Here is a 56,844-nt window from a genome sequence, read left to right as displayed (position 1 = left end):
GGGCCGAGTCTTCTTGAGAATGTCGTTGGCAGGAACGTTTTAGAAATTTTTATTTTTTCTCGACAGAAGCTCCAAAGGATAATGGTATTAAAAGATGATGGAGTGATTGCATTCAGACAGATGCATAAATTTCATAACCGTTCTGATAACTTTGGAGTATGGCGTGTTAGAATTGAAAACGAGAGCTTCCAAGAGGCTGAAGGAATCTTGTGGAAGGAAGCTTTCTCACAGCCATTAGCTGTCCTTGGAGAAAATTCTTCATTTTCTTATCTTTATATGATAAAGAAGGAAGTCTATTTTGAGAGAGGAAAGAGCAACATCTCTATTGTGGTTACGAATGACTTTTTTAAAGACAGATATTTTAATTTTTCAATCATTACAAAAGAAAAAACTGCAAGTATTGTGGGGGATGCAAAAAACGGAAATTTCAAAATAGTTGGGATGGATGGAGAAGTTGTTAACGAAAAGAGGGAGAGGATAAAGTCCGGCTCTATTTTATTTGAATCGTTCTTGGGAAATGAAGGATATTTTCCGAGTGCAGGATTATTTCGAATGGATGAAGGCATGCTAATTGCAGGAGATTATGGCTTAGTGGTTGTAGGAGTGATATTTTTGTATTTTGGGTTTTGGATTGGAAAAAATATATAGGAATACGTATGTAACAGCGCATTTTTATAGTTTTTAAAATGACAGACAAATTCTTTTTTAAAAATTAAAAAAAAACCATAAAAGATTTTTGAAAGACAAAATGCTTTAAAAATTATTTTTTATAAAAAACTTCTATGCGACCACTGATAGTTAGTCCTTTTAAGCCACACTTATTAATAAGTATGCTTATCTTTTTGCTTTTGTGCCTCATGGTTTTCGAGGAGAAATTGAAAGGAAGACTTTTCATTTTAACTGTTGTAAGTATACTTTTCGTTGTCTTTGTTTCTGCATATGCCTACGAAGCTAGGGAGATATCGGCAATGGCTGTTGAAATGTATACAAAAAAGAATGAAAAAGCTAATGAGAAGAAGTAAGATTTGACAAAAAATTTTTTAGTACAGCAATTGCGGTATCATAATCTTTCCAACTGAGAAATTCCTTGTTTGTATGATCAAGACGAGCATCTCCTGGACCGTAGGCAACTGTAGGAATACCCTCTGCCATGGTTATATTCATATCTGCACTCCCAAGTTTTTTGATATATTTTGGTGTTAGATTAGTGGAGCGAATTGCGAGGACCAGTTTGCGAACTAGTGGGTGTGATTGGTTAATCTCACACCCAAAAAGCTTTTCTTTTATATTTATTTTGATTCCTTTAGGTGCAAGCGACCTAAACAGGGCGATTATTTCTTCTGGATTCTTTGTTGGGGGAACTCTTACATCCATGTAGAAGTCTAAATAGCCAGGTATGACGTTTAGTTTATCTACTCGTCCATAGTCTATATGAGTAACGTTAAACACGACAGAGTCAAAGGTATTTTTCTTTGGGAAATGGGGTCGTAGATTTTGATAGTAGGATACCATTTTTTCTATCGGATTCTCTGTACTAATGCCGGCATGAGCCTCTTCACCATCCGCCCTACAATTTATAACTATCCTGCCCTTGTATGCAATGATTACGCCACTACATCCAGAAGGCTCACCGTTTAGAGCCATTTTTGGTTGTAGATAACTAAGAAGATGGCGTATTCCCTTTGAAGTTGGCGCTTCCTCTTCCACTACGCCTGCAACGACGACCTTAACGTCAGAGGGGGAATGTATCCCTGCTTCTAGTATGGACGCAAGGCATCCTTTTGCGTCAACGACTCCTCTCCCTGAAATTCCTTCTCTGGATTTTCTAGCTTCCCAGAAACCGCTGACAGTATCAAGATGGGAGAAGAGGAGAATATCCGGATAAGGGTATTTATTGTAATCGTAGTTTGCACCAATTACATTTCCAGCACTATCTATCTTTACGTAGCTGTATCCAAGCTCGATCATTCTTTCTTTGCAAAGATTTGCTGCTGCTTGTTCATGCCCGGAAAAACTTTGTGTGTTGACTAATGAATAGAGAAATTCTCTTGCTGATTCGTCCGTGTGATTCATTGAAGCGCCTTTTCAAGAGCTATTATAACTTCATCAACGTGTTCCTTCGTAAATGAAAGGGGTGGGAGGAACCTAACGACCATATCGCCTGCCGGAAGTGCAAGAACGCCATGGTCCATTAACTTTAATATGTAATCTCTGCTTGGTTTTTTTAGTTCAATTGCAATCATAAGTCCCATCCCCCTAACCTCTCTTATAATAGGAACTTTTGACTTAACCTCGTTGAGGCGGGAAATAAAATATGACCCCACAGAAAAGGCATTTTCGCAGAGGTGCTCTTCTTTTATTGTTTTTATTGTGGCTAATCCTGCTGCGCAAGCAAGAGGGTTTCCCCCAAAAGTACTCCCATGCTGAAGGGGAGCAAAGTCAAGACCATCTCGTGCAATTATTGCACCGCATGGAAAGCCGCCAGCTATTGTCTTTGCAAGACAGAGAATATCTGGGGAAACGCCCCAATGCTCGCAAGCAAACATCTTGCCTGTCCTTCCAAAACCGGTTTGGACTTCATCAAAAATTAGAAGCACGCCTTTTCTGTTGCATATCTCACGTAGGGCTTGAAGATAGCCGTTGGGTGCAACTCTGACTCCACCCTCTCCCTGTATAGGCTCAACTATAACACCGGCTGTCTCCTGGTCAATTGCTGATTCAACTGCTTGCGCATCTCCAAATCTTACTCTTTTTATTGTGCTAAGAAGTGGCTCAAACGGCTCACGGTATTTTGGATTGAACGTAAGTGAGAGTGCGCCTATGCTTCTTCCATGAAAAGCATTCATGGTGCAAATAAACCCTTTTCTTTTTGTGTTGAGCCTTGCAAGCTTTATTGCTCCTTCCACAGATTCTGTTCCGGAGTTGCATAGAAAGACTTTTCCTTTTTTGAGGCGTTCTCCTGGTGCAATAGAAAGTAGGAGTTCTTCAAACTCAACTCTGAGTTGAAGGGGAAAAACCTCCGGACAAGAGATTAGCTTTTTTACCTGTTCCTCTATTGCCCGTACTAACTTGGGGTGGCAGTGACCCAACCCAGCAACTCCGTGACCCATCACACAATCTAGATACCTCTTACCCTCTGAGTCGTATAGATAATGACCTTCTCCTCTCTCTGCTACAAATGGGCGTTTTATATAGCAAGAAAATTCGGCGTTTTTTTCTCGCTTAATAATTTCTTCTTTTGTCGTCATAGTATATCACGAGTAGTTTAAACTGGATTATATTCTACAATGTGTCCCGGCACCGGCCAGGAGATTAGATATCGGATTTTGGAGTCTTCCGTTACCGATGATGAATTCTTTGACTCCGCCTTGCAATGCTTCTGCGCAGGCGTACAGTTTCTTTTTCATTCCTCCACTTTCCCTTCCCCCGCCTGCTTTTTTTATTGCTTTGAAAACCTCCTCTAAGCTTAGTGAGGGAACTATCGTTCCTTCCTCATAGTATCCATCTACGTCAGTTAGTGAAATGATAGTGCTTCCTTTTGTGGCTATTCCAATTGCAGCTGCCAATCTATCTCCATCGACGTTAAGGGGCTGGTTATTCTCTCCGATTGCAAGGGCCCCGATTACTGGAACGTAGTTATTTTTAAGAAGCAAAGTTAGAAGCTGTATGTTTATCTTTTCTATTTTTCCAGTGAAGTCATCTCTTATTAGCTTTTCCTTTCCTTGTTCGTCTATGTGATACACTATTTTTTGCTTTGCAATAATTGATGCGCCATCAAGACCGTTTAGTCTCACTGCATTTACCCCTTCTCTTCTAAGAGCAAGAATTACGTTCGTACTGGCAACACAAACCGCGAGATTATACACAACTAAAGTTTCTGCATCCGTATATCGTGATTTGAATCCTGATGGTGAAGTTATAAATTTTGGAGTTAAACCCATCTTTCTGCAAAGCTCGTTCATTTGAGCGCTGCATCCGTGTACTATTATTATTGTGTAGATAGAGGTTAAAGTTGCGATGTCTTTTGCTACGTTTTGTAGTGAATCCGCAACGCTTCCTCCGATTTTAACAATGAGTGTTGGCCGTTCATCCATAAAAAAACCTTTTGAGGGTCTATCTGATAAGTTCATCATAGGCTAGTAGGGATGGAAGCCGGGGTACCACAAACCTGTTTTTTCATCAAGGTTGAACATTATGTTCATGCATTGTACTGCCTGGCCACCACTGCCTTTTACAAGATTGTCTATTGCCTCCATTAGGACTATTCTGTTTGCATGCTCATCAATCTCCCATCCTATGTCTGCAAAATTTGTGCCTGCAACTGCCTTTGGTTCTGGATAACGATGAAGAGTCTCCTTATCTTTTACTAATCTTATAAACGGACAAGAAGAATAGAAGGTTCTATATAATCTCCATAGGTCCGTATCAGTTAATTTCTGGTTAAGAAATGCGTGTACTGTTGTAAAGATTCCGCGAACCATTTCGACTGCATGAGGAGAAAAGGAAACATTGATCTTCTTTCCAGCGGCTTGTGAAAGCTCCTGTTCTATTTCAGCTATATGGCGATGACCCGATGGTTTATACGCCCTCACGACTCCCTGCCGTTCAGGATGGTGAGTGGATATATCAAAGCTTGCACCTGCGGCTGATGAGCCTATCTTGCTGTCTATAACTATGTGATCTAGATCGATAACACCTGCCTTAACTAGAGGGTAAATACAAAGAATTGCACTTGTCGGTAGACAGCCGGCACAGCCAATAAGTCTTGACCTTTTTATTTCTTCTCTATGTATTTCGGGAAGCCCGTATGCGGCATATTTGAGGAGTTCGGGATATTTGTGCGTTGAATAGTAACGTTCGTATTCTGATTTGTCGCGAAGGCGAAAGTCAGCGGAAAGGTCAATTATCTTTAGGTGTGGGGAAGTAATATACTCTGCAACGTAATCTTGAGATTTTTCGTGTGGGACACAGAGGAATATTACATCGTTCTCCTCAGGGTTGACTTCTCTTGCGGAGACAAAGGTCGCTTTTGTAAAGGAACGCAGATTTGGATTTAATTTTGTTATAGGTACGCCTTTGAATCTTTCAGAGGTGAGGCTTTTTATTTCAATGAATGGATGCATGATTAGTAATCTTGTCAGCTCTCCACCAGTATAGCCTGATGCTCCGATTATGGATGCACGTATCTTTTCCATTTATCTTCACTGTTTTGATTTTTGTTTAATCCAGGAAATCATTTTTTCAGCTATGTTTACACCTGTCGGTGCAATGGAGTTTCTAAACTCAGTGGTGTGATTTATTTCATGTACTACATATCCAGCGTCTGTTTCCATGATATCAATGCCGTATATACCTTCGTCCAAAATTCCTACTGCTTTGAGACATATTTCTTCCAGCTCATCAGTAAGGGGGCAATTTTCAGCTTTTCCACCACGCCCTGTGTTAGTTACCCATCCTGATTTTTCTGTTGATATTCTATAAATAGCGCAGATGACTTCATCGCCAACAACAAATGCACGTATGTCTCGTCCGGGTTTGTTGATGTGTTCTTGCACATAGTAAATCTGCTGCCACGCAGATCCCATCACCTCTCGGCATTCGAGAACTGCTTCTGCTGCATCCCGGTCGTTTATCCGATGTACAAGTCTTGCCCACGAACCAATGGTAGGCTTTATTACGCAGGGGTAGCCAAGATTATCTATCGCTTTCATTGCGCTTTCTTGGCTAAATGCCAGAAAAGTGCGAGGAGTGGGGACTCCGGCCTTTGCAAGAAGGGTGGAGCAATATGCTTTATCACCACATACCTGTTGTGAAAAGAAAGTGTTCACTACCCAAGAGCCATGAGTCTCAAAGTAATGAGTTAGGTAAAGGGTCCTTGTAAATGAACTTGAACGTTGAAGTATTGTTTCAGGCACTGTGGTTGGCTGTTGAGTAAGTTGAAGTATAGCTTGGTTGTCATTTATACGCTCGAACTCCAGACCCTGTTTTTTTCCCTCTTCAATCAAGAGTTTATTTTCTGGAGTAAGGATGGTATAAATAAGAGCGCATACCAAGTCATTCGCCCCAGTCCTCTTGGATTTCAGGAGCTCTTTCAAGCTGTATCGGATTTATGCTTCTTACTTCAAGCCTTGAACCACAATCTGGACATTGAAGTATTTCGCCTAGTTCTGTGCCTTCTTTGATTTCTATTGTTCCTGCGCATTCTGGACAATCGGCCATAATATCAACCCGGTAGATTTTTGTGTGTTTATTTATTGTGCATGTCTAAATAATACTATTGTTAAAAATTTAACAAAAAATACAAAAATTGTTATTCTATGTTTCTTTCTACAGCATAGATAAATTCGCTTGTTTTTGAATTTCCACCTACATCCTTGGTCTTTATGTTTTTGAGGTATGTTTTTGATATTGCCTCCTCGAGTTTTTTTGCCTCTTTTTTAAAACCAAGATATTTTAGCATCATAGATGCTGAAAGAAGCATTCCTGTAGGATTTACGTAGTCTTTACCTGCATATTTTGGAGCAGAACCGTGGATAGGTTCAAAAAGCGCAATTTTTTCTCCGTAGTTTCCAGAGGGAGCAACACCCAGTCCTCCCACAAGTGCTGAAGCCTCGTCTGATAATATATCTCCAAACAAATTTGTAGTAACAATAACTTGAAAATCGTAAGGGGACAGGATAAGCCTCATTGCTGCGGAGTCTATAAGGGCATCTTCAAAGTCAAGTCTGTCTTTGTATTCTTCTGCAATTTTATTTCCACAAGATAGAAATAGTCCATCTGTTTTTCTGAATATTGATGCTTTGTGAAGCAATGTAACTTTTGAAAACCCTTCTTTTTTTGCGTATTCGAATGCAAATCTAATTATCCGTTCGCTACCTTTTTTTGTTATTATGCGTAGTGATGTTGCCTTTTCATCGTCTCCTTCCTCAATGCCACTGTAGAAACCTTCAGTATTTTCCCTTACTATTGCAAAGCGTAAGTCAGGGCGTATACATGGAACATTGGGCAGTGAAAAAAAAGGACGTAGGTTTGCGTATAAGTCCAGCTCTTTTCTTAATGTGACGATAGCACTTTTATAGTTGGGTATGTGTGGGGGGGTAGTCACGGCACAAAAAAGAATTGCATCGCATTCCTGGGCGGCTTGTACGGTGTGGGGGGGTAAAGGGTCTCCATATTTTTTAAAAGTAGAATATCCAGCTTCACCTTCAACCCAATCAACACTAACGAGCATATCAACTATTCTGCGGGCATAGGTAACTAATTCTGGGCCTATACCGTCTCCATTTATGTAGAGTATTCTTTTTCCAACCATAATTAGTCTCGCTCCAAATCATCAATTTTGTTCTTCTTTAAGAACTCAATTATACCTCCATATTTTCGTATTTTTTCCATTAGAGGTGGGATAGTAATTTCTAATTCGGTGTGTCTTGTCAAGTTTCTTAGTTTTTTGCCGTCTAAGATAAGTTCGTCGCCGTCTTTCGTTGAGTCTATGAAAGTTGAAGTTCCAATAATTAAAAGAAGTCCATTGTTTATTGCGTTGCGGTAAAATATTCGTGCATAGGATTTAGCAATCACGGCTTGAATTCCGGATTCGATGATGGCATAGACTGCGCTTTCGCGAGATGAGCCGCAGCCAAAGTTTCGTCCCGCAACTATGAAATCCCCTTTTTTTACTTGTGCTGAAAATTCGGGCCTGTATTCAATAAATGCTATTTTTCCAAGCTCCGAGCGAGTTGATACGAGATTGTATCTACCTGGAGTAATCAAATCTGTGTTTATGTTGTCGTCGAATTTCCAGGCTCTTGAAATATTTATCACCTATGACAGATATTTTCTTGGGTCAGCTATCTTTCCTTCAATTGCGCTTGCTGCTGCGGTTGCCGGTGAGGAAAGGTATATTTTTGCCTTTGGAGATCCCATTCTGCCTGTGAAGTTTCTATTGCTGGTGCTCAAACATACGTCGTTGTCGGATAGTACGCCCATATGCCTTCCAAGACATGAACCGCAACCTGGAGGAGTTATTGTTGCACCTATCCTCAAAAACTCGTTGAGATATCCTCTTCTGGAAGCTTCCTCAAGAACATAACGGCTTGATGGGGTTATTATGAGTTTTAGCTCTTTGTGTATCTTTTGTCCTTTTAGTATCTTATAAGCTACTTCAAGGTCTTCAATTCTGCAATTTGTACATGAGCCGATGAAGACCTGTGTTATTGGTGTGCCTTCTACCTCACCTACCGGAACACCAAAGTTTATATCTGGAGGGCACGCAACTGTTGGCTCTACTTTTGAGATATCAAAAGTCAGTGTGTCTGAAAAATCCGCATCTTTGTCTGATCTCATGTGTAAAAAAGGCTTAAAGCGCTTCTGGGAACGCAAATAGGCTTCTGTTTGTTTGTCTGCAGGGACGATGGCGCTTTTTGCACCTATCTCAGCGCACATATTGCATAGCGTAAGGCGCGATGGAACATCAAAATTGCTTATTGAACTACCGCCAAATTCAACGACTTTGTAGTTTGCTCCTTCGCTTGATAGCTCCTTTGCTATTGTGAGGATAACGTCTTTGGGATATGAACCAGCTAAAAGCTCTCCTTCAAGATTAATAAGAAGAGTTTGTGGTACGCGAACCCATATTTTTCCTGTTGCCATTGCCACTGCGGCATCTGTTGAACCGAAACCAACAGCAAGGCAGCCGAGGCCACCCCCTGTTGGAGTGTGGCTGTCGGCACCTACGAGAAATGTGTTTGGGTATGTAAAAAATTCAGCCATAACTTGATGACAAACGCCCTGCGCAAAGACAGGGATAGAGTGCTTTTTTGCAAACGCCATGATTTTTGAGTGCATGGCAGCAACCTGAGTATTTGGGGCAGGATATGCATGGTCAAAGAATATAAAAATCTTTGACGGGTCAAACACTTTGTCAGAAAATGACTCAAAAGCGTCTATTGCCCATGTAGAAGTAGTGTCATGAGTAAGCAGATAATCGAAAGTTACTACTGCCAACTCTCCTTCCGAAAGTTTTCTTCCGGCTTTTTTTGAAAGGATTTTTTGAGTAAGCGTTTCTCCACTCATTTGAAACTACCTGGAATGCGAATCAAGAATGAGGAATGTAGTCTCGCTTTTTATTCCTGGGCATGCGCGAATAGATTCTACCACTGAATTTAGATCAGAGATGGAGGTAGAAGTCGCAAAGACAAGCAAATCAAAAGAGCCGGTCAGTTCCCATATTTTCTGGACGCCGGGAATCTCGAGGAGCTTCTTTACAACTTCGATTGTTTTTACCTTTTCTTCTGACACTACGCCTATAAATACACTAATTTTGTTTTCCATATTAAAACCCTAAAACTCAAACTCGAATAGGTCTCCCTCTTTCTCTTTCAAGCGAGATATTGTTTTTTCTATTTGTTGCTCTGTAAGTCCAAGGCCAAGTTCACTGGAAAGATAACGCAACAAAGTTCTGCCTGAGAATTCGCCAACCACTATCTTGCGTTTTCTGTTTAGCGAAGTGGGAGAAAAGGGTTCATATGCAACTCCGTTTGAGTTCAAAACTCCAAGTATATGCGTGCCGCCTTTGTGGCGAAATACGTTTTCTCCTACTATTGGAGTAAAGGGGTCACATTGAATGTGTGTAAAGTCGGAGAGAAGAGAAGAGAGCACAGGAAGTCGCTCTATCTTCAAGTCTTCTCTCTCTTTATTGATAACGTTTAGAACCATAGCAATTTCAGCAAGTTTTGTGATACCGGCCCTTTCACCTATTCCATTTATGGTCGCATGGACACAAGATGCTCCGGCTTCTAATCCTGCAATGGAATTTGCAAGTGCAAGTCCAAAATCGTTGTGGCAATGGACATCAAATTCTATTTTAGGGGCCGCACAAGATAAATCTCTTATTAGGTTATAGAAAGAACGCGGAGTTGCTATTCCCACTGTATCTGGTATAGCTACTCTTTCTGTTCCAAGGTTCTCGGCTTGGTTCACCATCTCTATAAGGTAGCTTTTATCTGCCCTTGTTGCATCTTCACAGGTAAACCTAACATGGAGTCCATGGGATTTTGCATATTCTATAGCCTCAACTGCTCTTTGCTTAGCAGTTTCCCTGTTGATCTTGAGCTTTTTTTCAAGATGGATATCAGAAACAGACATGTAAGTAGCTATCCATTCAGGGTCTAATGAAAGAAGAGCGTCTATATCCTGCTTAGTGGCCCTTGCGTGTAGGATGATTTTTGCTCTGGGTTTTGAATCTATGATTCTTTTGGACATTTCTCTCGTGTTTTGTGAGACAAGAGGTGCTAATTCTATAAAATCCACACCTAACGTGTCAAGTTCAGACGCAAGCCTAAGTGCCTGCTCCGGAGTAAAAGAAATTCCCGGTGCTTGTATTCCCTCGCGGAGAGTTGAGTCTAAGATTAAAGCTTTCATGTATGAATTTCTATGTTTTAGTAATTAAACGTAATGTTTAAAAAATAACAAAAATAATAGGTTTTGTTAGGTGAAGTTGATGTCCAGAGTGCCAATCGTTGTAAAGAAAATTATTGAGGAAGAACCATTTATAGATGATGCGCTGGATAAGGGATTGATTAACTACACCAAGCTTGCTTACTATCTTCAAAAGAGAGTGGAGAGAGAGGTCGGTGGAGAGGCATCGATTCCTGCAATTATGATGGCTCTGAGAAGGGTCAAAAGGAGGCGCGAAGGGAAAAAAGCTAATATTATAGATTTTTCTGGGTGTGAAATAACTGTCAAAGGAAGCTTATGTGAGTTCAATTACAGAAAAGACCCTAGAGCAGTAAAAAAGGCAAATTCTCTTTTTGAGATAGTTGACACTGAAAGTGGTGACGTTCTTAATATAAGCTATGGAAATTATGAAATATCAATTGTTTCTGCTGAGAAATACGCTCACTTAATTGAAGAGAGAATGAGAGGCGAAAGACTTCTTTCAAAGGCAAGCGGACTTTCCTTTCTCTCTATAAGGTTTCCGAAATCGCTCGTGGATTCTGTTGGGTTTTTTTCACTTATTACGCGTGCCCTTGCTTGGCACGGGATAAGCATAAAGGAAACCATTTCAACTTACACTGAATTTATTCTTGTTCTAAAAACAAAGGACTCGGCACGAGCTTATGAAATATTGACGGAGCTTTTCTCAAGAAAAAGAACATTTGGGATTATGGAATAGACTTTTTAGGGAGTGTCTGTTTCATTCTTAGTGCCATTTTTCACATGCCCCTATAGTTCAACGGAGAGAATGCCGGCCTCCGGAGCCGGTGATTGGAGTTCGAATCTCCATAGGGGCGCATATTTTTATATAACAAAGAAGATAATTCCTTCGCAGTGGCAGGCGGGCAACTAACGCTGCCGAGTCCTAACGGACAAGGAAGTGAGGAAGTTCTGCCCACTCCAATTTATAGTGCACCCCTACTTAAGGTAGGAGCGGGAACAGAAACGAATAACCGTTTTGCAAGGATGAGGATGAGGGAAAGCGAGACTTGCAAGACGAGATGAAACGGCTCGTGTGGTGCATGGAGTGCAAAGCCAATTTTCGGCTGCGCAAGTCAGATGTTGCCTTAGAAATCCTAAAGATAGGGTTTCGAAACTGAAGGCAGGCTATGTCCTGCCACTGCCAATTTCTTTTGGATAAGCTAAGACAGAAAGCCTGTTAGTGAGCTCTGATTTCCTTTAAACTTTAAATCGTCATCAGTATATCCAAGCTCTGCAAGTATTTTCATAACTGCCGGAAGAATCTGGCGCGTTATGTAATAATTGGCGTCGTAATCTCTTGCAAATTCTGCAAGCTTTGCCTTATCTGAAATTGAGGAGCCGTGTTTTGTTATTACATATCCGATTACGCTGCCCTTTTCAAGCTTTATTCCTTGCTCGATTGCCTTTCGTGCGGCGGCAAGTTCAGGAGAGATTACCTCGTAGCTGGCGGGGTCTTTTTGTAGCTGAGTAAATATTATTAGTTCCTCTATCGGCACTTTTCCCTGGTAAAGGCGATCTATGGTGTCCCTAACTATCTTGACAGCTTTTTCTTTGCTTCCATCCATCAAAATTGCTGAGAGCACGGCCTTTTGAGTATCCTTTGCTATTTTTGACCAGTCACGCCTTACTAGTTCAAAGCCGCGTATTTTGATTCTGCCCTGTTCGTCTATGAGGGCGTATTTCTTCTTTGCGCCCCTGGCGTCTTTTGAAACTTTTTTTGTTACGAACAAACCGCGTGGAAAAAAACCTTCAAGTTCAAGCTCCATATTGCCGGGTAGTGATTTATTTATTTTGTCCATGAACTCGAGGGCGTCCTTTTTGGATTTTTTTCCAAGAAGCAGGAATATGGAATCTGTGTCGCCATAAAGGACATCAAAGCCGGCATCTTGTGCCTTTTTTATGGTTTCTTGGATGTACTGTCTGCCCCACGCTGTTACTGACTCTGCACACTCTCGTGAATACCAACGACTTTTGGCATATGCAAGATAACCATAGTAGGAGTTAGCAAGTATTTTTAGTGCTTGTGATTTTGCAAATAGGTAATGGTAGCTATCTGTGTTTGGGCGGAGGGATTTAAGCTTTTGTTTAATTTCTACCCGCATATTTATTATTTCTTCGAGCACTTGCGGGATTAGTCCCTTTTTCTTCTTTGAGAATTTGTGTCCAAGAGGGGACATGTATGCATCTTCAGACGAGTGGGGAGGAAGAAGAGTAAATGGGTCTATGTTGTGGGAGCAGATGATTGAAGGGTAGAGGCCGCGAAAATCAAAAACTGCGATATTCTCATATATCCCTGGCGTTGGAATCTTTACAAATGCACCCTGAATCGGATTTTGCTCTCTCTTTTTTGCTGATTCCTGACTTGGTTTATCGGGAATTATTGCGTTATGCTTAGCTGACCGGTACATAAGGAGAGACTCAACAAGCTGACCGGCAGTGGAGCTTACAACTTCAAAAAGAGAAAGTTTGGTTATCTTGCTCATTTCTATTTGCATAGGAAGAAGTTTTTCAGCTAGTTCAAGGGTTTCCAATGCATCGTTCTTTGAGTATTCGGCTAGAAGTTCTCTGTCCTTTTCACTCCCGTCCCAGAGACGGTAGATGTCAAGTTTCTTAACAAGGCTTTTTGTCCGGCTTTCTCTTCCTGTGATTTCGCGATATGCGTCCTCAAGCGAATATTTAGGTAGCCTGAGAGCGCCTATGATGCCCATGAAGCGTATTATATGATAAAGGTCAAGGTGAATTCTACCGCTTATTTTTGCAAGCGTGCGCATTCCAAAGACGCGCCTTTTATAGGAAGATTTATCTCTGCCAAGTGCAAGTTCAATGCCAAGCTCCCTTGAACGCTCGGCTAGGTAGGGGATGTCAAACACAGAGGAGTTGTAGCCTACGAGAAGTTCGATATCCTCTTGGTCTAAAATTTTGCAAAAAGAGGAGATTACTTCCTCTTCTGATTTTTTTACTTCAACAAAATCAGAGTCGATTTTCTTGAAAGTAAGTACACGAGCTTTATTGCGCGTGGCGTAGCTAATCATTATGATAGGGTCATTTTTTGGTCGGGGGTTTCCTTGTGGATTATAGGTTTCAATATCAAACGCAAGCGTGTTTAGTTTGAATCCTTCGTCATCTTTAGATTTTATGATTTTGACAATTTCATTTTTCTTTCGTAGGTAATAGATACGAGCGAAATAAGACAACCCTTTATCTATAAGATATCTTTTCGCATAGGGTATGTTGTATTCATATGATGGGTAGGATTTAAGTCGCTCGCGCAGGATAGGAACTGCCCGTGGAAGATTGCAAAATACCTTCAAAAGACGTTTTTCTTTTCCGTACAGGTTGACCTTACATTCTTCGACCCTCACAACTCTTGCTTCAAGCCCCTGTGATTGTACGTGTAGTTTCATTATTTCAGGTATTTCTGACTGCGGAGCGTCTAGGTAAAAGTAGGGCTCAAAGTTAGGGTCATATAAGCGAAAAAATCTTCTTCCTTTGAGAAGCAGGCGGACTATTGGTGCCCCTTCCTTAACCACGTAATCAACTTCAATTAATATTGCGCTGGCTTTTTTGTTTTGGCTGTGTTCAGAGTTAGGTATAGTTTTCTTGTTTTCTATTTGCATCGGAATTCAATCCGCGTCTTATGTTCTTAACATTTTCTTTTGAGCTTCAGGTTGGTTTTCTGCCTTTCTGCTTAGAGCAAGAAGGGCTGCAGAAAGTAGGAGGATGAAGAGTGAGATAAGAAAGATGCGAGAAGAGATTTCTGCTATTATGTCTCCGGCTATGAGGATTAGAGAAGAATAGAGAGGTATGTTGGTGTACTGTTCCGGAAACAAACCGTAGATCACCTGCGGAAAAAGGAAGTACATGATTAGAGATAGAAAAGTCGTTGAAGCTGACGATGCGGTTAGAGCAATCCCAACTTTTCTTGCTGCTTTCTTGAAGTCAAATTCTAGGAGAGTAATAAGGATAGTTTGGACAAAAATAAATCCGCCTCCTATGAAGATTGAGAGATTTAGTATTTCTATATTAGACCGGACTTGCTCTAAAGCAGTTCTGGTTTGGTAGTCGGAGAATAAAATATCTGAAAGGTTTATTTTATCTGGAACGAGTCCTGGGGGGATTTGGGTTTTGATACCATCTCCAAATCGATCTACGTCAAATGAGTTGGGAGTTGGAAGCTCTATTATGAGTTCAAGACTGTTTTTCTCTTTTTTAAGATATGAAAAGAAATTTCTAAGGAGGATTTTGGATTGGGATTCAAGATAAGTAGGTGTAAGTGAAGAGACAAGATAGTTGTAAGGGGTTGGTGCTACGCCGGATACCCATTCCTTTGAGAGACTATAGATATTTCTGGTAGAGAGCTCCTTTAGATAAAAGTTTTCATCAAGCAAAACTTCTTTTGTGCAGAAAAAAACAAGGATAACGGGAAGCTCTAAAAATATAAGCATGGAAAGAAGCGCGGCGGTTGCTTTTCTTATAACTGGGAGAATATCGCTTTTTTCTGCTACATTTTGTACTACCATATTTTCAACTCTTTTTCAACTCTTCTTGCGCACTTAGGATATGTCGGATGTTTTGGTTTGAGCAGTTGGAAATTCTGATTTATGTTCGATTACACAGATGTCTCCAAGGGAGACACTAAATTCTTGATGGGGGGGAAATTTTGCACGCTTGCCTTTTGAATCTCTCTGTGTGGTTTTATTTTTACTTATTTTACTTCGGCTTTTTTGAAGCTGTAGGATTAAGCTATGTATTTCCTCTTTTATTGATGAGAGCTTATCTTCTGCAGCTCTTTTTTTCTTTATTGCATCTTCAATGTTATGAAGAAGTTGATTGTGCTTTCTTTTTATCCATTCGATTCTTTTTGACTCTGAAATAGCGCGGTCTACTGCATTTAGTTCAGATATCAGCGCACGTTCAATTTTAGGAGTATATGCTTCGGTTGAGATTTTGAATTCTATTTGATTGCGAATTCGGTAGAGGTGCTTTGTTGGTGGAATATTTTCCTTTCCCTCAAAAAGTTTTTTGAGTTGGGCAGACAGCTGAGTCTGCTCTGAAATTTTATGTGTAATTTTTTTTATAATGCGACTTAGAGTGGCTTTCTCTTTAAGGAGTACGTTTATTCTCTCTTTTAATTCATGCTCATCCATGAACACCACGAAATTTTGGTAGATGACGAAGGACGGCTGAAATTGTTTATAACCAAAAAATTTAAATATGAGCGCTGATTAAGATTATAGATTTTATGCGTCTTTTCTTGCAAAGGAAAGAACTGGTCGCCTTGCCAGCGCGTCAGATAAGTGCTCGCGCTGGCCTCTTTCTCAGAGAAGCATAAAACCCATAAATAAGAGATAGACGGCGAGGAGAAGACAAGAGTTTGTATAAGTTGCATCGTTGTTATTGGATGAGGCTGGAAAACCAATTTGAGCCGATTTGAGCGAGTATTTGCCTCTCTGGAAAGCTGTTACTTTTAATATCCTAAAACGAGATATCCAATCAATGCTCCTGTCAGAGAACATATGAAATTGGTTGTTGATTTGGTCCCTATTCCGTCCTCCTCAAATACTCCAAGAAGTGTATCGATGAAGGAACCCATAAAACCTATCAGTGAAATTATAAGAACTTTCCAAAAGTTAATACCTGGAAAAAGTAGATAAGAGGATAGTGCTACTAGAAGCGCCCCATCAAATGACATAAGTGTGCCAAAAGGACTTATTGCTCCACTGGTGCCTTTCTTTACTTTTTTTAGCGTCCTAAGTGAGTAGGGTTCCTCCGAAAGCACGCCAAGTTCAGAAGCAAATTTGTCAGCAGTTATTGCAGCAATAGAACATATGTATGCGGATGGACCGAGTGAGCTGGAATAGATTGCCGAGATGACGGGGACCGTTCCATTTGCAAGAACGTTTTCCCAACTTCGCTCATGTTCATATATCCCAAGTCTCTTCTTTTCCTTGTGTTCATATTTTGTAACCAAAATTCCGAGGACAAAGAAAACGAGCATCAGGAGTAGATAATTCAAGCCGGCAGAATATAATATTGTCACTCCAAATAATATAGTAAGCATTGTTGCTGAAGGATCGAGTAGCGTTAATTTCATATCTTCACTATTAGTAGATTTGATTTTTTGTCCACTATAAACTTTGCGCTTTGAATAAATTTTGAGATTATTTGGATGTTTGTTTTTGTGTGGTTGGTAAGTGGAGGTGTAAGAAGTACGGACTTGCCCTTTGCGATGGCACAATATAAGAGAATCTGGTCGGTTAGATATTTATCCAATCCAAACTTAGATGAGTATAAGAATTCCGAAGAGACTCTCTTTACTAATGAGGAGGGGCTCTTTCCCTTTTCAAAAACAGCACACGAACCAACACTCTCTGCAAAGATAGTGATAGCGTTTCCTGATGATGCCGTGTTTTGGCATTTTATATCCACGTCTTGAAGTTCTAAAGTATTGACTAATTCTTGCTTCTCTTCTTCGGCTATTTTGCTGAACAAGCTGGAAGTCGCTATTACTGCGTGTGGCCGTAGAGAGGGAGGGGAAGTGAATTCAGAACTACTTAGAGCCTTCAGCGGCTCGACGTCAAGAGTCATCTCTCCCATGCCTTTCGGATAAAAGCCAAATCGGTTTATGTTTACGGATGCCCTGACCCCAAATTTTTTTATTGCTGGTAGAAAAACTTCTGCAAAGTAGTCGGCTGTTGGAGAAAAAGGTACGTGTGTCCCTCCATGGATTACAACGTGACTTTTTTCTTCTCCATGCAAAAGGAGGGGGAGAATTGCTTGAGTGAGAAGGATTGCGCTTCCAGCTGTCTTTATTTTGAAGGAATACTCCCCACCTTTTATCTGACCTGGAAAAAACGATATTGACGTACTTCCGAGAAATGCCTCGCTACAATGTCCATTGCAAATTTCTTTAATTGCCCTCGCGACCTCAAGATGTTGGTATGAGAGGCCTGGTTTTGGTCTGTTTGCGCGGATGTTTTTAATTGAAACTGGGACTCCCAGAATGGCTGAAAGAGAGAGGGATGTTCTCAATATCTGACCGCCACCCTCTCCAATAGAACCATCAATTTCAATCATTTTCTGAACCCTTGTTCTTATGCGAATGGAATAAGAAAGGCATCTCCAAAAAGTAGAGCAAAAATAAGACCAAAAAACAAAAAAGGGAGGAAGGGGACCATGCCGGTATATACCGCAAATTTCTTTATAGGCAACTTTCTCAACTGCGCAAGTTCTTTCTTTCCGACCAATCGACGGAGGTTGTATTTTTTTATGAGTTCCTTATCCATAAATTCAAGTGCAAGAACATCCTCTTGTTCTATCTTTTTTGCTGGTAGATAAGTTACTGATGATGCGCGGAGAAAATCTCCGAAAAGAGCAAGGAATACAGCTGAAATAAACATGATTGTAATGGAAAGTAGATAAGTTGTAAGAAAGCGCCCGAATGAGAAGTAGAGGAAGATGGCAAAGGCTGCAAGAAGAAAAAATGCCCAGACGGTCTTTAGAGTGTTTATTTTTACTTTTCCTTCAAGGATTGCCATTATGGATTTTGGTAGATTTGCTACCAAATTATATGCTGAAAAAAGTATTACGGAATAGTAAAGCACGGGAACGATGAAGGGAAGGATTGAGAAATATTCCGAGGAAGATGAGAAGATGTGCGGATTTTCTGGAAGAAGAAGAGAGAGTGATGTGAGAGCCAAAACGTCGGCTCCACCTATATGACCTGCCCGATAAGCAAAAAACCCTATTGCGAAAACCAATAATATTGAAAGGCTCGAAATTAGGGGTTCTTCTGGTGGAGATAAAGCAAAAAGTATGAAAGACAAAATGAGGAATAGGTAGAGCAGATGCTCTGGGATGTTCTTGTTGTTAAAAACATCAAAATATGATAAGACCCCAACTCCAATGACTGCAAAGCCAACACGCAAAAAAGTGTAATCCATAATTATCTTTTCCTCACGCCCCTTAAAAATTGGTCGTGTATTTTTATTACATCCAGTTTTTCAATCCATGCTTTCTTAGAAAGTATTTCTGATACGCTTGGGACGGTACGGGATGAATCGGAGCTTATAAGCTCTTTTATATAAGTACCTGCTTGCGCGCGTATCCTAATATTCAGATTATTCCCTCGACGGAAAGAAGAGAGGACCCATATTTTTCTCTTTCGCTCAAGATCAGCCCTTCTGTGGAGAACCCTTGTTGGCGTCTTTTGTGAAATTATCTTTCCGGATAGTGAAAAAACTTTTTTTGCGTCTGCATCCGTGGCTCCTCCCTCAACAGAGACAACTGCGGCATATTCCTTATCAAAATGAGAGTTGCAAAGCACTTTTACAAAGTAAGGAGAGACGAAACAGAGACCTGAAACTTTGAGCCGGGTGTCTTTGTTTATTTTCTTTTCAATTTCTTTCAAATCTGCTGTTCTCTTCCTTGGAGTCTGAAGTTCAATTGCAAATGGACGGCCTCCTCCGCGCATTATGACATCGACGTCTTCTCTTCCTGAAGAATGAAATGCTGTTTTGGTACATTCGAATATTGGTATAAGATGTTGGCTTATTATTCCCTCAACCGATTCGTACATTACTCCTCTTCCCCCGCATCTCTTGCAGTCGATGGAGCTGCCTCGTGATTTGTTGTAGCATTTTTTGCAATGCCAGACGCTTTGTGAAAGCTCACGGGAATGCTTTTTATAGTGACCAAAAATAAATATTGGCTGGATTAGAGCCTTACACTCCCGATTACAAAAGTCAAAAACAAAGAGAATGTCGGGATTTATTTGGTTCCGCTTCTTGCCTGTTAGTTTGGATATGTCGTTTGCTGTTTTTCTGTTTATTATATTTTTTATGTGATTGGAGGATTCGAGCCCATTGATGAGCCAAAGTTGCTCTTGTTTTATAAGAATCTGTTTAGGGACTTTACAACTGGTTGAAAAAGAATTCCATTCTATTCCTGTTAGTTTTGATGTCGCATTTAAGATAAGTTGAGGAATTAAGTCAAACGCTCCACCACAGAGAAGGCAGTCCTTAGTTAGGGATGTTGGTTTGGTTGATATAACTTTACTGCATAATTCACAAAGTTTTACCGATTGGGCACCGTATATGTCTTGCATATTTACACCTTACTTTGACATTTTTGGAAGGATAAGCTGAGTGCTGAGCATAGGAAGAATTATAAAGATTCTTTAAATAGATTGTTTATAAAGTAAAGCCGCAAAAAAGCAGGTGGGAAAAAAGGTAAAGGAATATAAACCAATGAACTCATAAAGTATATGAAGAGGGATAGAAAGGGTGAATATATGCCTCGAGGAAAGAAGCTTGTTATTGAGAAGAAAATTGCTGACCCGATTATATATAGAATAAAGAACCTTAATATAAAAGAGATAGAAGCAAAGAGAAAGACTGTAGAGAAAAACCTTAGTGCAACAATCGAACAGATGGTTCGAGAAGCAAATCAGCTTTATAAACAAAAAAAGCTTGAGAGGGAGAAGCTTAGGAGTATAGGGCTGCTACCCATCCAAGAAGCTTATGAAGAGCTTAAGGCCGGGGGAATCAACTTATCATTCCGGGCATTTGGGGGGAGGGTTGAGAGAAGGACGTTACCATCAGTAAAAGTTGGAAGCAGAAGGTTAATTCCGCGACCTATCATAAAGGATCTAATTTCAATAACGAAGGAGTATTATACCGTAAAAGAAGCTTTCAACGAAGTCGCAAAAACGGAAGATATCAACTTTAGGGCGTTTATTGGGAGGATTGAGAAAGGAAGAATTCCTTCACTAAAAATCGGGAAAACGAGGTGGGTGCCCAAGAGCGCCATTGAGGGGCTTACTCACATTAACAGTAATTATTATGACGTAGGAGAAGCCGTTGCAAAACTCCAAGAAGCTGGGGTTAAGATAAGAAGAAACGCTTTTGAAAGGAGACTTGACAGAAAACGAATACCCTATGAGAAGATTGGAAGGAGAAGATTTATACCAAAGGAAATTTTAAATGAGCTTATTGAAAAAGAACTTGCATTGACAAAGAAGTAGTTACGTTACCAGATTTTTTGGTATAGAACCCCCACGTAGTAGTTTTTCTATTTTTCGCCTAATTCCGCGATTTTTCTTAAAATCTGTAAACAGTTTTTCTACCTGCTCGAATTGGTGAAGAAATTCGCGGATGTCGCTTTCGGACACGCCAGAGCCGCGAGCTATTCTTGTTATCCGCCCTTTTTGCTTCAGCAGGCCGGCGTTTTCTCGCTCTTCTTTTGTCATTGAATTTATGATTGATTCGTATTTTTTTAGTTTCTCTTCTGACTGCTCAATAACGGATTTGGGTATGTCTACTGCCCCAAGTAGTGAAAAAACGCTTTGGAGAGGACCAAGCTTTTTTGCAGCCTTTAGCTGCTCATAAAACAAATGTATAGTAAATTTGTCGGAGGTTAAAGCCTCTCTACTTATTTTCTCTTCTTGCGCAATTTTACTTACTTTTACCAAGAGAGTTTCAATATCTGGAAATCCTAAAAGTCTTCCGACAAATTTTTTTGAGTTGTATTCCTCTAAGTCGTCTATTTTCTCTCCAGTTCCTATAAACGCGACTTTGGATCCGCTGTTTGAGACTGCGGACAAGGCTCCGCCTCCCTTTCCGCTTCCGTCAAGTCTGCTTATTATTACTCCCGTAAGTCCGATTGCTTCGTTAAACTGGCGAGCTTGCCTTCCAGCCAGTTGTCCAATATCAGCAGATAGGACTAAGAATTTTTCATCTGGCTTGAAGATATCGTTAAGTTGTTTGAGTTCGGCCACGAGTTCTTCGTCAAACGCGCTTCTTCCTGCTGAGTCAAGTATTAAGACGTCTTCCTTTGCAATCTCAAGTGCGTCCGTCACTATTTTTGTTGAGTTTTGCTCTCCTTTTTTACCATAGAAAACGGCCCCGATTTTTGCAGATAGTTGCTGGAGTTGTTCGTGTGCAGCTGGTCTTTCAGTGTCTGCGCATATGAGTGCACAGGATAGCCCCCTCTTTTTAAAGTAATTTGCAAGTTTTGCTGCCGTTGTGGTTTTTCCGCTTCCATATAAGCCAAGTAAAAGAATTTTTTGCTTTTTAAGTTGGGGGGAGTAGCTCTCACCAAGCATGTTTGCAAGCTCATCATAAACCACTTTGACTATATGCTCTTTATGGGAGAGCCCGGCTAATTTTGATGTGTCAAGAGCACGCTTTTCAATGCGCTGCGATAGTTCAAAGACCAACCTTACTTCAACGTCGTTTGCTATTAGAGTCCGTTGGAGGTCTCGTATCATTTCTTTTAGTGTTTTTTCATCCACTATCGCAGAACCTGTTATTTTTGCAATAGCTATGCGAAGACCTCTTCCAAGATCCATGTTGCATATTGTAGACTTTATTCTTAAAATAGGAGTCGGTTTTGATTTGCAGTTTTGAATATTGTTGGGATTTTGCTTATGCCTTTGTATGATTTATAAATTATTTTGAGTAAATATAAGTGGGCCAGTAGCTCAGCTGGTTAGAGCGGCAGTCTTATATGGCGCGTTCTAGCACAGAGGTGTCCTAGGCAAGCTGTAGGTCGAGAGTTCGAATCTCTCCTGGCCCACCTTTTTCTTTTAGTGCGCACTAAGTTGAGATTGGTTTTTAATAGTTAGTATTGTTTAGAAGAGTTATGAGGAAGGGAAGAGAACAGGAGATAGCCGAAATAGTGAGGGAGAGGGTCGGAATACTTCTGGGTCTTGCTGAAAAAGCAGCAAGAAAAAATCTTGAGAGGGCAAGGAAGTACATCCGAATGGCTAGAAGGCTTTCTGAAAAGTATAGAGTGAGGTTTAAGAGATTGGACAAACTGCGCTTTTGTAAGAGATGTAACGCGCCATTTATTCCCGGATATAGTGTTAGGGTCGGATTTGTTCCAAGATTCCACTCAATGACATATAGGTGCACTTTTTGTGGTTTTGAATTTAGATTTCCTTATAAAAAGTATAAGAATCAAAGAGCCGTAAGTTGATCTTTTGAGAACGGGATGGGTCTTTATCAGTTTTATTTTTAATTGTTCCTTTTCAAGACTTTTGCTTGCTCTGTGCTTTTAGGTTGATTGAATGATGGGGGGAGGAAAAAATGTTTAGTACAACGTTATCCGACAGGAAGAATCGTGAACATAATAGAAGCCCCGTTGCAAGAGTTGTTAATCTCTGCCCAAAAGAGAGGATGCACCGAGCAATTAGGGCTTATTTTGAAAGAGCGTTAAGAGACGAAGCCGGAAACGTTAAGCAAATCGAAACTGTATTAGTTATTTGTGAAAAAGGAAAAGTGAATATAGGAGATATAGCAAAAGCTGTATATGGAGACGGTCTCGAATTTAAGAAAGCATCTGATGGACAGAAATGGATAGTTAGAATAGGCGATTATGCAGAAAATTTAGATGGGTGGGGGTGGCAGATATATTTAGATGGAGGATTTGGTTTTTTGAGAAGAAAGGGAGAGGTGGTCTGGGGGACTGCTGAAACGATGTATGTAGACCGGGACTCAACAATAACGTTTATGTATGAGCGCGCACTTTCTGAACTGGACATAACCAAAGCAAATGTAATAGAGGGAAGAAAGCTTGCAGGTGTGTGTTTCTCTTTTGGGATAGCTTCAACTTCAAGGATAAAAATCAGTCAGCTCCAAATTGCCAGGTTTGAAGATGAGATACCTCGGCATAAAATTTCGATGGAAAAAGGTATAATCTTGAAAGGGTTGGCTTATTCTGCTCACGAGCTAACCCTTCAAAATGAATACCTCATGAAAAACAAGCTCCACGCTAGCATTCCTGACCTTCCTTTTCATGCAGATGACGTAGTTGCTTGGAAATTTGCAGAGGCTAATAAATGGAAATATGAAAAAAGTAACACGCATTATGGAATAGGGTCCTCGTTTTTACATCTTCTTCCTATGGTTGATGGATGTTTTGGGGATATCAAAAAAGAACGTGAGTATATGTTGCTAAAAGATGAAAATGGTGTGGAGCAGAAAGAGAATGTTTCACGGGTAATCTTGGGAAGTGGCGATGACTACTTCCAGGGGGAGGTAACAAAACGAAGCGGGTCCGTCAACGCAGAATTTGTTAAGGTGGCGGCTAAGCGCTTCTTTACTACGACTGACTGTGTAGGAAAGAAGAGCAGTAATACTACAGGAGTGAAAATGAAAAGCGAGGTAAAACAGCACTTCAAAAAAGAGGGGGAGAGAGGAGTTAGCAACAGAAATAATAGTGAAAGGAGTGGATTAGTAAGAGATTACTACAATGATACGAAAATGAGGCATTATGAATTGGGAAAAACAAAGTATAAAGCAAAATCTTTATTGAAAAGAGAAGGGGTCGGAATAAGGATGGGGAGGGGCGGCCATACTTTAGAGTTCTCCTGCATACAACGTGAGGAAGGGAGTAAAAAAAGAAACTTTGAAGATACAAAAATAGTTGGTGAAGCTAAAAACCCATTTGTAGGGCTCTCTAAAAAGGAGAGTGCAATGAAAATTCTAAGGGAGGTTGGTTGGGTTGGAAAGAGAAACGCGTTAGATGAGTTTTTAAGTAAGCGGCTAAGAAGGCGATTTGCAGCTGTTCTTCTGGATATGGATGGTGTCATTGCGGATTCGGAGGATTTGCACCGGAGGTCATTCAACTACATATTGAAACGCTTTGGATTACATATAAGTAAAAACGAATGGAGGAAAAGATATGCAGGTATTGGTTCTCCAAGTATAATGCGTGAGATTTTCAAGAAGCACAGAATAGATGGAGATGTCGATGACTGGGTACGAAAAAGATCGGAGAAATTTATAAGTATGTTGAATTTGCACAGGTTGCCCTCAATTCCAGGAGTAAAGGATTTTTTGAGGTGGGTAAAGGTTAATGGATTAAAAGTGATGGTGGTTTCTGGAAGCCACGGAAAAAGTGTGGAAAAAATGTTAGAAAATATGAATATTGGGGGGATGAATATCATTGGGAGAGATAAAGTTAGTCATAGCAAACCGTCTCCAGAGTGCTATCTTTTAGCTGCAAAAAAACTAGGTGTTGAGCCCGCGGATTGTATTGTATTTGAGGATTCGGTAGCGGGGGTTATCGCTGCTAGGCGAGCGGGGGCGATTTGTATCGGGCTTCTTACAACTTGCGGAAGACGAAGGCTTGAAGCAGCAGGTGCTGATTTTATTATAAAGGATTTCCGAGATAGGCGCCTTGCAAAAATTTTTAGATTATTGTTCATGCTTGGAAGGACCAATCAACATATAGATGTTGGTTGAGTGGGTGGTGTTAGCTACACTAAACGACTTGCAAAAGATATTTAAATAGTAATCATGAATAAAATATGCAAACACAATATATTGTGTTGATAAATATTAAAATGCGCAATATATAGTGTTTAGCACCGATGAGAGGGGGTTTTATGAAAGAAGAAACGGTGCAAACTCAGAGGTCTTCTGGTCTTGTTTTTGAAAGACATTTTACAAAGGAGGGAGTCAATCCACTTGATGAGATTGAATATGAGAAAAGAAGCGCTCGGATTACAGAACCTGACGGAAAGGCAATCTTTGAGATGGAAGACGTAATAGCTCCAAAAAGCTGGAGTCAGCTTGCGGTTGACATTGCTGCTTCAAAGTATTTCAGAAAAAGTGGAGTGCCGGAAACCGGGAGTGAAAATTCGGTAAGGCAGCTGGTATATAGGATTGCACATGCCATTCGCCTCGCAGGAGAGGAGAGAGGTTATTTTGATGGGAAGAAGTCTGCAGACGTATTTGAGGATGAGCTTGCGCATATCCTAATAACGCAGAAGGGAGCATTTAACTCTCCAGTATGGTTTAACTGTGGGTTATATCACATATATGGAATAAAGGGGGGCGGCGGAAATTGGGCGTGGAATGATGAGAAGAAATGCGCTTATCAAATTGAGTCTAATTATGAACGGCCTCAGTGTTCAGCTTGTTTTATACAATCCGTTGAAGATGACCTAATGTCTATTTTTGAGCTTGCAAAAAATGAAGCTCGGTTATTTAAGTATGGGTCCGGAACTGGGACCAATTTCTCAAAGCTTCGTGCAAAAAACGAAAAGCTCGCTGGCGGAGGCACGTCTTCGGGGCTTATGTCATTTCTTGAAGTGCTTGATAGAGGGGCAGGTGCAACAAAGTCTGGAGGAACTACTCGGCGAGCTGCAAAGATGGTCTGTCTTGATATGGATCATCCTGAAATTTTAGATTTCATAAACTGGAAAGTGAAAGAAGAAAAAAAAGTGCGGGCACTTATAAAGGCTGGATACTCTGCTGACTTTAATGGAGAAGCTTATCACACCGTTTCTGGGCAGAACTCCAATAACTCAGTAAGGGTTACTGATGAATTTATGTACGCTTATCTAAATGGGCTTAAGTGGAGAACTACTGAGAGAACGACTGGAAAGGTTGTAGCAGAATATGATGCAAGAGAGCTTATGAGGATGATTGCAAAGGCGGCATGGGAATGCGCTGACCCCGGTATTCAGTTTGACACAACAATAAACAATTGGCACACCTGCCCCAATTCTGGGAGGATTAATGCGTCGAATCCCTGCAGCGAATATATGTTTTTGGATGATTCTTCGTGTAATCTTGCAAGTCTGAACCTGACAAAGTTTGCAGATGACCGGGGGATTTTGGACATAGAATCATTCGAGTATGCGATTCGCATTGTTATTACGGCCATGGAGATATTGGTTGATTTCTCCTCGTACCCCACCAAAAAGATTGCTGAAAACAGCCATGCATTTAGACCTCTGGGTTTAGGCTACGCAAATCTTGGGACTCTTCTTATGATTAGTGGAGTGCCATATGATAGCGAAAAGGGGAGGGCGCTGGCTGCTGCGATCACTGCAATACTGACCGGCCAGGCTTACATAACTTCAGCAGAGATAGCTGGAAAGCTTGGCCCCTTTGAGGGATTTGAAAAGAATAGAGAGGCTATGCTTGAGATTATGAGAAAACACCGCAGCTACGTGTGGAAGATAAATTCCTCTGAGTGCGCCGAGTATCTTCTTTCTGAAGCAAAGAAGTGCTGGGACAAGGCTGTTGAGATGGGAGAGAAGTTTGGTTATAGAAACGCACAGGCGACAGTTATAGCGCCAACCGGGACTATTGGGCTTTTGATGGATTGCGATACCACAGGGATAGAACCTGATTTTGCACTTGTAAAATGGAAGAAACTTGCAGGAGGGGGATACTTTAAGATAGTAAACACTTCTGTTGAAAAGGCCCTTGCAAATTTGGGCTACACCAAAAAGCAGATTGATGAGATGAGAGTTTATGTTCTTGGGCACCGTACTCTTGATAATGCACCCCACATAAACCCAGATGCGCTTCGCCTTCTTGGATATACTGATGAGCAGATAAAGGATGCATCAGCATATGTTAAGAGGATGGGGAGTCTGGATGACTGGACGCCACACATAAATCCAAAGGAGCTTGCGAAGAGAGGGCTCAGCGCAGAGCAGATACTAGAGGCAAAAATTTACGTTGGTGGTACAGAAACGCTGGAAGGAGCTCCTTATTTGCAGCCAGAACACCTACCAATTTTTGATTGTGCCAACAGGTGCGGAAACGGCAAGAGATTTATTGAGCCCATGGGACACGTCAGAATGATGGCGGCAGTTCAGCCGTTTATTTCTGGCGCAATTTCAAAAACAATAAATATGCCTCGTGAAACGACGGTTGAGGAGATAGAAAAAATTTATGTTGAGTCATGGAAGATGGGATTGAAAGCTATAGCCGTTTATCGCGATGGTTCAAAGAGTTCTCAGCCGCTTTCAATAGGGGGAAGTTTGGAGGAGGAAAGAGCGTTACAAGCAGAAACGCTCCCGCGAGGAAAAAGAGAGCCGCTTCCAAAGAAGAGGCATGGGTTCACACTTGAGTCAGCTATAGGAGGGCATAAGATATTTTTAAGAACTGGCGAATATGCGGATGGAAGGCTGGGTGAAATATTCATAGATATGCACAAGGAAGGAGCTGCATATAGAAGCCTTATGAATTGCTTTGCAATAGCTATATCAATTGGTCTCCAATACGGAGTTCCTCTTCAAAAATATGTTGATTCTTTCACTTTCACGCGCTTTGAACCAAATGGGGTTGTGGACCATCCATATATAAAAACTGCTACGTCTGTTCCAGATTTTATATTCAGAGTGCTTGGGATGGAATATCTTGGAAGGACTGATTTTCTCCACATAAAGCCAAAAATAGTGGATGAAATTCGTGATACCTCTGGTGAAAAAGAAGCTGTAAGAGGTGTTGTTAAGGAAAATGACAGCACGAACACGACGAACGACGAGAAGAGATTGGAATATGCGGGTGGTAGGACAACTATTAAAGAGTGGATAAGAGATTCGCATGAAGGCCAAGCAAACAAGCAGTTATCAGAACTTATGGGTGATGCCCCGGCATGCAATATATGTGGACATATGACGGTTAGAAATGGCTCATGTTATCGATGTCTAAACTGTGGAAACTCACTTGGATGTTCCTAAAGCTTGAGTTGATATCAGGAATTCGGGATATTAGTAGATATTTACGTAATCAGGATGAGGAAAGAGTGTTTGTTACCCACGATACTGTTTTTGCTAAGAACCAAATAAACTGACGCACTATGTCTTGGTGAAATTGCAACGCAATCTCTCCTTTTGCAAGCGCATCAGCAAGCGCCTTTTGCTCGTCTTTTGATTTGTATATTCTTTCTGCAACTGATTCACTTATCGTAAGAGTTACTGTGGGGTTGTTGTGCGACCCTAGGGATAGATAAACAAGTTGTAGGGTGTTACCTGACTTTTTTACGAGAGCCTTGACATAGATCTCTTTTCCTTCAGTTGTTTTAGCAATAAGGTTCAAGCGCTCTCCATCATGGATAAATGAAGAGATAGATGAGGGGATAAGCGTTGCCTTAGAGTTGATATACGCCAAGGTACTGCTGTTTGCCTCGCCATTGCCCATGTATTTTGCTAAAAGCTCTTCTGAAAATTTGCCTGAAAAAATGCAACTTGAATAGGTGAAGAGGAGAAGAAAGACGAAGTAAGTCCGCGCAATGTTGTGGTTATACACGCATAGATTAAGGGAAAGCACATTTAAATTATTTTCTTTTTTAGTTTCTCTCTCTGTTCGCGAGTAGAAAAGTATTTTTTTAGATGAGGACTTATGCTAGTTTGTTTTAATATTTGGGCAGCAGTTCGGGCTGCGTCCCACAAAAAGAGTATGCTCATTAGAAATGGTATGATTGCAAGCGAGGAGGAAAGTGGTGGCAGTGATATTGCTGAGAAAAGAAGTGGTATTAATGCTGATGTGAGAAATAATATGGTAAATAGGACAATGCCTCTTGTGCATCTTTCTCGTAGTGGGGTTCCACTGATTTCATTTTGGAGAAATGCTTCACTGACTGTTTCAAGAGTGTCTTTTAAAGCGCGGGTTAGGTTTGCAAGTGGTGCAAGAAAAAGAAGAAACCCAAGGAGGTATATAAAGTCTTTCATAGTGATGCCGGAAATGGAAATGGGTGAGTCTGAAAAGAAGCTTGAGATTATGAGTGTAGCCCCAATAATTATTCCGATGATTGCGCTGTATAAAAGCACGCTTGAGCAATCACTCAAAAATCGGTTAAACCCCCTTCCGCCGGGTTCGATGTATGCAGCAAGGTTGCAGAGATATTTCGAGAGGCTTGAGAGCTTTGTGCGTTCATAATACGGGATATGTCTAGAAACGATAGTGTGAATTTCTCGTTCATATTTTAATAATATGAATGAAGTAAGCGAGGACAGGACTACAGTTGTGGTTGTTATACTAACAACATCCAATCCGGACTTCGGGGCTACATGAGCTATAAGAATTGAGAATTCCCCTACAGGTAGCATTGCAAGCCCCGAGAATACTGCGCCCCGAGAATCACTTCCAAGAAGATATGTGGAAACAAATGTTCCGCTGAATTTTGAGATTATGTTTATTATATTAAGTATTACAAGCAATGCAAATGATGAAAAGAGAATTTTCCAATCAAAAAGCATCCCTATTGAAAAGAAGAACATAGATGAGAAAAGGGAGTTGAACGGGATCAGGAGATGTTCCACTTTTTTGAAAGCCGGTACTGAGGAGACCAGAGAACCTGCAAGAAATGCGCCTATACCAAAAGAAAGATTGAGGGAGTAGGATATGAAAGAAAGAATGGCGGCACTTGAGAATGCGGTAAGTATTAATGCATCGGGATTATTTAGGGAATCCACATACCATACAACGCGTTTGATCAGACGCTCAAAAAGGGCGTATACAATCCCAAGGAATAAAAGAGAAACTCCAAGAGGGAGGAGTATATTTATTGTAGCTGATTTCAATGTTTCTGCCTTGAGGCTTGAGAGAAAGGCTATTATTGCAATTCCTATGACGTCTTCTAGTATTAAGACTGAGTAGAGTAGAGATATCTCGCTTCGATGTGAGTGTTCGCCTTTTACGAGTCCAGAAAAAATTGCTGTGCTTGTTATTGAGAGTATAAGTGAGATGATTATGGCGTTATCAACTGACAGGCCAAAAAGGAGGCAAAAAAAGTAACTTGTTAGGAATACTAGACCCATTTTCAGCATAGTTACCATCAGGGCTCTTATTGAATTTTGGATGATATGCGAAAGAGAGAAAGATACCCCTATAGTAAAAAGGAGGAGAACTGAACCGATTTCTATAAAAACATCGATTATGTTTTTTGAACTAATTATTGAAAGTCCGTTTGGACCGACAATTGCACCTGTGATAAGAAGCCCGAGTGCTATGGGGACATTATATCTTAGGGAAATGAGTGAGCCAAGCAGAGAAAGGATTAGGATTAAGCCTACATCTAAAATCACATTCGCCATTATGTTCACCTATAGAATGGTAGTATAGTTTAGAGAGTATTGTGTTTTAATTATTTTGTAATTTTTTCTACATGGGCGCTAGATTAAGTTGTAAGAGACTTGTACTAATTAAAAAAAGAGTGGGAGGCAGGTGTCAATAAAAATCCGCTCGTTTGTTAAGCTGGCGGTAGCCTGCCTTAGCGTTTAGGTTAAGGTTTTCTGCTCTCCAATCTCCAATATTCGTTTTATGAATGCGCAAAGAAGCGTTGTTGCCAAGGTAGCTTTTCAGATTGGTTTTAGTCACATATTCCTTTTGAACTTACTCTAAAGACGCATTCCCCATCTGGAAGTGAAGGAGAATCTACAAGCCTTGCAATGCGCTTGTCGTCTTTTCCTTTTCGTAGGTATATTCGATACGTTGATGAATGGGCAAGTACGTGCCCGCCTATTGGTGTTGTTGGGTCTCCAAATAGTATGCCAGGATTGTCCATCACTTGGTTTGTTATGTAAACTGCAATGTTAAACTGATCTGCGAGTTTCTGTAGCATGTGAATATGTTTATTTAGTTTCTGCTGGCGTTCTCCAAGTGACCCGCGTCCTATATAGTCTGCGCGGAAGTGCGCTGTCATTGAGTCAACTACCAACAACCTTATGTTATGTTTCTTTATGAGTTCGTCTGCTTTCTCAACGAGGATTATCTGATGATCTGAATTGATGGCTCTTGCAACATGGATGTTTTTTAGGACACTTAACGCATCCATATTTTCTTCCTCTGCCATCTGTTTTATTCTCTCGGGTCTAAAGGTGCTTTCTGTATCTATGAACAAAACGCCTCCCTCAAGACCGCCTTTTTCTCGTGGCTTCTGAACGTTCACCGCAAGTTGGAATCCAAGTTGGGTCTTACCAGAACTAAATCGACCATAGGCTTCAGTGATTGCCTGTGTTTCTACACCGCCACCGAGTAGAGCATCAAGCTCCTTGGAGCCTGTTGATATCCGCCCAACTACTTTTCTTCTGTCAAGTATTTCGTCTGCTCGCTCATAACTCATTTCAAGGCTTTCTTGGGCTGCTGCAATGGCTTTCTTTGCGGTGTCGATTCCGATATCCGCAACTTCGTGAAGTTCATATGGAGAGGAAGTAGCGATTTTTTGCAAGTCAGTATAGCCTGCCTTTCTTAGCTTGAGTGCGGTTGCAGGCCCTATTCCCGGCAAATCCTCTAATGAATGTGCCGAACTTGGCTTGTCGGTTGCTTCCTCAAAACCCGCTTCTTCTGCTTCTTCCATATTCTCAATCTCGTTTATTTCCCCTTTTTTCATATTATTACCTCCGCACGGATATAATATTATTTCGCGTTGGCCTTATCCTCTAGGGGGCACCCCTCAAGCTTCTTGTCTTCAACTGGGAGTTTTGCTATCATCTCAAAGGACTCATTTATGATTTTTTCTAGAGAAGGATTTGTACTTGGTTTGTGGCTTTGTTCCAAAGTGTTTGGAAAGACCAGAAGTTTTAGTCTTCCTATTTTAAGAGTGTAAAAGTCGTTGCCATTTTTTGATACATTCTTCCACATTGCTCCTATGTCCTTGTAAATTGTTCTTCCTGTTTCATCTAAAGACGGTTGGATTATTCTAAAATCTGGCTTTTTTTGAAATTTCTCAGGTGTGTTGCCCATAAAGAATACCTCCAAATCTTTTCTCATTAGAGATAATTGTATAGAAGGCCAAGAGCACATTTATAATTGGGAGCTGGGAGGTGAAGTCCGCTAGTCCTTCTTATTTCCATCTCTATTTTGTTGGAGATTTATTGAAATTTTCTTTCCAATAACGTCATTCTTTTTGATGTCAAGAATTGTTGATGGAGAGACGTCTGGAGGGATTTGGAATAAGCCAAGGAGCAGGCTCCAACCTAATTGAAAAGGGACTTGATATGTTTCTCCAGATATTTTTACTCTGAAAGAGTCTTTTTCCAATGATATGTCTTCAACAACCCCCTCTATACGCCCGGCTTCCTTTCTTTCAAGAAGGATGAGGCGGGAATTTGAATTTACGTGAAGACCCCCGCGCCTAAATTTTACGTTTTCGAGCCTAATGCGGTCACTTGGTTGGAGCTTTGCTACTAGCTGTGGGTCATGCCATACTGAAACATTTACTACTACTGTGCCGTCAGTGATGTCAAATGAACGCATCGCCACTTCTTCGCCTCTTGAGTTCTTATAATAATAGTCGGGGTAGACTTCTGTTATTGATCCCTCAACGCAAATGGCGTTAGTCACGTTCGTATTAAGGTCTGATAGTCTAGTAACTGAAGCGGGCTCTAGCTTTTCTATTCTTCCACTTGCGCTAAGATGCACTTCGCCATCTCTAAAATATGCTCCCACTATCTTAATCTTATCACCAAGCCCTATGGTACCTGAAGTAAGATTTGTTTTTTCATTCCACAAGACAAGGGTAAAAACTCCCTTTTCATCACTGAGCCAAAGTCGTTGACTTTTTGTTTTTGTGCGCGATTCGCTAGTACCTGCAGCTGTGTGTTCGTAGGGAGGGAATATTTTTACAATGGTACCTATTATTGAAAAACGCGATTGTTGATTGTGAAGTGAGGAGGAGTCGACCGTCTCCTCTATAATACAGTTGTTTTCTTTTGCTATTAGGAAGAGTGCGGTATCGCGTGAAATTAAGTGGGAATACTCAGAAAGCTTTTTTTCTATCAATAAATTAAGTTGCTTATCCGTGTAGAGTGCGTGAAGCTTTTCCAAGTAGTCGGACATACGTTTGATTTTACTCTGTGAGTGTTTATATTTATTGGTTATTCCTCGTCTTGATACCACGTGGCTTTGTGGCTTTATGATTTGTTGCTTGGTTGGTTCGTAGCATTAGTTATTCTGCCTTGTCGCAATTATTGCGTAAGTTTATTTGGCTGAGTTGTATTTGGATGGAGGTAACTGGGGATTACCTATCCCGACTTATCTTAATAGGGCTCGCACGGCCCGTTTTATGTTTGTAAAGGAAGTCCTTGCGTTTTGCATGTATAGATATTCCAGAGCCGCCCCTAAGTCTCTATCTTGGTTTTCCGGATTTAAATAAAAGGAGTATTTCCCCCTTTTTCTTGTGAGGATGCCTCGCTTTACAAGTTGGGTTATGTGATACCGTATGGCTTTTTCTTTTGTCTTAGTTTCCCGTCTCAGCTCAGCTACTTTTGAGATTATTTCCTCCGTGGTTGGCTGATGCGATGCCAAATGGAAATAGATTAGAGCTTCTATGATGTCTAGGATAAGGGTACGGGATTCTTTTGGAGAGATAAGCCCTAGTGAAAGCGCGAACCAGCGAATAAGAGATCTCTTTGTAAGTTCTACCTCATGAGGTAGAAGCATATTTCGTATAGTTATTTCTGAAAGGATGTATTGCGATTCTGGGAGAAGGTTTGGGCACATTGAATTCTAAAAAAGTTTTGGAGAAAAAGAATATAAATATTAAGAAGATGCGGCAGAAAAAGGAGTATGTCTTTTTTGGAAAAATATGCGCCAGAAAAACTTGAGGATATTGCAGGGAACCAGGTGGCACTGGAAGAAATCAGACGCTGGGTGCTGTTGTGGATGAAAGGAGAAGCTCAAAAACCACTTCTCATATGGGGACCTAGCGGAAGTGGCAAAAGCGCGATAGTAAAGGCTCTTGCAAAGGAATTTGAATTTGAAGTGGTTGAGCTTGAAGCAGACAATATAAGGAGGATGGGGAAAGAAGACAGAATTTTGGATGCCCTGGGGATGTGCGGAGGATTGTTTGGAAGAAGAAGGTTGATATTGATGGAAGATGTGGATGCTGTTTTTGGTGAAGATGAAGAGTTCTTAGATATTGCTAGGAAAATAGTTATAAGCGCGCAACAGCCGATAATTCTCACTGCTGAGGATGCATATGAAAGGAAGCTTAGTAACATCCGAAACGAATGCGTCAAAGTTCAGCTAAAAAAGATAAATTCTAATGCGATTTTTAGGGTTCTTGAAAGAATTTCTAGGATGGAGAACATAGAAATTGAAAGAGAGCATATTCAGAGACTCGCAAATCTTGCAGATGGTGATTTGAGGGGTGCGATAAACGACCTCGAAGCAAAAAATTTTTCTTCTGAGAGGAACCGCAGACGGAATATATTTGATTCGGTCAGAGAGATATTCCGGGCAAGGAGTTACGAAGAGGGAAGAAAAAAAGTATTTGAGTGTGAAGAAACACGCGATATGTTGAAATTGTGGGTTGATGAGAACATACCTATTGAGTATAAGACTATTGATGGCGTTGCGTCAGCGTTCAATGTGTTATCTCGCGCAGATGTTTTTGACGGGAGAGTCTTGTTAAGACAGTATTGGGGTTATTTGAGATATTCCGCTGACCTTCTTGGAGCTGGAATCTCGCTTCTAAATCCTGAAAAGGGGAGTGGTTTTCTAGTATATGCATTTCCAACTTATCTTAAAAAAATGTCTGAAACGAAAGCAAGAAGGGAAATAAAGAAGCGAATTTTGGATAAAATTCGAAGGAAAGTTCATGGCTCAAGGAAGAAATCTAGTGCTTATTTTGAGCTTGTAAAGGTGCAACTTTCTAAAGACCCGCCTTCGGTTTCTGACTTCTATGGTTTTGAGTATGATGAGGTTGCTTTTCTTCTTGGAAAAAGTGAAGCTGAAGCAAAAAAGCTTTTTAATAAAACGAAACAGGGACAGGAAGGTTAAGTGTGAAGAAAGTACAATAAGTGAACAGGTACTGGTCCTGGTCTTTGTTGTGGCTTAGATGCGTTAGAGATAAAATGACTCTTTTTGAGTAAGAGCACTGTACTTATTTTAGCATACTTATTTGTTGATGTCTTGTGTTGGGTTTTGTTGGTTGGTCTTAAGGATTATGTTAGTAGTTTGTTATTTAGAGTATATGGGCGTGTTCGGGTTTTTAGGTGGTTTGGGTTGAGTTTTTTTGATTAATGTAATTAGAATTAGGGGGAGGATTAGGGGAGGCACTAATTTTGTAAAAAGAGGTAAAACAGCAACGTTTCTTAAGCGGAAGCTTGATAGTTGGTTATTTTTGACCCCAGATACTCATCTTTATATAGATTAAAATATTTTAAAAGCTCTAGAGAGAGGAGTTATGGGCATCCGTAAGTTCATAGAGTCACTCAGGAAGGAGCTTGAAGAAGCTGAACCTCCATCAGGTGAAGAGGACATAGCCCGTGCGATAGGAGAGGAGGGAGAGAATAAGGACAAAAAAGATAGTACGGCCGGGTTAGAGGATGCTGTCACTGCAAAAGCTTCTAGTAAGATAAAAAATGAAGTACCTAAAGAAGGAACATACACACAGTCATCGGAGATAAGTGAAGCAGTAGAGGATACAAAACTTATATCAAGTGAGGAGAAGTACGCTACTGAAGTTGAGAAGCAGGAGGAGTTTGAGGGGGAAAAACTCCCAAGCGGGGAGAAAGTATCGTGGGTACGGCTTGGAATAGAGATAGATAAGCTTAAGGCACAAGTAACCGCCTTGCGGGAGATGCGGAGCATATCTGAAGAGAGGTTTTATAAGATAAGTGAGGAGATAGGACAGCTTAAGAACACTATTTTTGAAATCGATAAGAATACCGTAGAGCTGAAGAAAAGAGCAGAAATTGCTGCTTCCCTTGTAGAGGCAGTGCAACCTCAACATCTGTTGAAGGAAATAAAACGACTTGAAGTTGAAATTGAAAAATTATCCGGTGCCCACGAAAAGATTAGCGCATTTCAGGATAAGATAAATGAAGAGTTGAAAGATGTTCGCGCACGGATAGCTGTATTTCGTGGAGCTGATGCGATCCGTGAATTAAATGAAGAGATGCAAAAAGAACTTGCCGAGCTTAAAAAAACAGAAGCATCCATAGAGCAGCATGCAGATAAGGTAGAGTATATTTACGTTATGTTCCAAAAAAAATTCTCCAATTTTGAACCGATGTTTCAGCGCGTATCTGAAATCACATCCGCAGTAAATAAACTTCGCATAGATGGAGAGAAGTTAAAGCTTGACTTTAAGTCTCTTGCAACAAAGGCAGAAGTAACTGAACTTGAAAATTCCTTAAAGATAAGAAGCGAGGCTATAGACAAATTTTTAAGAGAAAGCGAAAAAATGCGTCAAGAATTTGAATTGCTGAAAGAAAACCTCGCCAGGTCCATAGAAGAGGAGATAGCTTACTTGAAGAAATACGTTGAGGATACAAAAAATGAAATTGCAGAGACAAACCGATCTTTTTATGAGGAATCAGAAGCGATTCTCTCAAAGCTGAAGGATTACCATAAGACTGCAGAAGAGGAGAGCGCTAGGCTTGTTGAACGATTTAGAGAAAGTAGTGAGGAGATAAGAGGAGAAATTGGGGAAAGGATAGCAAAAAATGAGCAGGAAATCCAGCAACTCAAGGAGCAGTTAAAAGAGACTCAGACAAATTTTGAGAAGGTAATACGGCGCCTTATTGAGGAGATAAACTCAGAGATAAGCGAATTTGGACGAGAGGTAAAGAGAATTTCTGGGATTGATGAGAGACTTGAAAGAGAGGAGACTATAAGGCGAAGAATCGTTGAGGAGCTGTCTGCAGGTAACTTTGCAAAGCAACAGGACATAGCTGAATTAAGAGAGGGTATTTGGCGAATCTCTGAACAGCTAAGAAAAATTACAGGAGAGGTTGATTTGTCAAAACAATCAACGCAAATAGAGGAAAAGGAGGTTAAAAAACCAAAAAGTACGGCGGCTGGAGAAGCGCAAACTTCACCTGTTTTGATAAAAGAAGTTGAAGACGTCACAATAGATAAGGTAAAAGAAAAGAAAGGCGATATGGAGGCCATCTCTGCAGGCAAAATTGAACCAGATAAAGTTTTTGGAGGAGAGCGCATCGGCTCTGAGTCGGATATTGGAAAGCGCCTTGAAGAGGGCAAAATAGAGAGGGGAGAGGAAAAGATGGATGAACGGCACTTTGATTTAAAAGAAGAGGTTGGAGTAGGAGTAAAAAAAGGTGAATTTAGACAGGTAAAAGAAGAGGAAATAATAAAAGAGGAGGAGATTGAGCGAACGAGTCCAAAAGAGAAACCTCCTCTTGTAGAAGAGGATATAGAAACTGAGACTAAAAAGAGGTATATGCCAATCAAAGAATATCATCCGCCTCCGAGGTTTGACAAAACTGTCCCTAAACAATATCCGAAAATTGAGTCTATTTCAAAAATTGAATCAAAAATTGAAAAAAAGATTGTGGATTCTGCTTCGGTTGAGAAAAAAGAGGAAGAAGAGGTATTTGTGGCACCTAAAACGACACATCCTGAGTCATACACAATAAGAGACACGTGGGGAAAGACATTTATAAAGAAGCTTTTTGGAATATTTGGAAAAGAAAAGAACGAGATGCCACGTTTTTCTTAACCAATCTTTAAAAATACTTGGAGATAAAAAATAAAGTCCTAATAAAGAGGTTAAGTGGGTAGTTAAAATGGTTTTAGTATATGATGTCGAACCTGGAAAGCTGATAATGGAAGCTGCAAAGAGACTTGAAGCAATGGGGCTTCCGCGGCCACATTATCTTGACTTTGTAAAGTCAGGAGCTCATGCCGAAAGAAGGCCGAGTCAGAAAAATTTTTGGTATTTGCGATGTGCTTCCATTATGAGGAAGGCTTATATTGCGCCTGTTGGCGTTAATCGTCTTAGGGTGCATTATGGTGGAAGAAAGAAACGAGGCGTTGCCAGAGAAAGATTTGTAAGGGCAAGTGGCTCAATTATAAGGAGAGCGTTTCTTGCCCTTGAGAAGGTAGGATTTTTAGAAAAGACAAAGTCTGGAAGAAGGATTACGCCTGCAGGACAGAAATTTTTGGATGGAATAGCAAGAGATATTTTGAATGGGAGTAAATAGGAAAGGAAAGAAGAGGGTGCCTCATTTTTATGGTGGAGAGCCTTGAAAGCATTCGAGAAAGAAAAATTAGAAAACGGCTAGAAGAAATGCAGAAGAGGCAGGAGGCTGAAGCACAGCTCAGGGCAGTTTTGAGGATGATTTTAACTGATGAGGCATATGAGCGGATAATGAATGTTAGGATATCTAACCCTGAACTTTTCGCAAGGTTCTCGGCTGCTCTTGCTCAAGCTGCATCGTCCGGAAGAATCAGACAGAAAATCTCAGATGCACAACTAAAGGATATGCTTTCTCAATTCACAGAAAAGAGAGAGACAAGAATAGAGTTTATAAAAAAGTGAATGGATGAGGGGACTATGTCAAAAAAGACACCATATAAAAAATCACGACTTGCTCATGCGATGAAGACAAATAGGAGGATTCCTGTTTTTGTCGTAGCAAAAACAAAGAGGCGGATTATTCAAAATAAAGAGAGGAGGCACTGGAGAAGAAAAAAGTTGAATATAAAGGAAAAGTGAGTAATTATGGTTGAAAAAGTTGAGCGTGTTTATACTATAAATTTTGGAGGAATTTACGACTATCCAAGGAGAGTACGGGCAAAAAAAGCTATTTCTTATTTGCGGGAATTTGTTGCTCGGCACGCGAAAGCTGATATCGATAGCGTTATGATTTCTCCAGTACTTAACTCCGCTGTTTGGAGAGATGGGATTGAAAAACCGCCAAGGCGGCTAAAGATTAAGGTGGTTAAGGAGGGAGAGCAGACAAATGCGTATCTCTTTGGTGAGGAAGAGATGATTGCTGAGACTAAAAAGAGGAGGGAAAAGAAAAGGAAGGAATCTGATGAAAAAAGGAAAAAGAGGGCAACAAAGAAAGAAGAATCTAAGACTGCTGAAGTAGTAGAGAAGACAAAATAAGTTGCAGTGAGGAGCCATATGCATTTTGCAAAAACGTCATTTTATGGAAACGTGCATATTGGAATATTTGCAGTTGCGACTGACGATTATGTGTTTTGTCCTCCTTCTTCCTCTAAAAAGTTTCTTGCGGCTTTTTCGGGATTTGGAGTTGAGGCGATTCCAGCGACAGCAGCACAATCCGGGCTTCTTGGAATTTATATTTGTGCAAACTCGAATGGGGCAATTTTACCAAAAAGCTCGAGTGAGGAGGAGAGGCGGTTTTTTAAGAATCTTGGTCTTAATGTATATGTCATCTCTGGTAAATGGAATGCTGCTGGAAACAATATATGCGCAAATGACAAGGGAGCAATTTTAAACCAGAATATCACAAACGACGAAATAAAAAAGATAGGTGATTGCCTCGGAGTGCCAACGGAGAGGAGCCAACTTGCAGGCTATGATACGGTAGGGAGTGTTTGTGTAGCTACCAATTGTGGCTTTTTTGCATCAAACGAAATTTCTGAGGAAGAATTTGAGTTCCTTGAGGAAGTGTTTGGTGTACGAGGCGGTGTCGGTACGGTGAATATGGGGGTTGGGCTTGTGAAGATTGGGATGGTTGCAAATTCGAAGGGATGTCTTATGGGAGAAGCAACAAGTGGGTATGAATCAGTAAATATCCAGGAAGCATTAGGAATTGGGAGAGACGAGAGGAAAGCCGTTTTTAATGAGAAGTAGGTGCATTTTGGGAGTTGCTTGGTCTTTAGTGTTGTATGTATAGAGGGTGAGGTAATATGGTTGAAGTGTCTTACGGTGATTTTGCAAAACTTGAACTTGTTGTAGGTCAGATTACAGAGGCAGAAAAAGTCCAAGGCTCTGATAAAATGTTGAAACTGGTTGTTGATATTGGAAAGGAAAAGAGGACGGTTATGGCTGGCATAGCAAAGAACCACCATCCTGCTGATTTGATTGGACTAAAGGTAGCTTTTCTTGCAAATATTGCGCCAAGAAAAATTATGGGGGTAGAATCTCGGGGAATGATTCTTGCGGCAAGTGAAGACGGTGAAACAGCTATTTTAATCGTTCCTCAGCGCAATGCAAAAAATGGTGCTAGAATACTTTAAGAAGGAGGGGAAGGGGAGTAAGTATGAGGAAATTTGCAGTGAGTGGAACGCTTGGATTAAAGAGTGGGAGGAGACAATTTAGGATAATCGTTGAGGCAAGAAGTGAAAGGCATGCCATAGATTCAGTGTATGCAAAATTTGGAGCAACCCATAGTTTAAAAAGAAGTCAGATTGAAATAAAAGAGTGTAGAAGTGAATAGAATAGGGTTTATAGGAGTCAGATAAAATGGTTGAAAAGGGAGAACGGCAAGATTCCGTAGATAGTGTGAGACTTGCACAGCAGATTGAAATCTATCGACAGCAGCTTCAGGCTCTCATTCAACAGGCTACTGGTCTTGAGGCAGTAGAAACCGAGATGATGGCTGCAAAGGAAACACTTGAATCAGCTGAAGGTAAAGACGACCTTCTGCTTATTCCTATAGGTGGAGGGGTATTTGTTAGGGGCAAAAGAAAAAAGGGGGATAATGTTCTTTTAAATATAGGCGCTGGACTGGTTGTAGAGAAAACTCAGGAGGAAGCTTTAGAGGCGCTTGAGAGGAGGATAAACGAAAACAAGAGGCTTAAGGAAATTGTAAGAAAGACTATTGAGGAGACGTCAGAAAAGCTTGAGAAGGCGGAAATGGAGTTTAGGCGGGTAGCTGGCGAGATTGGTAAGGATGTTCAACCTCCTCAAAAGTAAGATTTCTAACTTTATAGAGAAAGTTGAAAAAATTGGGGAAGGCGTTCTTGGAAAGCATTCAGCCGTCTCTCCTCGAAGTCCCTCTTCTGAAAAAGTGGGAGAGAAGGAAGTTAATGAATCGCAAGCTCCGTATAAAAGGGAAGGGCGGGAAGGGCAGGAAATCGAGGGTATAAAAAAAGCTGCTTTAGGAAAAGTAAAAAAAGATGTTGAGCTTTCTACCATCAATAAGGTAAAGACTGTTTTTTTTCCAGAAATTGAGCTTTCAGAAAAAGAGGTAGAGGAATTACTTGGCTCTTTTGAGTTATCGCTACTTGAAGCAGACGTTGCATACGAAGTTGCAGATGAGATAGTTAATAGTCTTCGAAAAAAGTTGCTTGGAAGACGAATAAGAAGCGACAGGGTCAAGGAAGAAGTGCGCCAAATATTATTCTCCGTCTTAGAAGAGGCAGCTAGCACTGGATTTGAATTTGATTTGGTTGAGAGAGTTCGTAATACTCCAAAACCAGTAAAAATACTTTTTATTGGTCCGAACGGGTCTGGCAAAACAACTACGATTGCAAAAGTTGCACATATGCTTCTAAAGGAAGGATTTGAGTGTGTGATTTCAGCATCAGATACGTTTAGGGCCGCCGCAATTGAACAGTTAGAAGCCCACGCAAGCAGATTGGGTATTAGATTAATCAAGAGTCCTTACGGTGCAGACCCGGCCTCAGTGGCTTTTGATGCAATAAAATACGCAAAAGCCCAAAAAATTCCTGTCGTATTAATAGATTCTGCCGGAAGACAAGAAACAAACAAAAATCTTCTTGATGAACTTAAGAAAATCGTGCGTGTCACTGCTCCTGATATGAAAATTTATGTTGGAGAAAGCTTTGGTGGAAACGCTGTTTTAGAACAGATAAGAGAGTTTAAAAGTGCAGTTGGAATAGACGGGATTATTCTGACGAAACTTGATTGCGACTCTAAAGGAGGGAATGCCATCTCAATTGCTCGAGCTACTTCGGTTCCGGTTATTTATTTTGGGACTGGACAGAATTACGATGATTTAAGTCCTTTTGACCCTACGTGGATAGTAAAAAACGTAGTTGGATGAAAACCCTGCAACGTAAAAGATGGGTTTATAAATTTTTCAAGAAAAGTAAAATTAGCGACCAGTAGGCAGGCGTGTGCCTGAAGGGTTTTAATGTCTGCATCTAGCAGGAGAACACACAAAAAGAGAGACAATTTTGTTAAAGAGGAGACCGTTAGGATTAGACCTGACTTTAGGTCAGTAAGCCTTCTTTTGGAATCGCAAGCCATCTATGAGGACCAGTTGAAGGAAATGAAAGCTATATCCGAAATTGCAAAGTTAGATGCTCAGCTCCGCCAGCAGATGAAAGGGGAAGGACAGGTTGTTAATATAGTTGATCTTTCGGAGATATCGCAAACAATGAAGGAGGCAGCATTATTGGGGGAGAGAACAGAAATCAAACAAAGCTTTCTGGCTTATTTGAAGCAGACTGTTACTGCAATGATTAATTGGGTTCTCTCACTCCTAAGAAAACGGGATGGAATAAAACTGACAAAGAGAGGAAAGGAAGCACTTCGGCAACTTAAAGAGCTTGCGTCCTTGCTCTCTATAGGTGATGTATCTCGCGATGAAATTAGCTTTGAAATTGCGTTTGGAAAAGCCTATTATGACATAATGTCGGCCTCATATTACGCAGCGAAGTATAATCTAAAAGAAGATCGGAGATATGTTGATGGTTATATGAGGGCGATAGAGAGTTTTGTTGAAAGTGTTACTTGAAAAGTAATAGGAGGGAGTAGAGGGAATCATGTTTATCTTTGAGGTCTTATTTTTGAATTCTTATTTTTGAATTTGTAGAGTGGGTTTTATAGATTTAGAATTTTATATGTTGTTAGCGAACTGGATTTTTACTTTATAGGCTTTGTGCGTTTGTTTTTGGACGTTAGCATATTTTATAGGTTGTTTTATCTCCACTATCTTCAAGGATTACTCCCACTTTTGCAAGCTCTGCCCTGATTTTATCTGAAAGCTCAAAATTCTTTTTCTTTCTTGCAGAATTCCGCATTTCGATAAGCTGATTTATGCATGCCTCCGCTGTGTTAGGGGGCTGTTTGATTCCGTAAGAGATTAGTATTTTTTGGATTGGAGCAAGGGGGAGGGATTTTTGAGGCGGCATGAGAGCAAAGAGCTTTAGGATAGACTCTATTTTGTTGGCTGCAAGGGATAGTGAGGGCGCAGATGGATTGTCAGAAGAAATATGGGTGTTGGTAAGGGAAACTAATCTGAAGAGAGCAGCCAGCGCACTTGGAGTATCAAAATCGTCATCCATTCTATCTTCAAAGAGTTTATAGGTTTTGGATATTTTGAGTTCGAGTTCGTTATCTGGTACGTTGGAAGCTGAGAGAGCCGTTTCTCTTGCACTTTTGAGAGTGTTGTATATGCTTGTAAGAGCATTCTGAGCGCTTATGACTGATTTCTCTGAAAAGTCTATTGGACTTCGGTAGTGTGTCTGTATAAAAAACATGCGAATGGCGTGTGGAGTGAATTTTTTTAGCGCATCCCTAACAGTAATGAAATTACCAAGGGACTTTGACATTTTCTCTCCATTTACGGTTAGAAATCCGACATGCATCCAATATTGTACAAATTTTTTTCCATTTGCGCATTCTGACTGTGCTATCTCGTTTTCGTGGTGGGGGAAGATTAAGTCTTGCGCTCCACCATGAATGTCAAATGTTTCTCCGTGGTATTTTAGGGACATTGCAGAGCATTCTATGTGCCATCCTGGTCTCCCCCGTCCAAAAGGAGATGGAAAACCAAGTTCATCTTCACTTGTGATTTTCCATAAAGCAAAGTCTGCTGGATTCTTTTTCGTCTCTCCAACTTCAACTCTTGCCCCAGCCTTTATTTTTGAAAGCTTCTGGTGGGAGAGTTTGCCATATGCTTTGAATTTCTCAACTGAGAAATAGACGCCGGTTTGCGTTTTATACGCAAACCCCTTTTCGATAAGCCGCTGGACCAACGAGATTATTTCATTAATGTTTTCGCTAACGCGAGGATATGCGTCAGCTTTGAGAATGCCTAGCGAGTTGAGGTCTTCTCTTGATAGTATATCAAATCGGTTGGATAGCGCAAGTGGGTCTTCACCAGTTTCTTTTGCCCGATTTATTATTTTATCATCGATGTCGGTTACGTTTTGAACGTAGCTCACTTTGTAGCCCTTGTAGATTAGATATCTTCTTATGACATCAAACGAAACAAAGGTTCTTGCGTGGCCGAGGTGAGTATAGTCGTAAGTAGTGATGCCACAAACGTACATTGAAACTTGTCCTTCTTTTATAGGTTTGAATTCCTCTTTGCTTCTGGTGAAGGTGTTGTATATTCTCATCTATATAAGACCCCTAAGCTTGTCCATAAAGTTTATTTTTGAATAGGGGGATAGTATTGTATTTGATACAACAATTTCCTCTGCCCCAGCACTGAGTATTTTATTAGCTGAATCTCCAAGAAATAATCCATGAGTTGCTCCGCAATATATTTTCCTTGCTCCCTTCTTCTTGCAGATATCAACCGCTCGGGCCATTGTACCTCCGCCAGCAATCATATCATCTATGATTATTACGTCTCTGTCTTCCATTTTTGCATCGGTTTTCATTATACTTACCTTTCGTTCTGCAAGTTCTGATTGCTCATAGCCTTTTCTTTTTTTCTCCATAGAAAGGCCTCCGCGCTCTACGACCATATAGGAAGCGCCTTTGTCAGGAGAGATTATAACTGGATTTGTACACTCAGAGTAGAGGTAGGATATAAGTTCGTCGCTAAGACTTAGATTGCGTATTTTTAGGTTCCCATACCTATAAGTTCCTTTCATTTTTAGAAAGTGCGCATCGAACGTCACAAGCTCCTTACATCCAGATTCAGATATTATGTTGCAGATTGACTCTGAGCTTTTTGACTCTCCCTCCAAGACCATTTTGTCCTGGCGAGCATAGGGAAGGTATGGGATTACAGCTGTTATTTTATCTGTGGCTCTCTTTAGAGTTTTAAGCAGGAGGAAAAGCTGGATGAGTGAGGAATCCTGCGAAGGATAAGCGCGATGGAATAACGTTACTTGGTTTCCCTCTGCATCCTTTAAAGAAGGGACTCGAAGATAGTTTTCACCGTCTGGGAATTTCTTTATTTCTATGTTTGGGACGCCGAGATCTGAGCAATTTGGACTAAATAGTATCATCCAACCCCCCCTGAAATAATTTGCATCTTAGTTATTATAAAGTGTTATTCTGCTTTTTCAATTTTTTAAAGCGTGCGCACTTCAACATAAAAAACAAAGAGAGATATCACGAACAGTGGCAAGGCAAAGAATACTACAAGAAGTAACCCAAAAAATGGGACTAGAGACACTATTGAGGTAATCGAGATATTGATTAGGATTACCAATCCGTATCTGAGAGGATACTTTCCTACATATTTTATTGAACGCTTTAATGAGTTTATTGTGTTAGTGCCATCCATTATATTGGACGGCAAGGCTAGAGAAAAGATGAAGGAGGCGCCAACTCCAAAGACAAGGAAAGCCAAGAACAAAAAGAATGAAATTAGTTTGTTTGCTGATAAAAAATATACGATGAGAGGCGGAATGAGAAAGAGGATAATTACAAAAAGCTGGACAACCTCTATTAGGAAAGCTGGAAGGGCCTTTCTTGAGGAGTATTCTAAAAATCCAAGAACTGAAGCTGAGCCTCCTCTGCTTGCAATATTGCACATCTGAAAATACCCACACTTAAGGGCGGAAAGCACGTAAAAAAGAGCAACTAAGACGGAGGATGCGGCCAGTGTAAGAACAATTGTAAATATAAGTGAAGGGACTTCAAATGCAGCCATAATAAGAAAAAATATCAGGACAATGCTAATTGCCGCTCCATTTGACACGGCTACGGAGATAAGGTAAGTTAGCGTAGCCCAAACAAGTGCCGGCATGTTTTTTATGTAAAGCGAGAAGGAAGTCTTTACTATTCCAAGCGCGTTTAGAGACATCTGCGTCACTCTATGTTGCTGTCTTTTTTGCTATTTGATTATAAATTTGAGTTTGTTATAAATTTGAATTTAATTTTAGTAGGAAATCATTTAACTTTTCTTTTGGTATCTGAGCACCAGCTGCAACCTTGTGCCCTCCGCCAGCTCCGCCAACAGCAACTGAAGACAGCTTAAGAATTAGCCCCAGATTTAGACCTTTGGTTACAAGGGCATTATTAGCACGTGCTGAAACCTTTATGCCCCCTATATCATCAGTGGCTATTGCAAAAATAGGTTTTTTGGAGTTTGGAGGAAGAACCATTCCTGCCACAACGCCAATTATTCCATCGTCTATCACTCCCCTTGCATCTAAAAAGAGAAACTTTCCAAAATCTTGTAGGTGGGAAGATGCAAAAGAGAGGCCTTCTCTGAGTTTTTTTCTGTGCTTTGCAAGTAGCAGAGAGGCTTCTTGATATGCGTTTTTATCACCCATACATACACCTATACCTATTTCTGGTTTATTGTGTCTCCCGCAGGCGTTTAGAAGTGTTGAAAAGTCGCTTGCATCATATAGCTCAGTTTTTATATCCTGTTTTGGGAAGGTATAGACCTCACCGATTATCTGCTTTGCGATATCCTCATTTCCTCCTTGAGCTAAAAAGAGTATGAGTGAGTCAACAAACTTTTTTTGCTCCTCAGTGCTCAAATCATAATAGCTCTTGTTTCTTTTGTCCTCGCTCCAAAATCCATTTTTTTCGAGGAATTCCACACATGCCCGAGGATTTGCGCTTAAGTGAGGGAGGGGAGGGTCATCTGCAAACTCAAGCATCTGAGCAAGCGGGCGTGAGCCTCTTCCATATAGTCGGAGGTCTATTTTTATCTGGACCTCTCCTGTTTTCATTCCTTCTTCAAGGAGAAACCTATTAAGACCCGAGAGCGGATATTGCATGTCTCCTATTGCCCCTACTACTGCGAGATCCGGCCTTATTCCAAAAACAAGATACGCAACCCCTGATGAGCTTATTTCGGTTCCTCCATCAAAGCCAAAAAGGTGTGGATTTGCTTGAAGTAGTTTTGTGCCATCAGTTTGGTGGTGGTCAAGAATTACGCCTTCTTCTATCTTGTCTATCTCTTGTGATGCGCCTCCAAGGTCGACGAAGATGACTTCTCCATCTTTCTCCGAGTGCCTTATTGCTGATTCGATTGTTTTTGTGTCAAGCTTCCTTACGGTTATAATATTATATTTTTTTTTCATTTTGGTTAGAGCTATTGCTGTTATTGCTCCGCTTGCGATTCCGTCGCAATCAAAGTGGTTTATTATGAGTGGATTTTTATAACTCAAAACTCGCTCTCTTATTTCCTTACATCTTCTAAGAAATTCTGACTTCGACATGAAACATATCTTGCAGATGAGATGTATTTAAATATGGAACGGCACAAATAACTTATGGCTTTCAAACAAAAAAGCTTTTATTCTGAGTCCCTGAGCGGACTTAACATAGATTTAAAGTCTGTGCCCGTAAAGACCGAGAGGGAAAAGTTAGAGGTTATTTACGAGATGAGGAGGGAGCTTACCTTGCTTGCAGATATTGTTGAAAAAAGATTTCCTGACTCGATGCTTGCAAAGGCAATAAAAAAAATCGATATGGAGAACACATACTAATAAATAAAAGAGGGATGTGCTTTGCCAGCAACCGAAAAGCCGTTTACGCTTCAAATATCTCCAAAACCGGGCCAGGACCCTATAGTGACGATGATTGTTGGCAATGATTTTACTACCGTAGTCCTTTCCGACAGCGACGGGAATATAATTGAGAAATGGAATGTTAGTGGAAAGAAGGTTGTTGTTGAACGGGCCAAGCTCTAGACTTTTTGTGCTAAACTAAAGAGAGTGGGAGGTACATATTTTGTTTTGACCTGTTTTGGCGCTGAGTTAGCCAGTAAATTAGTAAAACGACAAAGTATGGGAAAAACTCATGGTAGAATAGATGGCTTGTAGAAAAGTGAGGTGGGATTAAAAGGAGGCTAGATGCAAAAGTGGGGCTTGGGAAGTTCAGATTAGGTTGGAGGTTTTATTTGATTGACAGATGGTTACTGGCTTGGGGGCTTTAGAGAGATCCATTTGTTGTCAACGAAGCGCCAAAGTGTGTCGGTGGATGAATCATAGACAAGATTTAGGCGTGAGCAATATTCCTTCGGCTTGTCTATGTCTATGAACAGGATAGTTCTTGTCCAAGGAATCTCGTTTTGAAATGGATTTCTTCGTATTATATAGGTTCTCTTTTCTTTTTCTTTTATTTTTCTGCACCATTCTTTAATGCGTTCCAAGTCTTCTTTTTTAATTATCAACTTCTCCCTCTTCCTCTTCGTTTAATTCTTTTGAGGTTAGCTTGCCTTTTGCGTTTAGCTTTCCTAAAAGAAAGTCGCTTAAAAGGCCATGAAACTGTCTTTCCCATTCGGGCTGTAAGTCGGCAAAATCGACGCTTCCATTTTCACGCTCTTTTTCTTTTAGCAGAATGTTGAGAGCTGAAACACACTCCAGTACAAAGTCAAGCTCAGTTATGTTCTTGTTTTTTAGTTCTAAAGATTTATCGTAAATATCTGAGTAAATTTTGGCGTACAGGAATGAGAGCATGATGTAGTCTTCCGGTTGCAGGATGTGCTCTTGCGCAACTCGTTTCATAACCGGAGGGATGAATTCGATATCCAGATTTTTTTCCATTTTTCCAAGATCAAGTCCTCGCAGCGAAGGCGATGAGGCCTCTTTGTTTTTGAGAAAGAGACACTTAAGCTGAGATGAATCTATACTTGGTCCCTGAATGAACGTAAAGACTTTCACGAAAGTTTTTTGTTCCGCGTCTGTCTCGAAGCTGTTGTCAAGCACACGATAAAACCGGTCTTTTCTACCAAAGCGAAGCTTTTTTAGGAATGAATAGCGATCTGTTGAAAACATGGATGCGCCAGGGATTCCAAATACCATCTCAAGACGATCCTGAATCTCTGATAGTGACCTTGCATGGAGGTTATAGAGGAGGAAGACTCCGGGTTGCGTGTTTAGAAGGTTGATTACTCCTTGAAGTGCAAGGCGCGAGCGCACTTCATTTATTATTAAACACGCCTCCCCCATCCTCAGGCTTGCGTTTGCCATCGTTACTAAGTCAAGCTCGGCTGATTTAGGCTGTAGAGTCAATCCCTCTTTGTCTGAGGATTGAACACGCATGGCACCTATATGAAAGCCACGCTTTCTGTAAGCTCTCACTGGTATTTCTTCTATGTCTTGGATAGGGAGTATTCTTTTTTTTGTGCCTATGGCAAGTATTTTTGAAGCAGTAAAGGCGGTTTTTCCTACAGCTTTTATTCCGAGCACTGCTTCTGAGCAACCAAGAGAAACCATCACGTGATCGTAGCCCGTAAAGAATGGAGTAAATGACTTATAGTAGAAGTATTGAGGGTATGTAAACGGAGTTGGTTTTGAGAGCCTGAATGCAGCTTGGAGGTCGCCGAATGTGGCTGGGGGACGTTGGAGATGGCATCTGAGATTAAGTCTTCGCACGACCACATCTAAAACTGGGTTGCTGGAATCGAATTTTCTGCTTTCCTTGGTAAGCGAGACAATGTTTCTAAATGCTGATTCGAGCATTTCAGTATTGTATCTCCACAGAGTGTGGCACAGGCCAAACTTTGCGTGCTCTATATAAATTGGGGAGTTCTGAGAGTCTATATAAATATCTGTTATATTTTCGCAGTCCAGAGACATGTTCTCAATTGGAGAGCCCAGTCCAACGACCCATGAGGCTGCCTCACGTCCCATTGCGTATGCTTGCTTGCTTGAGAGTTCTATTGACTTTGAGGATGCAGTTAAAAGAAAGTAATCTGAATATTCGCGTGATTTAGTTTCATAGATGGTATCCCAAACGATCTGTTGGTCCTTTATCGCTGCCAGCTCCTCCGCTATTTTTGATTTCATCAGTTCAGTTAGTTCTGGTTTTAGGTTTTCTATGAGAGGGTTTTCAATAACATAAAGATGGGCTTCTCTCCCTGTTTCATATATCTGTACGGTTAAACCTTCCCCTATTTCGTATCTTGCCTCTTCTATTTGTAGTGGCTTTGCGTATGGAGGGACGGATAGTTGTAGGAGTGGGACATATCGCAAACTTCTGAGTCCGCCAAAGGATAGAATTACACTCTGTGCATCGCCAGCCTCCCTACAAAGTAGATAAAATTTATTGGACCGCATTGCCTTTATAATTCCATTTAGCCAAGCAAAAAACGTTCTATACCCTTCAACGAAAAGAGACCTTGTGGGCTGCGGCTCTTTGTAGTCATCAAGAGTCTGGAGAGCAAGAACTGGGTTCATGAACATTTGCTCATAAAAATCGGAAAGTAATTTCCTTCTTGCTGCTACGCGGTCGTCCTGTGGATGGCCATAAATCTCCTTCTTTAAACGCAGTGAGTCCACTTGTCGGATTATTTTCACATAATCAATCAGTATCTTCGTTTGTTGTGGAGAAAACTCAACAACTAACTCTTCCTCAAATCTCAGTTGCTTTGGTTCAAAATCAAGTGTTGAAAGAGTATGGAACATGTCATTTATGAAGCTGGGAGAGAATAGTTCGTAGGGAATACTTACGCAGTCAAATATTAGCACATCTCCATCGCGGCGTATATTTACCATATTAAAGCAGATAGATGAAGACAGAGTTTTTATAATTGATGCTTCAATTTTACCTTATGGTATCTGAACTAAAAAAACATGTTGCTTTGCTTTTGATTGTTTTTCTTTTATCCCGTGCAACTTTTGTTGCGTATAACAGGCCGCTTATTAAGGATGAGGCACTTTATGCAAGAATGGTGGATGAATTCTTGGAAAAGCCAAGGATCATACCAACATATTTTGGACAGGAAGTAGCTTGGAGACCAGTAGTTCCTTTTCTGTTGTCTGCACCCTTTGTAGTCGCTTCAAAGGCGATTATTGGGCTGCTTGATGTTGAAATTGACCTTGGCTTGCCGTATCGCTTGTCGTCTCTATTTTTTGGAGCGTGTTCTGTTGTGCTCATTTATCTGATGTTTAGAAGGGAATTTTCAGCGGATTTTGCACTATGCACATCGTTGATGTTCATGCTTTCTTTTTCTTCTCTTTATGCCGATACGAGTGCGCTTGTAGATTCGGTTTTGTTGTTTTTTGTGCTCTCATCACTTGCCTGTTATTTTCATGGTAAGTCAGATCCGCGATTCTATATTTTGGGGGGGATTTTATCTGCATTTGCATATTGGACAAAAACTGTTGTTGCCTTTATTATTCCCATAGTTGCCGTTGCATATGCCTTTGAGCGGAAGGGAGAGTTGCGTAAGTTTGAGTTTCTTATTTCGCTTTTTTTTCTTCCGCTTTCTTTATTTGTTTATGATGCTCTTTTTGAAGAGAGAGAAGCCATAATTGGCGAGTATTTGTATAACATCCCGAGCAAGATTTTTGGATCGTGGTGGAGCACTGGTGGGATAGATTTTGAGATTTTCAAGAGGTTTGTAGGTGGACTGGGGGAATTTATTATAAATTCAAACGTTCTTGTTGTTTCATCTATTATTGGATTGTGTAAGTTTTGGAAAAGGAGAATATGGCTAGCGACATGGATGTCGCTACTTCCTCTGGTTTTTTTTGTTGGTGTTGGGTATTTCTGGTACCCTCTGCCCCTGATGCCAGCCGTTTGCGCTTTTTCTTCTTCTCTTATTTTTAATAGGCTTGGTGGAAAGTTTGATAGGTTTTCGTTATTGATTATTCTAACTTCAATGGCCGTTTTGATGATATCCTCTCTGATGGTGCTTACAAGTGGATTTGTAGATGAATACGCTGCTGAAAGAGAAGCGGGTTTATTTCTTGCTGGAAAAGAAAAGGTATTGGTAATTGGAAACTATGTGCCTACTGTTGTTGCTTATAAAATGATGGCAGATGGATTACCTAAACCTTGTATAGTGTACATTTACAACAGTAGTTACCGTGAAGAGCCGTATATATGGAAAAGCAACATATATGGCTTTGATAATAAGACAAATTATACATACAATTTTCATGTATATAGGGCTTTTTGGGATGAAAGGAATATGAAAATACCTTGTGGATATTCTGAATTCGACTGGGTTCTGACTGCAGAAAAACCTGATTGGATCGAAGTTGAAGGATATGAGCTGGTCAACAGGTTTGGTCAGAATCTAAGTGTGTACAAAAAGAAAAGCGCAAAATAGGGATTGGTGTATGCTTGATGGTGAGTTAAGAATTCTTATAGCGTATCTGTTGTTTCTTTTAGTTTTATCGGTTTTGCCGTTGTTTGATAGTAGAACTTATTGTTTTGGATTTGAAAGCGACGAAGCGGAACACCTATTAACTGCAAGAGAGATATCTAATGGAAAGGTTCTTTACGATACGATTCTTGCACATAAACTACCTGTTCTTTATCTTGCACTTGTTCCGATTGTTAAAACCTGCGGCTCTGGTATTTTGTGCACCCGTATGTTTTCAGTAGCAATCAATTTTCTTATTGCAATTATCGTATTTTTAACTTGCAAAAAATATCTTAGCGGATTTGCAAAGTACATTCCAGCCATTATTTATCTTGTTTATTCGTATGCTTCGATGAACATATTTTTCAGGGCAGAGTTTATTGCATCGCTATTATGGGCGTTTGCATTTTATTTTCTTGTCTCTTTGCAGAAGACAAATTTTAAGAGAAATCTTGCTTTAACCGGATTTTTTTTGATAGCATCTTCGTTTACAAAACCAACGGCTGCTTTTGGACTTTCTCTCCCGGTTCTTTATCTGCTTTGGCACGAGAGAAGAAAAAGGGAGTTTATCTTTTTCTTTGGGTTGGGGATGGCATTTGCAGCTGTGGTTTTTGGAGGCTTCTTTTTATTTGGAACTAAGTGGACAGGGTATCTAACGGCAGGGCATGACCTTGGTTTTGACGCTTATTTCCGCATGCTATTATCTGAGAGGCATATACAGGATGTGATAATTAGTATAGGGTTTTGTTTTGTTTTATTTTTTCCAATGATTATAGGGTTGGCTAACAAAAATCTAATAAAAAGTCGTTTTGGTGCGTTATCATTCCTGTTTTTTCTTAGTGTTTTATTTATTATTCTCTTAAAACTTTATTCTGTCTGGATATATCCTCTGGTTATGTATAGCCTTATCCTTCCTTTTTCTTTTTTAATTGGAATTGTGAGTGATTCTTTTAGAGGTATAAGGAGATTAAAAGGGGTCCTGCTTATCCTATTAGCAATAATGATTTTTGCAGTTGCCTTTTCAGTTATTCTTGCTTGGTCTTCTTATAGTGATTATGTGGGTAAAAAACTTGCCTTATCTACATCTGGCTGTTCAGGGATAGGCGCGATTGTTGAGCGCATACGATGGGTGATGAAGGAGGAATCGAAATTTTTTGTTTTTCCAACTGGGGCAGAGTATTATTTAATGCTGAATAAATCTCCGCTGGTGCGAGCACTTTACTATTACATTCAAATTCCATCTCCGTACTATCCATCTGGACCAACTCTGATAGATAGTTGGTATTCGAAAGAAGTTTTTGGGCCCGTTATGAAGGCCAAGCCGGATATTGTTGTTTTAGTTAATGAAAGTTTTGACCATACCCGAAACTTAGATATGGAGGATTTGGAAAAGGAATTTCCTTCCTTTGCACAGTTTAGGAAATTTCTTGGCGAAAACTACATAAATGAAAGCGTTTATGGCAGTTCGTGGGTTGTCTGGATTTATAAGAAGAAGTAGAAGCTGGCTGATTGGTTGAGGAATTAAGCTTAATTGCGCTTGTAGAGAAGAAGCTTGCTGCTTCCAAGATGACTTAATCTTTCTGGAGAGAATTCTTTAGAGTAAAGAAGAGTATAGTTGTTTTTTAAATGCTCCATTACAGATTGCGGTACCTCTGAGACACCGTATAAGTCTTGACCTATGATGATATACTCAAATGGAGATTCGCTCATCCTCTTGGAATATTCTGCCTCTATCGTGTAGTTTATTTTTGTGTAGCTGAATAAATAGATAAAGTAAGGATACCTTATTTTTGGAGTAGAATTCAAGTAAAGATATGGCGAAATATCGTATGAGAACACAGCTATATCTTTCCCCGAAATATTTTTGCTGAAGTTTGAGTAGAGCTCCTTGTAAGCCAAGGTTCGCTCTTTACTGTATGCGTCGTTATCATAGAGATATGAGACTTTTAAGTTGTTGTCTATGAACGGGTTGAGATATATGTTTAGTAGGTACATAATTACTAAGACCTGAATTGTTGGATGCAGTATTTTGAAGTTCTTGTAAGTAAGAGGGATAAGCAGGCTCAAAAATGGAAAATAGAATATACTGTAGTGGGATGTCAACGTTGGAGTGACATTAAGAGATGGGATATAGGATAGGGTTAGAGAAAAGGCGCATGCGACAGCATTTCTTTCATTTTGTCTTATAAATGGAAGAAAAAAAGTTAGAAAAATAAGCAGGTAAGGTAAATTCGCAAACTTGATGTAGAATGCAGGTGCAAATACAGAGATAACCTCCATAAAGGCAGCCAGGCTTTGTGAAGTTAGAAGATAGAATGAGAAGATTAGATGGGGGATAATGGCTGATAGAAAAAAGATGGTTAGTGTGTGAGGCGAGGTTCCATAAAGGCTTTTTTCTTTCTGATTGGCCTTTGAGACCTCAAGAAGAAGCCATAAAACAAATGGTAGTGAAAAAACACTTAGGAAGTTTGTAAGTATGCATAGAGAAAAGAGGAAGCCTGAGGCTACTAGATACAAAGAAGATTGTCTTTTTTTGTATTCTAAAATCAATGTAGCTGCGCTGATTATTAGGAGATTTACGAGAGTTTCAGATATCGCAAACGGGATCGATGTTGGAATTGACATTAAAAGAAGATATGAAATTTCTGTAATGCGTGGATTTAGGGATGGAAAAAGCTCTTTAGATATTTTTCTAAGAAGTATCGCGCTGATAATGACAAAAAAATAGAAGACGACACGGTAATAAACCTCACTTAACCCAAAGAGACCCCACAACGCTGCATAAACGAGATAAAGGAAGGGTCCTTTATTATCAAAAAGATCTTTGTAGAGGACTTGCCCTTGCGTAATCCCCCTTCCGATGAAGATGAATACGGACTCATCATGTGAAAAAGGAAGTGTAAAGAATGGCAACCATAGAAGAGTAAATAAGAGGTAAAGCGCAATGATATAATGTGAACGGATGATTTTGATAAGGAAATGTGGTTCTAGCATCTGAAAACAGCTCAGATAAGGGACCTTAAGAAGTATAGGATGTGTCTTGGTCCAAACTTGGATCTGCCGGATGCCCTCTTTAGGAATCTCTTATATGGAACTAGACCTATTTCCGTGCCCTTGGGGGCATATTTTATAAATTCAAATAAGACTTTATAACCTTCAAGTTGGAATTTTGAGCGTAGGATTATAGAACGAGCGAGGGTGGTTTGCATCCCAAAGAAACCGCTTGTAAGATCTGGCACAGTTGGTTTTCCTGCTAGTGTAAGACGCAGTGATGCAATTTGGTGAGCAATCGTTGATATCGCACGGCGCGGAAAAGAGAGTGAATTTCGCTTTCCGACTCTATATGCTATTGTAAGATCAGCGCCTGATTCAAGACAGAAAGCAATATCGGGGATTGTGCTTGGGGGGTGCTGAAAGTCTGCGTCCATGACTATAAAATAAGGGGTTTTTGTGTGGAGAATTGCGTCTATAACTGACGCTGTAAGGCCATGAATCTTCTTTTTGCTCCTGTCAAGGAAAGTAATGTTTTTTGATCTGAAAGATAGAACCTCGTTTTTTGTGTTGTCTGTTGAACCGTCATCTGCAACCATAATATTAGTATTTGGGTAGATGCTCAATATTTCCTTTATTAGTGGTTTTATGTTTTTCTCCTCGTTTAATGTTGGGATTATAACTGTTAGTTTTTTCAACAACCCACCTGGTTTAGCATGTTATAGGGCCATTAAGACCAAGCATTATGCCAAGTACTGCTGGGACAATAATAACTATTAAAATGCCGACTAGTGCTCCGGTCAGCATTGAGGTTGCCCAAACATTTGCTCTTGCTCTTGTTTCTGCTCCCATAAGCTGACCGCCTGCGTAGACTGCTGCTGCCGAGGTTATCATGAGCATGGCTGTCAGTGGTACTAAGTCTCTTATAAAGACGCAGAGATCACTCAGGGCTGACCTTAATTGGTCTTGCTGTTGAGCAAACAACAGCGAAGAGATAAATAACAGTATAGTTAAGACTAGCCTGGCCCTTGGTTCAGATAGTTTGTAGCGCTCTGTTTCCATAGATATCTAAAGATAGTTTTTAGTGTAGAAGAGTTTAAAAAAGAATAAAGTAGGAAATAGCCGGTCCGCTGCCGCTGCTTTAGCAAAAAAGAAAAATTAAAGGTGGGCGCACCCATCCTACCTAGAAGGCAATCCTTCCTAACTTAACAAGCACCACTGATTCCTGCGTACATTGTGTTAAGTATTGCTGGAGCAACAACCACAATTACTATTCCTATAAGGGCTCCGGTCAGCATTGAGGTTGCCCAAACATTTGCTCTTGCTCTTGTTTCTGCTCCCATAAGCTGACCGCCTGCGTAGACTGCTCCTGCACCGACAAGCATGAGCATTGAGATTACTGGGATGAGATTTTTTATAAAGGAACAAAGCTGAGAGATTCCTGTCCTTATTGCTAGTGTCCCTGCTTGGGAGTATAGCACTCCAACAAGAAGCAGAAGCGCAAAGGCGAGTATTTGGAACTTTTTATCAGTTATTCCTCTTAAATTCATGTCGTATCACACTCCTAACATGCTATACTGCTGCCGCCATACATTGTGTTAAGTATTGCTGGAGCAACAACCACAATTACTATTCCTATAAGGGCTCCGGTCAGCATTGAGGTTGCCCAAACATTTGCTCTTGCTCTTGTT

Annotated in this window: 58 protein-coding genes and 2 tRNA genes (1 of these 60 only partly in view); 25 read left to right on the top strand and 35 right to left on the bottom strand. The window is 40.5% G+C overall.

The window, feature by feature from the left end; translation table 11 throughout:
* Both QXF67_01185 and QXF67_01180 read left to right on the top strand, forming a co-directional pair.
* Positions 1–648, top strand: the end of a protein-coding gene (locus tag QXF67_01185) for a hypothetical protein (protein ID MEM3060130.1). It extends 651 nt beyond the left edge of the window; 648 of the gene's 1,299 nt are visible here — the last part of the coding sequence; the start codon falls outside the window, past its left edge; it ends in the stop codon at positions 646–648.
* A gap of 134 nt (positions 649–782) precedes the next feature.
* Positions 783–1,022 (top strand): hypothetical protein, encoded by a 240-nt coding sequence (locus QXF67_01180; GenBank protein MEM3060129.1) that lies wholly within the window; start codon positions 783–785, stop codon positions 1,020–1,022.
* Here the strand turns inward: QXF67_01180 and QXF67_01175 are convergent.
* From QXF67_01175 to QXF67_01125, 11 genes are all read right to left on the bottom strand, one after another.
* On the bottom strand, positions 1,006–2,073 hold the full coding sequence (locus tag QXF67_01175; protein MEM3060128.1) for a M20/M25/M40 family metallo-hydrolase: 1,068 nt from the start codon (positions 2,071–2,073) through the stop codon (positions 1,006–1,008). The two genes, QXF67_01180 and QXF67_01175, sit on opposite strands and share 17 nt — an antisense overlap.
* The gene (locus tag QXF67_01170; GenBank protein ID MEM3060127.1) at positions 2,070–3,248 is read right to left on the bottom strand and encodes an aspartate aminotransferase family protein; all 1,179 of its coding nucleotides are present in this window, start codon (positions 3,246–3,248) and stop codon (positions 2,070–2,072) included. The genes QXF67_01175 and QXF67_01170 overlap by 4 nt, the downstream gene beginning before the upstream one ends.
* Positions 3,249–3,275: 27 nt before the next feature.
* Positions 3,276–4,094, bottom strand: coding sequence for a [LysW]-aminoadipate kinase (locus tag QXF67_01165; GenBank protein MEM3060126.1), 819 nt, complete (start codon positions 4,092–4,094; stop codon positions 3,276–3,278).
* A 42-nt stretch (positions 4,095–4,136) separates the two neighbouring features.
* Positions 4,137–5,195, bottom strand: a complete 1,059-nt coding sequence (gene argC / locus QXF67_01160; protein ID MEM3060125.1) for an N-acetyl-gamma-glutamyl-phosphate reductase — start codon at positions 5,193–5,195, stop codon at positions 4,137–4,139.
* Between the two features lie 6 nt (positions 5,196–5,201).
* Positions 5,202–6,053: a lysine biosynthesis protein LysX gene (gene lysX / locus QXF67_01155; GenBank protein MEM3060124.1), complete on the bottom strand. Its 852-nt coding sequence runs from the start codon at positions 6,051–6,053 to the stop codon at positions 5,202–5,204.
* A gap of 1 nt (position 6,054) precedes the next feature.
* The gene (gene lysW, locus QXF67_01150) at positions 6,055–6,219 is read right to left on the bottom strand and encodes a lysine biosynthesis protein LysW (GenBank protein MEM3060123.1); all 165 of its coding nucleotides are present in this window, start codon (positions 6,217–6,219) and stop codon (positions 6,055–6,057) included.
* Positions 6,220–6,310: 91 nt separating this feature from the next.
* Entirely contained in the window at positions 6,311–7,312 is a 1,002-nt protein-coding gene (locus tag QXF67_01145) for an isocitrate/isopropylmalate dehydrogenase family protein (GenBank protein MEM3060122.1), read from the bottom strand.
* Between the two features lie 2 nt (positions 7,313–7,314).
* Positions 7,315–7,818 (bottom strand): 3-isopropylmalate dehydratase, encoded by a 504-nt coding sequence (locus tag QXF67_01140; GenBank protein ID MEM3060121.1) that lies wholly within the window; start codon positions 7,816–7,818, stop codon positions 7,315–7,317.
* On the bottom strand, positions 7,819–9,069 hold the full coding sequence (locus QXF67_01135; GenBank protein ID MEM3060120.1) for a 3-isopropylmalate dehydratase/homoaconitate hydratase family large subunit: 1,251 nt from the start codon (positions 9,067–9,069) through the stop codon (positions 7,819–7,821).
* Positions 9,070–9,075: 6 nt separating this feature from the next.
* Complete coding sequence (locus tag QXF67_01130) at positions 9,076–9,327, bottom strand: Lrp/AsnC ligand binding domain-containing protein (GenBank protein ID MEM3060119.1); 252 nt, start codon at positions 9,325–9,327, stop codon at positions 9,076–9,078.
* Between the two features lie 9 nt (positions 9,328–9,336).
* Positions 9,337–10,416: a hypothetical protein gene (locus tag QXF67_01125; GenBank protein ID MEM3060118.1), complete on the bottom strand. Its 1,080-nt coding sequence runs from the start codon at positions 10,414–10,416 to the stop codon at positions 9,337–9,339.
* A 79-nt stretch (positions 10,417–10,495) separates the two neighbouring features.
* On the opposite strand from QXF67_01125, the gene QXF67_01120 reads away from it, so the two are divergent.
* Both QXF67_01120 and QXF67_01115 read left to right on the top strand, forming a co-directional pair.
* The gene (locus QXF67_01120; protein MEM3060117.1) at positions 10,496–11,170 is read left to right on the top strand and encodes a hypothetical protein; all 675 of its coding nucleotides are present in this window, start codon (positions 10,496–10,498) and stop codon (positions 11,168–11,170) included.
* A 46-nt stretch (positions 11,171–11,216) separates the two neighbouring features.
* A tRNA-Arg gene (locus QXF67_01115) sits at positions 11,217–11,288 on the top strand.
* A 345-nt stretch (positions 11,289–11,633) separates the two neighbouring features.
* Here QXF67_01115 and QXF67_01110 read toward each other — a convergent pair.
* The 7 genes from QXF67_01110 to QXF67_01080 all read right to left on the bottom strand — a co-directional run bounded on the left by QXF67_01110 (position 11,634) and on the right by QXF67_01080 (position 19,579).
* The gene (locus QXF67_01110; GenBank protein ID MEM3060116.1) at positions 11,634–14,090 is read right to left on the bottom strand and encodes a DNA-directed DNA polymerase; all 2,457 of its coding nucleotides are present in this window, start codon (positions 14,088–14,090) and stop codon (positions 11,634–11,636) included.
* Between the two features lie 18 nt (positions 14,091–14,108).
* On the bottom strand, positions 14,109–14,993 hold the full coding sequence (locus QXF67_01105; GenBank protein MEM3060115.1) for a hypothetical protein: 885 nt from the start codon (positions 14,991–14,993) through the stop codon (positions 14,109–14,111).
* Between the two features lie 33 nt (positions 14,994–15,026).
* A complete protein-coding gene (locus QXF67_01100; GenBank protein MEM3060114.1) occupies positions 15,027–15,620 on the bottom strand; it encodes a hypothetical protein in 594 nt (197 codons plus the stop codon).
* Positions 15,621–15,940: 320 nt separating this feature from the next.
* Positions 15,941–16,567: a DUF92 domain-containing protein gene (locus QXF67_01095; protein MEM3060113.1), complete on the bottom strand. Its 627-nt coding sequence runs from the start codon at positions 16,565–16,567 to the stop codon at positions 15,941–15,943.
* Positions 16,564–17,550 carry an RNA 3'-terminal phosphate cyclase gene (rtcA, locus tag QXF67_01090; GenBank protein ID MEM3060112.1) on the bottom strand — a complete coding sequence of 329 codons (987 nt, stop codon included), beginning with the start codon at positions 17,548–17,550 and terminating at the stop codon, positions 16,564–16,566. The genes QXF67_01095 and rtcA overlap by 4 nt, the downstream gene beginning before the upstream one ends.
* A 17-nt stretch (positions 17,551–17,567) precedes the next feature.
* Positions 17,568–18,416: a hypothetical protein gene (locus tag QXF67_01085; protein MEM3060111.1), complete on the bottom strand. Its 849-nt coding sequence runs from the start codon at positions 18,414–18,416 to the stop codon at positions 17,568–17,570.
* Positions 18,417–18,418: 2 nt separating this feature from the next.
* The gene (locus QXF67_01080; GenBank protein ID MEM3060110.1) at positions 18,419–19,579 is read right to left on the bottom strand and encodes a tRNA pseudouridine(54/55) synthase Pus10; all 1,161 of its coding nucleotides are present in this window, start codon (positions 19,577–19,579) and stop codon (positions 18,419–18,421) included.
* Positions 19,580–19,765: 186 nt separating this feature from the next.
* Between QXF67_01080 and QXF67_01075 the strand changes: the two genes are divergently transcribed.
* A complete protein-coding gene (locus QXF67_01075; protein ID MEM3060109.1) occupies positions 19,766–20,497 on the top strand; it encodes a hypothetical protein in 732 nt (243 codons plus the stop codon).
* Here QXF67_01075 and QXF67_01070 read toward each other — a convergent pair whose 3' ends face one another.
* A complete protein-coding gene (locus tag QXF67_01070; GenBank protein ID MEM3060108.1) occupies positions 20,498–21,823 on the bottom strand; it encodes a signal recognition particle receptor subunit alpha in 1,326 nt (441 codons plus the stop codon).
* A 121-nt stretch (positions 21,824–21,944) separates the two neighbouring features.
* Between QXF67_01070 and QXF67_01065 the strand changes: the two genes are divergently transcribed.
* The 4 genes from QXF67_01065 (at position 21,945) to QXF67_01050 (ending at position 27,964) form a co-directional block, all read left to right on the top strand.
* Positions 21,945–22,050 (top strand) — tRNA-Ile (locus QXF67_01065).
* Positions 22,051–22,116: 66 nt separating this feature from the next.
* The gene (locus tag QXF67_01060; protein ID MEM3060107.1) at positions 22,117–22,452 is read left to right on the top strand and encodes a hypothetical protein; all 336 of its coding nucleotides are present in this window, start codon (positions 22,117–22,119) and stop codon (positions 22,450–22,452) included.
* 110 nt (positions 22,453–22,562) lie between these two features.
* The gene (locus tag QXF67_01055; GenBank protein MEM3060106.1) at positions 22,563–24,722 is read left to right on the top strand and encodes an HAD family phosphatase; all 2,160 of its coding nucleotides are present in this window, start codon (positions 22,563–22,565) and stop codon (positions 24,720–24,722) included.
* Positions 24,723–24,865: 143 nt separating this feature from the next.
* Positions 24,866–27,964 carry a vitamin B12-dependent ribonucleotide reductase gene (locus QXF67_01050; GenBank protein ID MEM3060105.1) on the top strand — a complete coding sequence of 1,033 codons (3,099 nt, stop codon included), beginning with the start codon at positions 24,866–24,868 and terminating at the stop codon, positions 27,962–27,964.
* 49 nt (positions 27,965–28,013) lie between these two features.
* Here QXF67_01050 and QXF67_01045 read toward each other — a convergent pair whose 3' ends face one another.
* From QXF67_01045 to QXF67_01020, 6 genes are all read right to left on the bottom strand, one after another.
* Complete coding sequence (locus QXF67_01045; protein MEM3060104.1) at positions 28,014–28,532, bottom strand: hypothetical protein; 519 nt, start codon at positions 28,530–28,532, stop codon at positions 28,014–28,016.
* A 23-nt stretch (positions 28,533–28,555) separates the two neighbouring features.
* Complete coding sequence (locus tag QXF67_01040; protein ID MEM3060103.1) at positions 28,556–30,319, bottom strand: cation:proton antiporter; 1,764 nt, start codon at positions 30,317–30,319, stop codon at positions 28,556–28,558.
* Between the two features lie 275 nt (positions 30,320–30,594).
* Complete coding sequence (gene radA / locus QXF67_01035) at positions 30,595–31,614, bottom strand: DNA repair and recombination protein RadA (protein ID MEM3060102.1); 1,020 nt, start codon at positions 31,612–31,614, stop codon at positions 30,595–30,597.
* A gap of 26 nt (positions 31,615–31,640) precedes the next feature.
* A complete protein-coding gene (locus QXF67_01030; protein ID MEM3060101.1) occupies positions 31,641–31,994 on the bottom strand; it encodes a DUF736 family protein in 354 nt (117 codons plus the stop codon).
* Positions 31,995–32,057: 63 nt separating this feature from the next.
* The gene (locus tag QXF67_01025; GenBank protein ID MEM3060100.1) at positions 32,058–33,062 is read right to left on the bottom strand and encodes a hypothetical protein; all 1,005 of its coding nucleotides are present in this window, start codon (positions 33,060–33,062) and stop codon (positions 32,058–32,060) included.
* A gap of 195 nt (positions 33,063–33,257) precedes the next feature.
* A complete protein-coding gene (locus tag QXF67_01020; protein ID MEM3060099.1) occupies positions 33,258–33,725 on the bottom strand; it encodes a hypothetical protein in 468 nt (155 codons plus the stop codon).
* Positions 33,726–33,791: 66 nt separating this feature from the next.
* Here QXF67_01020 and QXF67_01015 point away from each other — a divergent pair, with 66 nt between their 5' ends.
* The 12 genes from QXF67_01015 (at position 33,792) to QXF67_00960 (ending at position 42,655) form a co-directional block, all read left to right on the top strand.
* Positions 33,792–35,006 carry an AAA family ATPase gene (locus QXF67_01015; protein MEM3060098.1) on the top strand — a complete coding sequence of 405 codons (1,215 nt, stop codon included), beginning with the start codon at positions 33,792–33,794 and terminating at the stop codon, positions 35,004–35,006.
* Positions 35,007–35,412: 406 nt separating this feature from the next.
* Positions 35,413–37,692, top strand: a complete 2,280-nt coding sequence (locus tag QXF67_01010) for a hypothetical protein (GenBank protein ID MEM3060097.1) — start codon at positions 35,413–35,415, stop codon at positions 37,690–37,692.
* A 67-nt stretch (positions 37,693–37,759) separates the two neighbouring features.
* On the top strand, positions 37,760–38,176 hold the full coding sequence (locus QXF67_01005) for a 40S ribosomal protein S19 (GenBank protein ID MEM3060096.1): 417 nt from the start codon (positions 37,760–37,762) through the stop codon (positions 38,174–38,176).
* 29 nt (positions 38,177–38,205) lie between these two features.
* Entirely contained in the window at positions 38,206–38,514 is a 309-nt protein-coding gene (locus tag QXF67_01000) for a DNA-binding protein (protein ID MEM3060095.1), read from the top strand.
* Positions 38,515–38,529: 15 nt separating this feature from the next.
* Positions 38,530–38,691 (top strand): 50S ribosomal protein L39e, encoded by a 162-nt coding sequence (locus QXF67_00995; protein ID MEM3060094.1) that lies wholly within the window; start codon positions 38,530–38,532, stop codon positions 38,689–38,691.
* A gap of 6 nt (positions 38,692–38,697) precedes the next feature.
* A complete protein-coding gene (locus QXF67_00990) occupies positions 38,698–39,087 on the top strand; it encodes a 50S ribosomal protein L31e (protein MEM3060093.1) in 390 nt (129 codons plus the stop codon).
* Positions 39,088–39,105: 18 nt separating this feature from the next.
* Entirely contained in the window at positions 39,106–39,801 is a 696-nt protein-coding gene (locus QXF67_00985; GenBank protein MEM3060092.1) for a translation initiation factor IF-6, read from the top strand.
* Positions 39,802–39,857: 56 nt separating this feature from the next.
* Positions 39,858–40,187, top strand: a complete 330-nt coding sequence (metG, locus tag QXF67_00980; protein MEM3060091.1) for a methionine--tRNA ligase subunit beta — start codon at positions 39,858–39,860, stop codon at positions 40,185–40,187.
* 23 nt (positions 40,188–40,210) lie between these two features.
* Positions 40,211–40,387 carry a 50S ribosomal protein L18Ae gene (gene rpl18a / locus QXF67_00975; protein MEM3060090.1) on the top strand — a complete coding sequence of 59 codons (177 nt, stop codon included), beginning with the start codon at positions 40,211–40,213 and terminating at the stop codon, positions 40,385–40,387.
* A 26-nt stretch (positions 40,388–40,413) separates the two neighbouring features.
* Positions 40,414–40,866, top strand: a complete 453-nt coding sequence (gene pfdA, locus QXF67_00970; GenBank protein MEM3060089.1) for a prefoldin subunit alpha — start codon at positions 40,414–40,416, stop codon at positions 40,864–40,866.
* Positions 40,844–41,959, top strand: coding sequence for a signal recognition particle-docking protein FtsY (ftsY, locus tag QXF67_00965; GenBank protein ID MEM3060088.1), 1,116 nt, complete (start codon positions 40,844–40,846; stop codon positions 41,957–41,959). The genes pfdA and ftsY overlap by 23 nt, the downstream gene beginning before the upstream one ends.
* A 90-nt stretch (positions 41,960–42,049) precedes the next feature.
* Positions 42,050–42,655: a hypothetical protein gene (locus tag QXF67_00960; protein ID MEM3060087.1), complete on the top strand. Its 606-nt coding sequence runs from the start codon at positions 42,050–42,052 to the stop codon at positions 42,653–42,655.
* 163 nt (positions 42,656–42,818) lie between these two features.
* Here QXF67_00960 and cysS read toward each other — a convergent pair whose 3' ends face one another.
* From cysS to QXF67_00940, 4 genes are all read right to left on the bottom strand, one after another.
* Complete coding sequence (gene cysS / locus QXF67_00955; protein MEM3060086.1) at positions 42,819–44,264, bottom strand: cysteine--tRNA ligase; 1,446 nt, start codon at positions 44,262–44,264, stop codon at positions 42,819–42,821.
* Positions 44,265–45,107: a ribose-phosphate diphosphokinase gene (gene prs, locus QXF67_00950; protein ID MEM3060085.1), complete on the bottom strand. Its 843-nt coding sequence runs from the start codon at positions 45,105–45,107 to the stop codon at positions 44,265–44,267.
* 65 nt (positions 45,108–45,172) lie between these two features.
* A complete protein-coding gene (locus QXF67_00945) occupies positions 45,173–45,919 on the bottom strand; it encodes a hypothetical protein (protein ID MEM3060084.1) in 747 nt (248 codons plus the stop codon).
* A 46-nt stretch (positions 45,920–45,965) separates the two neighbouring features.
* Positions 45,966–47,282, bottom strand: coding sequence for a DHH family phosphoesterase (locus QXF67_00940; GenBank protein MEM3060083.1), 1,317 nt, complete (start codon positions 47,280–47,282; stop codon positions 45,966–45,968).
* A 54-nt stretch (positions 47,283–47,336) separates the two neighbouring features.
* Between QXF67_00940 and QXF67_00935 the strand changes: the two genes are divergently transcribed.
* Both QXF67_00935 and QXF67_00930 read left to right on the top strand, forming a co-directional pair.
* Positions 47,337–47,552 carry a hypothetical protein gene (locus tag QXF67_00935; protein MEM3060082.1) on the top strand — a complete coding sequence of 72 codons (216 nt, stop codon included), beginning with the start codon at positions 47,337–47,339 and terminating at the stop codon, positions 47,550–47,552.
* A 21-nt stretch (positions 47,553–47,573) separates the two neighbouring features.
* Positions 47,574–47,756 carry a hypothetical protein gene (locus QXF67_00930; protein ID MEM3060081.1) on the top strand — a complete coding sequence of 61 codons (183 nt, stop codon included), beginning with the start codon at positions 47,574–47,576 and terminating at the stop codon, positions 47,754–47,756.
* A 224-nt stretch (positions 47,757–47,980) separates the two neighbouring features.
* On the opposite strand, the gene QXF67_00925 is transcribed toward QXF67_00930, so the two are convergent.
* Both QXF67_00925 and QXF67_00920 read right to left on the bottom strand, forming a co-directional pair.
* Complete coding sequence (locus QXF67_00925; protein ID MEM3060080.1) at positions 47,981–48,238, bottom strand: hypothetical protein; 258 nt, start codon at positions 48,236–48,238, stop codon at positions 47,981–47,983.
* On the bottom strand, positions 48,228–50,564 hold the full coding sequence (locus QXF67_00920) for a hypothetical protein (protein MEM3060079.1): 2,337 nt from the start codon (positions 50,562–50,564) through the stop codon (positions 48,228–48,230). Before QXF67_00920 ends, QXF67_00925 begins: the two co-directional genes overlap by 11 nt.
* 56 nt (positions 50,565–50,620) lie before the next feature.
* On the opposite strand from QXF67_00920, the gene QXF67_00915 reads away from it, so the two are divergent.
* Together QXF67_00915 and QXF67_00910 are read left to right on the top strand one after the other, a co-directional pair.
* Complete coding sequence (locus QXF67_00915) at positions 50,621–52,126, top strand: phospholipid carrier-dependent glycosyltransferase (protein ID MEM3060078.1); 1,506 nt, start codon at positions 50,621–50,623, stop codon at positions 52,124–52,126.
* 10 nt (positions 52,127–52,136) lie between these two features.
* Complete coding sequence (locus QXF67_00910) at positions 52,137–53,660, top strand: glycosyltransferase family 39 protein (protein MEM3060077.1); 1,524 nt, start codon at positions 52,137–52,139, stop codon at positions 53,658–53,660.
* A gap of 29 nt (positions 53,661–53,689) precedes the next feature.
* Here QXF67_00910 and QXF67_00905 read toward each other — a convergent pair whose 3' ends face one another.
* The 4 genes from QXF67_00905 to QXF67_00890 all read right to left on the bottom strand — a co-directional run bounded on the left by QXF67_00905 (position 53,690) and on the right by QXF67_00890 (position 56,703).
* Positions 53,690–55,156, bottom strand: coding sequence for a hypothetical protein (locus QXF67_00905; GenBank protein MEM3060076.1), 1,467 nt, complete (start codon positions 55,154–55,156; stop codon positions 53,690–53,692).
* 11 nt (positions 55,157–55,167) lie between these two features.
* The gene (locus tag QXF67_00900) at positions 55,168–55,851 is read right to left on the bottom strand and encodes a glycosyltransferase (protein ID MEM3060075.1); all 684 of its coding nucleotides are present in this window, start codon (positions 55,849–55,851) and stop codon (positions 55,168–55,170) included.
* A 13-nt stretch (positions 55,852–55,864) separates the two neighbouring features.
* Positions 55,865–56,215 (bottom strand): hypothetical protein, encoded by a 351-nt coding sequence (locus QXF67_00895; GenBank protein MEM3060074.1) that lies wholly within the window; start codon positions 56,213–56,215, stop codon positions 55,865–55,867.
* 143 nt (positions 56,216–56,358) lie between these two features.
* Complete coding sequence (locus QXF67_00890) at positions 56,359–56,703, bottom strand: hypothetical protein (GenBank protein MEM3060073.1); 345 nt, start codon at positions 56,701–56,703, stop codon at positions 56,359–56,361.
* Positions 56,704–56,844 lie beyond the last annotated feature (141 nt).

The sequence above is a fragment of the Candidatus Anstonellales archaeon genome, from assembly GCA_038869735.1.
GTDB lineage: Archaea > Micrarchaeota > Micrarchaeia > Anstonellales > CG1-02-47-40 > JAWCQO01.
This window is presented reverse-complemented; position numbering and strand designations above follow the sequence as displayed.

Bases quoted from the DNA above. Each gene is read 5' to 3' on its own strand.
- QXF67_01180 (MEM3060129.1), top strand. From the start codon at position 783: ATGCGACCACTGATAGTTAGTCCTTTTAAGCCACACTTATTAATAAGT.
- QXF67_01175 (MEM3060128.1), bottom strand. From the start codon at position 2,073: ATGAATCACACGGACGAATCAGCAAGAGAATTTCTCTATTCATTAGTC.
- QXF67_01170 (MEM3060127.1), bottom strand. From the start codon at position 3,248: ATGACGACAAAAGAAGAAATTATTAAGCGAGAAAAAAACGCCGAATTT.
- QXF67_01165 (MEM3060126.1), bottom strand. From the start codon at position 4,094: ATGGATGAACGGCCAACACTCATTGTTAAAATCGGAGGAAGCGTTGCG.
- argC (MEM3060125.1), bottom strand. From the start codon at position 5,195: ATGGAAAAGATACGTGCATCCATAATCGGAGCATCAGGCTATACTGGT.
- lysW (MEM3060123.1), bottom strand. From the start codon at position 6,219: ATGGCCGATTGTCCAGAATGCGCAGGAACAATAGAAATCAAAGAAGGC.
- QXF67_01145 (MEM3060122.1), bottom strand. From the start codon at position 7,312: ATGGTTGGAAAAAGAATACTCTACATAAATGGAGACGGTATAGGCCCA.
- QXF67_01135 (MEM3060120.1), bottom strand. From the start codon at position 9,069: ATGAGTGGAGAAACGCTTACTCAAAAAATCCTTTCAAAAAAAGCCGGA.
- QXF67_01130 (MEM3060119.1), bottom strand. From the start codon at position 9,327: ATGGAAAACAAAATTAGTGTATTTATAGGCGTAGTGTCAGAAGAAAAG.
- QXF67_01125 (MEM3060118.1), bottom strand. From the start codon at position 10,416: ATGAAAGCTTTAATCTTAGACTCAACTCTCCGCGAGGGAATACAAGCA.
- QXF67_01120 (MEM3060117.1), top strand. From the start codon at position 10,496: ATGTCCAGAGTGCCAATCGTTGTAAAGAAAATTATTGAGGAAGAACCA.
- QXF67_01110 (MEM3060116.1), bottom strand. From the start codon at position 14,090: ATGCAAATAGAAAACAAGAAAACTATACCTAACTCTGAACACAGCCAA.
- QXF67_01105 (MEM3060115.1), bottom strand. From the start codon at position 14,993: ATGGTAGTACAAAATGTAGCAGAAAAAAGCGATATTCTCCCAGTTATA.
- QXF67_01100 (MEM3060114.1), bottom strand. From the start codon at position 15,620: ATGGATGAGCATGAATTAAAAGAGAGAATAAACGTACTCCTTAAAGAG.
- QXF67_01095 (MEM3060113.1), bottom strand. From the start codon at position 16,567: ATGAAATTAACGCTACTCGATCCTTCAGCAACAATGCTTACTATATTA.
- rtcA (MEM3060112.1), bottom strand. From the start codon at position 17,550: ATGATTGAAATTGATGGTTCTATTGGAGAGGGTGGCGGTCAGATATTG.
- QXF67_01085 (MEM3060111.1), bottom strand. From the start codon at position 18,416: ATGGATTACACTTTTTTGCGTGTTGGCTTTGCAGTCATTGGAGTTGGG.
- QXF67_01080 (MEM3060110.1), bottom strand. From the start codon at position 19,579: ATGCAAGACATATACGGTGCCCAATCGGTAAAACTTTGTGAATTATGC.
- QXF67_01075 (MEM3060109.1), top strand. From the start codon at position 19,766: ATGCCTCGAGGAAAGAAGCTTGTTATTGAGAAGAAAATTGCTGACCCG.
- QXF67_01070 (MEM3060108.1), bottom strand. From the start codon at position 21,823: ATGGATCTTGGAAGAGGTCTTCGCATAGCTATTGCAAAAATAACAGGT.
- QXF67_01060 (MEM3060107.1), top strand. From the start codon at position 22,117: ATGAGGAAGGGAAGAGAACAGGAGATAGCCGAAATAGTGAGGGAGAGG.
- QXF67_01055 (MEM3060106.1), top strand. From the start codon at position 22,563: ATGTTTAGTACAACGTTATCCGACAGGAAGAATCGTGAACATAATAGA.
- QXF67_01050 (MEM3060105.1), top strand. From the start codon at position 24,866: ATGAAAGAAGAAACGGTGCAAACTCAGAGGTCTTCTGGTCTTGTTTTT.
- QXF67_01040 (MEM3060103.1), bottom strand. From the start codon at position 30,319: ATGGCGAATGTGATTTTAGATGTAGGCTTAATCCTAATCCTTTCTCTG.
- radA (MEM3060102.1), bottom strand. From the start codon at position 31,614: ATGAAAAAAGGGGAAATAAACGAGATTGAGAATATGGAAGAAGCAGAA.
- QXF67_01030 (MEM3060101.1), bottom strand. From the start codon at position 31,994: ATGAGAAAAGATTTGGAGGTATTCTTTATGGGCAACACACCTGAGAAA.
- QXF67_01025 (MEM3060100.1), bottom strand. From the start codon at position 33,062: ATGTCCGACTACTTGGAAAAGCTTCACGCACTCTACACGGATAAGCAA.
- QXF67_01020 (MEM3060099.1), bottom strand. From the start codon at position 33,725: ATGTGCCCAAACCTTCTCCCAGAATCGCAATACATCCTTTCAGAAATA.
- QXF67_01015 (MEM3060098.1), top strand. From the start codon at position 33,792: ATGTCTTTTTTGGAAAAATATGCGCCAGAAAAACTTGAGGATATTGCA.
- QXF67_01010 (MEM3060097.1), top strand. From the start codon at position 35,413: ATGGGCATCCGTAAGTTCATAGAGTCACTCAGGAAGGAGCTTGAAGAA.
- QXF67_01005 (MEM3060096.1), top strand. From the start codon at position 37,760: ATGGTTTTAGTATATGATGTCGAACCTGGAAAGCTGATAATGGAAGCT.
- QXF67_01000 (MEM3060095.1), top strand. From the start codon at position 38,206: ATGGTGGAGAGCCTTGAAAGCATTCGAGAAAGAAAAATTAGAAAACGG.
- QXF67_00995 (MEM3060094.1), top strand. From the start codon at position 38,530: ATGTCAAAAAAGACACCATATAAAAAATCACGACTTGCTCATGCGATG.
- QXF67_00990 (MEM3060093.1), top strand. From the start codon at position 38,698: ATGGTTGAAAAAGTTGAGCGTGTTTATACTATAAATTTTGGAGGAATT.
- QXF67_00985 (MEM3060092.1), top strand. From the start codon at position 39,106: ATGCATTTTGCAAAAACGTCATTTTATGGAAACGTGCATATTGGAATA.
- metG (MEM3060091.1), top strand. From the start codon at position 39,858: ATGGTTGAAGTGTCTTACGGTGATTTTGCAAAACTTGAACTTGTTGTA.
- rpl18a (MEM3060090.1), top strand. From the start codon at position 40,211: ATGAGGAAATTTGCAGTGAGTGGAACGCTTGGATTAAAGAGTGGGAGG.
- pfdA (MEM3060089.1), top strand. From the start codon at position 40,414: ATGGTTGAAAAGGGAGAACGGCAAGATTCCGTAGATAGTGTGAGACTT.
- ftsY (MEM3060088.1), top strand. From the start codon at position 40,844: ATGTTCAACCTCCTCAAAAGTAAGATTTCTAACTTTATAGAGAAAGTT.
- QXF67_00960 (MEM3060087.1), top strand. From the start codon at position 42,050: ATGTCTGCATCTAGCAGGAGAACACACAAAAAGAGAGACAATTTTGTT.
- cysS (MEM3060086.1), bottom strand. From the start codon at position 44,264: ATGAGAATATACAACACCTTCACCAGAAGCAAAGAGGAATTCAAACCT.
- prs (MEM3060085.1), bottom strand. From the start codon at position 45,107: ATGATACTATTTAGTCCAAATTGCTCAGATCTCGGCGTCCCAAACATA.
- QXF67_00940 (MEM3060083.1), bottom strand. From the start codon at position 47,282: ATGTCGAAGTCAGAATTTCTTAGAAGATGTAAGGAAATAAGAGAGCGA.
- QXF67_00935 (MEM3060082.1), top strand. From the start codon at position 47,337: ATGGCTTTCAAACAAAAAAGCTTTTATTCTGAGTCCCTGAGCGGACTT.
- QXF67_00920 (MEM3060079.1), bottom strand. From the start codon at position 50,564: ATGGTAAATATACGCCGCGATGGAGATGTGCTAATATTTGACTGCGTA.
- QXF67_00915 (MEM3060078.1), top strand. From the start codon at position 50,621: ATGGTATCTGAACTAAAAAAACATGTTGCTTTGCTTTTGATTGTTTTT.
- QXF67_00910 (MEM3060077.1), top strand. From the start codon at position 52,137: ATGCTTGATGGTGAGTTAAGAATTCTTATAGCGTATCTGTTGTTTCTT.
- QXF67_00905 (MEM3060076.1), bottom strand. From the start codon at position 55,156: ATGCTAGAACCACATTTCCTTATCAAAATCATCCGTTCACATTATATC.
- QXF67_00895 (MEM3060074.1), bottom strand. From the start codon at position 56,215: ATGGAAACAGAGCGCTACAAACTATCTGAACCAAGGGCCAGGCTAGTC.
- QXF67_00890 (MEM3060073.1), bottom strand. From the start codon at position 56,703: ATGAATTTAAGAGGAATAACTGATAAAAAGTTCCAAATACTCGCCTTT.